Annotated in this window: 45 protein-coding genes and 1 pseudogene (1 of these 46 running past the window's edge); 29 read left to right on the top strand and 17 right to left on the bottom strand. The window is 44.9% G+C overall.

All coding sequences use genetic code 11. From position 1 onward, the window contains the following. Positions 1–49 precede the first annotated feature (49 nt). Positions 50–259, bottom strand: a pseudogene (locus F7D47_RS09930) (AlbA family DNA-binding domain-containing protein); the annotation flags it as partial. Positions 260–751: 492 nt separating this feature from the next. Here F7D47_RS09930 and F7D47_RS09935 point away from each other — a divergent pair. From F7D47_RS09935 to F7D47_RS09965, 7 genes are all read left to right on the top strand, one after another. Further along, positions 752–1,303 carry a DNA-binding protein gene (locus F7D47_RS09935; protein ID WP_022121068.1) on the top strand — a complete coding sequence of 184 codons (552 nt, stop codon included), beginning with the start codon at positions 752–754 and terminating at the stop codon, positions 1,301–1,303. Between the two features lie 215 nt (positions 1,304–1,518). Beyond that, on the top strand, positions 1,519–1,611 hold the full coding sequence (locus F7D47_RS09940) for a smalltalk protein (RefSeq protein WP_167529916.1): 93 nt from the start codon (positions 1,519–1,521) through the stop codon (positions 1,609–1,611). Positions 1,612–1,637: 26 nt separating this feature from the next. Further along, positions 1,638–2,072, top strand: a complete 435-nt coding sequence (locus tag F7D47_RS09945; RefSeq protein ID WP_022121070.1) for an N-acetylmuramoyl-L-alanine amidase — start codon at positions 1,638–1,640, stop codon at positions 2,070–2,072. Positions 2,073–2,551: 479 nt separating this feature from the next. Beyond that, on the top strand, positions 2,552–3,538 hold the full coding sequence (locus tag F7D47_RS09950) for an IS110 family transposase (RefSeq protein ID WP_194252565.1): 987 nt from the start codon (positions 2,552–2,554) through the stop codon (positions 3,536–3,538). A gap of 192 nt (positions 3,539–3,730) precedes the next feature. Then, the gene (locus F7D47_RS09955) at positions 3,731–4,114 is read left to right on the top strand and encodes a DUF1573 domain-containing protein (RefSeq protein ID WP_022122030.1); all 384 of its coding nucleotides are present in this window, start codon (positions 3,731–3,733) and stop codon (positions 4,112–4,114) included. Between the two features lie 29 nt (positions 4,115–4,143). Beyond that, on the top strand, positions 4,144–4,989 hold the full coding sequence (locus F7D47_RS09960; protein ID WP_153085628.1) for an EFR1 family ferrodoxin: 846 nt from the start codon (positions 4,144–4,146) through the stop codon (positions 4,987–4,989). A 22-nt stretch (positions 4,990–5,011) separates the two neighbouring features. Next, positions 5,012–6,730 carry a M6 family metalloprotease domain-containing protein gene (locus F7D47_RS09965; protein ID WP_153085630.1) on the top strand — a complete coding sequence of 573 codons (1,719 nt, stop codon included), beginning with the start codon at positions 5,012–5,014 and terminating at the stop codon, positions 6,728–6,730. Positions 6,731–6,782: 52 nt separating this feature from the next. On the opposite strand, the gene F7D47_RS09970 is transcribed toward F7D47_RS09965, so the two are convergent. Next, positions 6,783–7,457 carry a YggS family pyridoxal phosphate-dependent enzyme gene (locus F7D47_RS09970; protein WP_153082166.1) on the bottom strand — a complete coding sequence of 225 codons (675 nt, stop codon included), beginning with the start codon at positions 7,455–7,457 and terminating at the stop codon, positions 6,783–6,785. Positions 7,458–7,493: 36 nt separating this feature from the next. Then, positions 7,494–7,991 (bottom strand): DUF4494 domain-containing protein, encoded by a 498-nt coding sequence (locus tag F7D47_RS09975; RefSeq protein ID WP_153085631.1) that lies wholly within the window; start codon positions 7,989–7,991, stop codon positions 7,494–7,496. Between the two features lie 262 nt (positions 7,992–8,253). On the opposite strand from F7D47_RS09975, the gene F7D47_RS09980 reads away from it, so the two are divergent. The 4 genes from F7D47_RS09980 (at position 8,254) to F7D47_RS09995 (ending at position 14,423) form a co-directional block, all read left to right on the top strand. Beyond that, positions 8,254–9,465 (top strand): pyridoxal phosphate-dependent aminotransferase, encoded by a 1,212-nt coding sequence (locus F7D47_RS09980; RefSeq protein ID WP_006846964.1) that lies wholly within the window; start codon positions 8,254–8,256, stop codon positions 9,463–9,465. A gap of 127 nt (positions 9,466–9,592) precedes the next feature. Beyond that, complete coding sequence (locus F7D47_RS09985) at positions 9,593–10,840, top strand: ABC transporter permease (protein ID WP_153085633.1); 1,248 nt, start codon at positions 9,593–9,595, stop codon at positions 10,838–10,840. Between the two features lie 142 nt (positions 10,841–10,982). Then, complete coding sequence (locus F7D47_RS09990) at positions 10,983–12,650, top strand: AMP-binding protein (RefSeq protein WP_153085635.1); 1,668 nt, start codon at positions 10,983–10,985, stop codon at positions 12,648–12,650. A 108-nt stretch (positions 12,651–12,758) separates the two neighbouring features. Continuing rightward, a complete protein-coding gene (locus F7D47_RS09995; protein ID WP_153085637.1) occupies positions 12,759–14,423 on the top strand; it encodes an AMP-binding protein in 1,665 nt (554 codons plus the stop codon). A gap of 84 nt (positions 14,424–14,507) precedes the next feature. Here the strand turns inward: F7D47_RS09995 and F7D47_RS10000 are convergent, their stop codons facing one another. Next, positions 14,508–15,107 carry a Crp/Fnr family transcriptional regulator gene (locus tag F7D47_RS10000; RefSeq protein ID WP_153095719.1) on the bottom strand — a complete coding sequence of 200 codons (600 nt, stop codon included), beginning with the start codon at positions 15,105–15,107 and terminating at the stop codon, positions 14,508–14,510. A gap of 40 nt (positions 15,108–15,147) precedes the next feature. Continuing rightward, a complete protein-coding gene (lepA, locus tag F7D47_RS10005) occupies positions 15,148–16,941 on the bottom strand; it encodes a translation elongation factor 4 (protein ID WP_022120308.1) in 1,794 nt (597 codons plus the stop codon). Between the two features lie 101 nt (positions 16,942–17,042). Between lepA and F7D47_RS10010 the strand changes: the two genes are divergently transcribed. Next, positions 17,043–17,429: a hypothetical protein gene (locus tag F7D47_RS10010; protein ID WP_119238112.1), complete on the top strand. Its 387-nt coding sequence runs from the start codon at positions 17,043–17,045 to the stop codon at positions 17,427–17,429. A gap of 67 nt (positions 17,430–17,496) precedes the next feature. Here F7D47_RS10010 and F7D47_RS10015 read toward each other — a convergent pair whose 3' ends face one another. The 4 genes from F7D47_RS10015 to F7D47_RS10030 form a co-directional block, all read right to left on the bottom strand. Continuing rightward, complete coding sequence (locus F7D47_RS10015) at positions 17,497–17,775, bottom strand: TIGR03905 family TSCPD domain-containing protein (RefSeq protein WP_006846971.1); 279 nt, start codon at positions 17,773–17,775, stop codon at positions 17,497–17,499. 5 nt (positions 17,776–17,780) lie between these two features. After that, a complete protein-coding gene (locus F7D47_RS10020) occupies positions 17,781–18,524 on the bottom strand; it encodes a YebC/PmpR family DNA-binding transcriptional regulator (protein WP_022120814.1) in 744 nt (247 codons plus the stop codon). A 71-nt stretch (positions 18,525–18,595) separates the two neighbouring features. After that, on the bottom strand, positions 18,596–21,064 hold the full coding sequence (gene pheT / locus F7D47_RS10025; protein ID WP_153085641.1) for a phenylalanine--tRNA ligase subunit beta: 2,469 nt from the start codon (positions 21,062–21,064) through the stop codon (positions 18,596–18,598). 175 nt (positions 21,065–21,239) lie between these two features. Continuing rightward, the gene (locus F7D47_RS10030; protein ID WP_118062886.1) at positions 21,240–23,570 is read right to left on the bottom strand and encodes a penicillin-binding protein 1A; all 2,331 of its coding nucleotides are present in this window, start codon (positions 23,568–23,570) and stop codon (positions 21,240–21,242) included. 115 nt (positions 23,571–23,685) lie between these two features. On the opposite strand from F7D47_RS10030, the gene pyrB reads away from it, so the two are divergent. From pyrB to F7D47_RS10050, 4 genes are all read left to right on the top strand, one after another. Next, complete coding sequence (pyrB, locus tag F7D47_RS10035; RefSeq protein ID WP_006846975.1) at positions 23,686–24,633, top strand: aspartate carbamoyltransferase; 948 nt, start codon at positions 23,686–23,688, stop codon at positions 24,631–24,633. Between the two features lie 175 nt (positions 24,634–24,808). Continuing rightward, on the top strand, positions 24,809–25,273 hold the full coding sequence (pyrI, locus tag F7D47_RS10040; protein ID WP_117587317.1) for an aspartate carbamoyltransferase regulatory subunit: 465 nt from the start codon (positions 24,809–24,811) through the stop codon (positions 25,271–25,273). A 132-nt stretch (positions 25,274–25,405) separates the two neighbouring features. Next, on the top strand, positions 25,406–26,686 hold the full coding sequence (gene glyA, locus F7D47_RS10045) for a serine hydroxymethyltransferase (RefSeq protein WP_117587318.1): 1,281 nt from the start codon (positions 25,406–25,408) through the stop codon (positions 26,684–26,686). 90 nt (positions 26,687–26,776) lie between these two features. After that, the gene (locus tag F7D47_RS10050) at positions 26,777–27,556 is read left to right on the top strand and encodes a DUF5020 family protein (RefSeq protein ID WP_228112456.1); all 780 of its coding nucleotides are present in this window, start codon (positions 26,777–26,779) and stop codon (positions 27,554–27,556) included. 100 nt (positions 27,557–27,656) lie between these two features. On the opposite strand, the gene F7D47_RS10055 is transcribed toward F7D47_RS10050, so the two are convergent. After that, complete coding sequence (locus F7D47_RS10055) at positions 27,657–28,523, bottom strand: GIN domain-containing protein (protein ID WP_153085645.1); 867 nt, start codon at positions 28,521–28,523, stop codon at positions 27,657–27,659. Between the two features lie 504 nt (positions 28,524–29,027). Between F7D47_RS10055 and F7D47_RS10060 the strand changes: the two genes are divergently transcribed. The 11 genes from F7D47_RS10060 to F7D47_RS10110 all read left to right on the top strand — a co-directional run bounded on the left by F7D47_RS10060 (position 29,028) and on the right by F7D47_RS10110 (position 44,637). After that, positions 29,028–29,897, top strand: a complete 870-nt coding sequence (locus F7D47_RS10060; RefSeq protein WP_153085647.1) for an Rpn family recombination-promoting nuclease/putative transposase — start codon at positions 29,028–29,030, stop codon at positions 29,895–29,897. Between the two features lie 59 nt (positions 29,898–29,956). Further along, complete coding sequence (locus F7D47_RS10065; protein ID WP_153085649.1) at positions 29,957–30,205, top strand: hypothetical protein; 249 nt, start codon at positions 29,957–29,959, stop codon at positions 30,203–30,205. Position 30,206: 1 nt separating this feature from the next. Beyond that, positions 30,207–30,407: a hypothetical protein gene (locus tag F7D47_RS10070; RefSeq protein ID WP_144150554.1), complete on the top strand. Its 201-nt coding sequence runs from the start codon at positions 30,207–30,209 to the stop codon at positions 30,405–30,407. A gap of 1,669 nt (positions 30,408–32,076) precedes the next feature. Continuing rightward, positions 32,077–34,524, top strand: a complete 2,448-nt coding sequence (locus F7D47_RS10075; RefSeq protein ID WP_153085651.1) for a hypothetical protein — start codon at positions 32,077–32,079, stop codon at positions 34,522–34,524. Between the two features lie 150 nt (positions 34,525–34,674). Then, positions 34,675–37,197, top strand: a complete 2,523-nt coding sequence (locus F7D47_RS10080) for a hypothetical protein (RefSeq protein WP_153108145.1) — start codon at positions 34,675–34,677, stop codon at positions 37,195–37,197. Between the two features lie 166 nt (positions 37,198–37,363). After that, positions 37,364–38,701, top strand: coding sequence for a hypothetical protein (locus F7D47_RS10085; RefSeq protein ID WP_153085654.1), 1,338 nt, complete (start codon positions 37,364–37,366; stop codon positions 38,699–38,701). Between the two features lie 18 nt (positions 38,702–38,719). Further along, entirely contained in the window at positions 38,720–39,901 is a 1,182-nt protein-coding gene (locus tag F7D47_RS10090; RefSeq protein ID WP_153085656.1) for a multidrug transporter, read from the top strand. Between the two features lie 3 nt (positions 39,902–39,904). Then, positions 39,905–41,524 carry a hypothetical protein gene (locus F7D47_RS10095; RefSeq protein WP_153085658.1) on the top strand — a complete coding sequence of 540 codons (1,620 nt, stop codon included), beginning with the start codon at positions 39,905–39,907 and terminating at the stop codon, positions 41,522–41,524. A gap of 26 nt (positions 41,525–41,550) precedes the next feature. Continuing rightward, positions 41,551–42,867, top strand: coding sequence for a glycosyltransferase family 2 protein (locus tag F7D47_RS10100; RefSeq protein ID WP_153083878.1), 1,317 nt, complete (start codon positions 41,551–41,553; stop codon positions 42,865–42,867). Between the two features lie 87 nt (positions 42,868–42,954). Continuing rightward, positions 42,955–44,211 carry a nucleotide sugar dehydrogenase gene (locus tag F7D47_RS10105; protein ID WP_153085659.1) on the top strand — a complete coding sequence of 419 codons (1,257 nt, stop codon included), beginning with the start codon at positions 42,955–42,957 and terminating at the stop codon, positions 44,209–44,211. Positions 44,212–44,253: 42 nt separating this feature from the next. Further along, positions 44,254–44,637, top strand: coding sequence for a response regulator (locus F7D47_RS10110; protein ID WP_153085661.1), 384 nt, complete (start codon positions 44,254–44,256; stop codon positions 44,635–44,637). On the opposite strand, the gene pflA is transcribed toward F7D47_RS10110, so the two are convergent. The 4 genes from pflA to F7D47_RS10130 form a co-directional block, all read right to left on the bottom strand. After that, positions 44,634–45,365, bottom strand: coding sequence for a pyruvate formate-lyase-activating protein (gene pflA, locus F7D47_RS10115; protein WP_228112457.1), 732 nt, complete (start codon positions 45,363–45,365; stop codon positions 44,634–44,636). The genes F7D47_RS10110 and pflA overlap by 4 nt on opposite strands. Before the next feature lie 221 nt (positions 45,366–45,586). Further along, positions 45,587–45,814, bottom strand: coding sequence for a DUF6722 family protein (locus F7D47_RS10120; RefSeq protein WP_153082156.1), 228 nt, complete (start codon positions 45,812–45,814; stop codon positions 45,587–45,589). Positions 45,815–45,974: 160 nt separating this feature from the next. Continuing rightward, entirely contained in the window at positions 45,975–48,221 is a 2,247-nt protein-coding gene (pflB, locus tag F7D47_RS10125) for a formate C-acetyltransferase (protein WP_153085812.1), read from the bottom strand. Positions 48,222–48,598: 377 nt separating this feature from the next. Continuing rightward, complete coding sequence (locus F7D47_RS10130) at positions 48,599–49,288, bottom strand: thiamine phosphate synthase (protein ID WP_153085665.1); 690 nt, start codon at positions 49,286–49,288, stop codon at positions 48,599–48,601. A gap of 200 nt (positions 49,289–49,488) precedes the next feature. On the opposite strand from F7D47_RS10130, the gene F7D47_RS10135 reads away from it, so the two are divergent. Further along, a complete protein-coding gene (locus tag F7D47_RS10135) occupies positions 49,489–51,153 on the top strand; it encodes a formate--tetrahydrofolate ligase (protein ID WP_153085667.1) in 1,665 nt (554 codons plus the stop codon). A gap of 63 nt (positions 51,154–51,216) precedes the next feature. Here the strand turns inward: F7D47_RS10135 and F7D47_RS10140 are convergent, their stop codons facing one another. Beyond that, positions 51,217–51,822, bottom strand: coding sequence for an epoxyqueuosine reductase QueH (locus tag F7D47_RS10140; RefSeq protein WP_153085669.1), 606 nt, complete (start codon positions 51,820–51,822; stop codon positions 51,217–51,219). 261 nt (positions 51,823–52,083) lie between these two features. Beyond that, the gene (locus F7D47_RS10145) at positions 52,084–53,217 is read right to left on the bottom strand and encodes a metallophosphoesterase (protein ID WP_153085671.1); all 1,134 of its coding nucleotides are present in this window, start codon (positions 53,215–53,217) and stop codon (positions 52,084–52,086) included. Between the two features lie 195 nt (positions 53,218–53,412). Between F7D47_RS10145 and F7D47_RS10150 the strand changes: the two genes are divergently transcribed. Then, positions 53,413–54,726, top strand: a complete 1,314-nt coding sequence (locus F7D47_RS10150; RefSeq protein WP_153085673.1) for a serine hydrolase domain-containing protein — start codon at positions 53,413–53,415, stop codon at positions 54,724–54,726. Positions 54,727–54,809: 83 nt separating this feature from the next. Here F7D47_RS10150 and F7D47_RS10155 read toward each other — a convergent pair whose 3' ends face one another. Beyond that, positions 54,810–57,671 carry the 3' portion of a TonB-dependent receptor gene (locus F7D47_RS10155; protein ID WP_153085675.1) on the bottom strand. The gene runs 345 nt beyond the window's last position, so only the last 2,862 of its 3,207 coding nucleotides appear in the window; its start codon lies off the right edge, out of view; the stop codon is at positions 54,810–54,812.

Below are 57,671 nucleotides of genomic sequence, written 5' to 3' on the forward strand. Positions count from 1 at the left end.
ATTTATTAACACAAAAAGTTGCTCAAAAATTTGGCTATGTCTTAGGAATCAACAAGTTGGTTGTTTCTTGTACCTCAGAATATGACAAGGCATTGGTTTCTCCGGTTTTATCCTTTATACCAACTACCAATTTGCCACCATGTGAATTACTGAACGCCACTAACTCACAGGCAATATCATATTTGTCGAGAATGCGTTCCTTGAACTGCACCCCCGACACCTCGCCAGCGTTTATCTGTTTCAATATATCGTCCATCATTCTTTGATACATTCTTTGTTCAACAAATCGTTTACATCCACTTTCAGTAAATCTGAAATACGCTTGCAAAAGTACGAAAATAATTTCAGAAAAAGGTAAAATATTCTCAAAACATTTACGAAAACATGCAAATAATTGATTGAACTTTCGCATGTGGTTCAAGTACGGGCTGAAGGCCCAAAAGAGGGTGTGTCATAAATCAACAGCTCGCAAGTCCGTATTACGGACTTATACCACAGCACCTTCTGCACTATTAGAGCGTGTGGAGCTTACTTGCGAAAGTTCAGTGGGCTTATAAACTCCCCCCAAAAAAGAATCTATGAAAAAGTATGATAAAACATGAGCAAGTATGAGCAACTGTGAGTTGACCCCTCACCGATTTCGTATCTTTGCATTGTGGTTCAGAGATAACATCTCATACCACCAAGAGGCAATGCGCAGCGCCCCCCTACAACACAAACACAATTTATTAACCTTAAAAATGAAGACACTATGATTCTGTACACATTGAAGAAGTATGTCAACGAGAAGTTGAGCGCCGCTAACGGCAAGTTTTTCGCCTACCCTGTAATCACCCAGACCTATGGTCTTGATGAACTCGCAGAGCACATGGAAAGTCACAACACACCGTTCTCAAAGGGAGCCATCAAGGGTATGCTCACCGACATGGTGAGCTGCGTAAGAGAACTGGTTCTGCAGGGTATCGCCGTGAAGATTCCCGACCTCGCCATTTTCAGCATCGGCATCAAGAACAAGGAAGGTGCTGCCTCCGAGAAGGAGTTCAGTATCACCAAGAACATTGCCGGACTGAAGCTCCGTGCCCGTGGCACCGGTGAGTTCAAGGCAAACAGTCTGAACCTCGATGCATCCCTGAAGAAGGCTACAGCCGTAACAGGAGATGTTACTCCACCAGACGGCGGTAAGGACAACACAGGCGATACTACCCAGGGTGGCGGCACAAACCAGGGCGGCGACTCAACACAGACTGGCGGATCAGGCAACACCGAGAGCAGCGGCTCCGATGGTGGCGACGGCCTGGAGTAACCCCCTCGCCAGTAGATGAAGAAAGAAGGTTTTAGACAGGATGCAGTCCGGGATTCGGCTATAGCACCCCCGGCTATTCATCAATATAGCAAGCATCATTGAAACACGCGCTATCAAGCCCATCTGCTCATCCTGTCAGCCTTCCTTCTCCAGTATCGCCCGGATATAGGAAATCCGAGCCCCCAATCCATTTATTAACCTTAAATCAAATGAAAATGAAAAGAGAAACACTCAAGAAAATTCTGAATTTCGTCATTACCGTTCTCACCGCCGTAGCCTCTGCCTTTTGTGTGCAGAGCTGCCAGTAGTATCAACCCTTTAAAGATTCAGCACTATGAAAAACACAAGAAAAATATCACTTATTGTCATTCACTGTTCAGCCACCCGCGTCACCCAGGACTTCACCTTCGAAAAGCTCGAAGCCTGTCATTTAGCCCGTGGTTTCCGCAGCATCGGTTATCACTATTACATCACGAAAGACGGCGTCATCTATCCCGGCCGTCCCGAGTCAGAGATAGGAGCCCACGCCCGCCATTTCAATGCCCACAGTATCGGCATCTGCTACGAGGGCGGTCTCGACGCCGACGGCAATCCGGCAGATACCCGTACGAAGGCTCAGAAGCAGTCGCTCCAGAATCTCCTGACGAGTCTGTGCGTAGACTATCCCGAAGCCGAGATCCTAGGTCATCGTGATCTCCCGAACGTCCACAAGTCCTGCCCCTGCTTCAGTGTTCAGGCTTGGCTGAATGAAATCAAATTCCACATTTAGCCCTCTATTCAGCTGATATTGTTCATACTTTATTATTTTTTCTACTCTCTCCCCCAATCTTAAGTGATTAAGGTTGGGGGATTTTTTGTCTCCTTTATTTCAGAAAGCGTTAGAAAGGGCAAAAGCTTTGTTTATTGCCCGGTATTTTAAAGCTTTTGCCCTTACTATTATATTTGCACTTGGAAAAATAAAGAGGTAAAAATCTTTATATCTGCAAACTTTTGTTAACTTTGCAGAAAATTAGATAAGTACAATAAAAAAAGAAGAATACTCCATATCCAGCGTTAACCCTGTGCCCTTTCTAGCATAGTAAAGGCTTAGCCCTGTTTGGGGAACTGGATATTTTCTGAGCAGAAGCTTGAGAGTAAATTAGCCTGCTTGTTGAACAAGACAGGACTCGTAGTATAGTTGTAGCCGCTCAGAACGGAGCACCCTTCTTATTAAAAACTTTATTCAATATGCAAAGTTACGGAATAGATTTGGCAAAAGAGAAATTTGACGTAAGTTTTTTCGACTTGACATCAAAAAAAGTATCAAACCAACCTTCACATAAGGTTGTAAAGAACAATTTAAAGAGTATCGGAAGGTTTTTAGAAACCCTTCCTAGCGATGCAGTATTGGTTGCTGAGCATACCGGAGTTTATGGTGATACCCTCTTGAAGTGCTGCATGGATAGCAATGTAAAGATTGCCTTTGTGGGTGGATATGTCATCCATAGATACAGAGCTACCCCTGACCGTGCCAAGACGGATGTCCTGGATTGTGCACTGCTCAGAGAATTTGGAGAGAGATATCCTGATAAGCTGAAATACAAGACGTTTCCAGAAGAGGCTCTATATGAGCTCCGTCAATTGGCACGCCACCGAGAAATGCTTGTAGAACAGCGTAAGCAGCTAATAACAGCCGACAAGAGCGAGGATTGCCGTCCTGTTAGAAGTCTTGCCGTCAAGCGAAGCATGGACCGTATAAAAGAGATGCTGGACACGGAAATAGCCGAGACGGAAAAAGAAATGTTGAAAGTCATAAATGGACATGACAGCATTCACCACAACTATGAGCTTGTAAAAAGTGTCGATGGAGTTGGGCTGATTACCGCAGTAGAACTATTGGTAAAAACAGAGAATTTCACAAAAATAACTACAGCGCGCCAGTATTCAGCTTATGCTGGAACTGCGCCATACGAAAAATCATCAGGAAAAATGGACAAGGGAGCACATATATCCAAGATTGGTAATAGACGGTCAAAGACCTTGTTGTACATCTGCGCAGAAAGCGCCAGATTGCACAACAAGGAGATTAAACTGTATTACGAGAGACGTACTTTAATAGATAAAAAGCCGCGTCATTATGTACTAAATGCCATAGCAAACAAGTTGCTAAGGATCATATTCACCCTCGTGGAAAAAGGTGAATACTATGACGCAAACTTCATCAGGCAAGACCCAAGGGTCGTTAAATATAATTAACGTTAAAAAATACGCTCAAAGCTTGCTCAATTAGAGTAAAACAGGGCGTGTGGGACAAAACTTGGGAAAGTTCGGTTAAATAATGTAAAAAAGTAACGTAATACTAAACTTTATATGTACTTTTGCATCCAATTAAATAAAAATAAGAAACAAATTAAAGAGAAAATATAAAAAAGAAGAAAGGATATGAAGATGAAAAGAATCATATTGACACTCACAATGCTGGTTGCTCTTGTAGCTACTGCATCTGCTCAGGCAGAGATTAAGTTCGACAAACTGATACACAACTTCGGTTCGTTCGAAGAGTCAAATCCGGTACAGAAGGCTACCTTTACCTTCACCAATGTAGGCAACAAGCCTTTGATTATCAACCAGGCTATTGCCAGCTGCGGCTGTACCATACCTTCTTACACCAAGAAGCCTATCGCTCCAGGCGAGAAGGGACAGATTAGTGTTACCTATAACGGCAAGGGCATGTTCCCTGGTCATTTCAAGAAGAGCATCACCGTCCGTTCTAACGGCAATGTAGAAATGTCACGTCTTTATATAGAAGGTGTTATGACTGAAAAGAAATAATCTAGCTCAATACATATTTAAAAGTAAGCATGATTTTCTATTTCTCAGGAACTGGAAATACCAAGTGGGCAGCAGCCAGACTGGCAGCGGCTACACACGAAGACTTGATTTCTATCGCCCTTTATATGCGGGCGGATGATTCAAGCCACAATATAGCCGAGCCGTTTATTCTGAAAGAGAATGAACGGCTCGGATTCGTTTTCCCCGTACATGGCTGGAGGGTTCCACGCCTTGTAAGGGAGTTTATCAGGAAGATGAAGATAACTTCTGATGCTACTACAGAAGGTAATAAGGAGATGGTCAGGAAGCATCCTTTCGCCTATTGCGTCTGTACTGCTGGCGACAGCATCGGACTCACCATCGAAAACCTCAACGATACGATTGCGCTGAATGCATCGCTTCAGGCATTGGGCATCACGGAGGTTTCTGCTTCCTACTCACTCATCATGCCGGAATCTTATGTGGGACTTCCTTTCATGGATGTTGATCCAAAGGAGCGCGAAGTTCGTAAGAAATCGAAATCGGCACAGGAACTGGCGGTTATCTGCGAAGAGATATTCGACAGGAAAGAGGGCGTGAACCGTCTGGTAAAAGGTCCTATCCCCTGGTTCTTCACCAAGGTTGTGGGCGGATTCTTTGAGAAAGTGCTCATCACCGACAAGCGGTTTCATGTGGAGAAAGACAAGTGCGTGAAGTGTGGCATCTGTGCCAACGTCTGTCCTGTAGGCGATATCAAGGGCGGGCACGGAGAATATCCGGAATGGCTGCATTACAAGGATTGCCTCACCTGCTTTACCTGCTATCACCATTGTCCGCATCACGCCATCGAGTTTGGTCACCAGACTCAGAAGAAAGGACAATACTTTTATAAATAATCCCCATCTACCCTAACTGTTTATGAAGAAGACAATCATCTCTCTGGCGCTCGCCTTCCTGGGCATCGCCAATCTCTATGCCGCAAAGGCTAAACCGGGCATCGCCAAGATTATGCTGGCTGATGGAACCGTAGCATGTGCTACCCTGCATGGCGACGAAACCTTCCACTACTACATGCTGCTGGACGGTACGCCCCTGCGGGAAACCCAAGACGGAAAATACGAAAAGATAACTGCTGAAGAGCTGAACACCCGAAAAACCCGTGCTTTCTCTTCAGAGAATCTTACAAGAGCATCAGAAATAGGAACCGTGAGACCAAGCTATTTCCCTCATAAGGGAAGCCCGAAGGCATTGGTACTCCTGGTGCAGTTTCAGGATGTGAAGTTCAAGAGTAAGAATCCGGTTGCTACATTCAACCATTACCTCAACGGAAAGAAGGGAGAAGCTATGCCTGAGGCTGATAAAGAAGTGTTTATCACCAAGACTTACTGCCAGAACTATGGCAGCGTACAGCAGTATTTCGCTGACATGAGCGATAACCAGTTCATACCACAGTTTGATGTAGTGGGTCCTGTTACGGTAAGCAAGATTTCAGCTTATTATGGCAAGAACGGAAGAGACGACGGAAGCGATACCAACTATCCGCAGATGATTCAGGAAGCCTGCCAGCAGGTAGACAATCAGGTTAACTTTGCAGATTACGACAGCGATGGCGACGGATATGTAGACCTCGTATATGTAATCTATGCCGGCTATTCTGAAAGTATCTCAGGTAATTCAGGCGATTGTCTCTGGCCGAAATCGGGTACCGTAGGAGGACTGGGAACCTATGACGGGAAAAAAGTACGCCGGTTCGGCATTAACAACGAGCTGAACAATAAGCCTGCAGATACTCAAGACGGCAAATACTACATCAATGGTATCGGTCTCTTCTGCCATGAATTTTCGCATACCCTCGGTTTGCCAGACATCTATCCAACCAACAACCTCACAAACCATAACCAGAGTCCTGAATCTTGGGACGTTATGGATATGGGCAATTATCAGGCTGACGGCTACCAGCCCATCCCTTATTCACCATGGGAGAAGAGCATCGTAGGATGGAAACAGCCTACCCTCCTTTCGGATACAGAGGCGAAGCAGATAAAGCTGGAACCATACGACAAGGCATCGGATGCATACAAGATTATAGCCAACAGCCAGGGCGAATACCTGCTGCTGCAGAATATCAGAAACGAGGGATGGTACAAGGAGGCTCCGGGTTACGGATTGCTGGTATGGCGCATCGACTACGATGATTTGCCATCGGTTAATCTGTTTGATAATCCCAACAATACGCTAGGTAAGCCAAGGGTAATGATTGTTCCTGCAGACGGCATGGTATACAACAGCTATAATAGAACTGTCAGCGACAATGATATTATCACGAGTCTTCAGAACGACCCGTTCCCAACCTACAAGGCGGGCTCTGCTACAGAGTACGAGGTGAACAGTCTGACCAGTATCACCCTGAACAACAGTGTTGATACGAGTCATCCGCTCTACAACATCACAAAGGATGAAGCAACCGGTCTGGTAACCTTCGATTATCTCAAGAACTTCTCTCCTACCGGAATCTCTTCGGTCATCATCGGTAAAGACAGACCGACAGCCTATTTTGATCTGGAAGGCAGAAAGGTTTCCGTTCCACAAAAGGGAAAGATTTACATCACCAGCAAGGGACAGAAGATAGTATACTAACTATATAAACAATGAGGGTGTGTCATGTTTTATGACACACCCTCTTATTATTTTAATATATTCTAGGACCGAAGATGGTGGTACCTACACGAACCATCGTGCTGCCGTGCTTGACGGCAATATGATAATCGTGACTCATACCCCAGCTACGCTCGCAGAAAGCATCATCATCAGCAAAATATCTGGCCTTTATCTCATCAAAGAACCGGGCAGCCTCATCAAACTCCTGAGCAATCTGCTGCTCATCGTCTGTATTAGATGCCATCATCATGATGCCACAAATCTGCACATGCTTCATCTCCCGCCATTCGCCTGCCTCCAGGAGTTCGCGGCAAGCATCAAGAGAAAGACCCGATTTGGTATCTTCCTCAGCCAGATGAAGTTCCAGAAGAACCTTCACCACACGATCGTGCTTGGCAGCCTGCTTCTCAATCTCCTTGAGAAGTTTCAGACTGTCTACCGATTCAATCATCGAGATATAAGGTGCGATATACTTTACCTTATTGGTCTGCAGATGACCGATGAAATGCCACTCGATGTCCTCAGGCAGCGAAGCCACCTTCTTGGCGAGTTCCTGCTCATGACTCTCGCCGAAGATACGCTGTCCTTCAGCATAAGCCTCCTCGATATACTCGTTGGGATGGAACTTGCTGATGGCAACGAGACGGACACCGGCAGGCAAGCTGCCCAGCACCTCATGGAGATTTCCTTTTACATCATAGTCCATATTCTAAATGTTGAATGTTGAGTGTTGAGTGTTGAATTATTTCTCCTCGTATTCAGGCACATCATTCTTCTCCTCTTTCTTCTCGTTAGGAGCATGGTGCTCGAATACATCCATCAGTTTGGTTTCGTTCAAACCAACCACATCATAATCTATCATGGTCTTGCCCATCACCTCATCAATATAACGGAGGGCACGGGCGAGAGACTTAGCCTGAACAAGATAGGTAACATTGCTGCGCTTCTCCTTCTCACTCTTCTCATCAATTGTGATGAACTGGAGTTTAGCCTTATACCACTTATCATCATCATCCACATCGCTGAAGAAGATTTCGCCGTAGCAAGCCTTACCGATACCGCTCACCTTCAACTCGCCGCTTACATAAACCGACATCTCATCGATGATGGCGCTCTCAGCCTCGGTAAAGCTCAAAGCATCTACTACGTATGCTTCAGAAACAACCTTTTCTGAACCATCCTCCATTGTCTTCTGATATTTCACTTTGGTCTCAAACCATGTACTTGTTCTACTTCTCATATTTTTCTTCTTACTTATTTTAATTAATTAGTATAATCTTATAACAATTCTTGAAATTAAGTGCAAAGTTATAAAAAAGAAAGCAAAGAGCGACATATTTAAAGAGTTTTTAATCAAAAAATAAAATTTAACCGAAAGTTATTCTCAATTCTCATCTAATTTTCTTATCTTTGCAGCCGAATAGCGTAAATTGAAAAGACCAGAAGGTCATAGAATTCAATTTTCGACACGGATAATTAATAGAAAGAAACAATATTTTAAGATGCCAGAAATATCTGTACGCGGTCTTGAAATGCCAGAGTCACCTATCAGAAAGTTGGCTCCTCTGGCTGCCGCAGCAAAAAAACGTGGAGTAAAGGTATATCACCTCAACATCGGTCAGCCTGACCTTCCAACTCCTCAATGTGGCCTAGATGCCTTGAAGCATATAGACCGCACGGTCTTGGAGTATTCTCCAAGTCAGGGCTATCTCAGCTATCGCGAGAAGCTTGTAGATTACTATAAGAAATTCAACATCAACGTAACTGCCGATGATATCATCATTACATCGGGAGGTTCTGAGGCTGTACTCTTCTCTTTCATGAGCTGCCTCAACCCTGGCGACGAGATTATCGTACCAGAACCTGCTTACGCTAACTATATGGCGTTTGCCATCTCGGCGGGTGCCAAGATCCGTACCATCGCCACAACGATAGAAGAAGGTTTCTCCCTGCCTAAGGTGGAGAAGTTTGAGGAGCTGATCAATGAGCGCACCCGTGCCATTCTGATTTGCAACCCTAACAACCCTACGGGCTATCTCTATACCCGCAGAGAGATGAATCAGATTCGTGACCTGGTGAAGAAGTACGACCTCTATCTCTTCTCTGATGAGGTTTACCGTGAGTATATCTATACCGGCAGTCCTTATATCAGTGCGATGCACCTGGAAGGCATCGAGCAGAACACGGTTCTCATCGATTCTGTTTCGAAGCGTTACAGTGAGTGCGGTATCCGTGTGGGTGCCCTCATCACCAAGAATGCAGAAATCCGCAAGGCGGTGATGAAGTTCTGCCAGGCCCGTCTCTCTCCTCCACTGATCGGTCAGATTGTAGCCGAAGCTTCTCTGGATGCTCCTGAAGAGTACTACCGCGACGTATACGATGAGTATGTAGAGCGCCGTAAGTGCCTGATAGACGGCTTGAACCGTATTCCGGGCGTATACTCTCCTATTCCTATGGGAGCCTTCTATACCGTAGCCAAACTGCCTATCGATGATTCTGAAAAGTTCTGCCGCTGGTGTCTGGAGGAATTCAACTACGAGGGCGAAACCATCATGATGGCTCCAGCCTCCGGTTTCTATACGACTCCGGGAGCCGGCCACAATCAGGTTCGTGTAGCTTACGTCTTGAAGAAACACGATCTGGAGCGTGCTCTGGTGGTTCTGGGTAAGGCACTTGAGGCTTATCCGGGAAGAGTGGAAGACGAAGGACTGTAACAATGTTGAATGTTGAGTGTTGAATGTTGAGTTGCCTAACGGACACAAAGATTAAATTAACTATCAACATTCAACACTCAACATTCAACATTCAACATTCAACACTCAACATTCAACATTACAAAAGATGAATTTTCCTCTATTTATAGCAAAGAGATTATATAGCGATCAGGGCGACAAACGTAAAGTTTCTCGCCCTGCTATTCATATAGCCACTGCAGGTGTTGCTATCGGACTCGCCATTATGATTATGTCGGTATGCGTAGTGCTCGGATTCAAGCATACCATACGCGACAAGGTAATAGGATTCGGAAGCCATATACAGGTGGCCGACTTCATGACGCTGCAGCAGCAAAACCAGTATCCGGTGGTCATGAACGACTCGATGGTCAACGTACTGAAAAAGATACCTGGCGTAAAACATGTGCAGAAATTTGCCATGAAAGAGGGAATCCTGAAGACGGACAGCGATTTCCTGGGCGTCATGTTCAAAGGTGTAGGACCTGATTTCGATTCTACCTTTATCCATCAGAACATGGTCGAAGGCAGCATCCCTAAGTTTGATGACAAGGCGAGCCATAACCAGATTCTCATCTCACAGCTGATGGCTGACAAGCTGAAGCTGAAGACGGGAGAACGCATCTTTGCCTACTTCTTTGATGACAACGCAGTGCGTATGCGCCGCTTCACCATCAAGGGTATCTATCAGACCAACCTGAAGAAGTATGATGAGGTAATGGTATACACCGACCTCTATACTGCCGTGAAGCTGAACGGATGGGAAGAAGACCAGGCAAGCGGTGCAGAACTGACCGTAAACGACTTCAACAAACTCGACGAGACAGAAGATTATATTATAAATAAGGTGAACCGCACGGTAGATCACTATGGAGAAACCTACAGCAGTTCTACCATCAAGGACCTGAATCCAAACATCTTCCAATGGCTGAGCCTGATGGATCTGAATGTCTGGATTATTCTCGGTCTGATGCTGATAGTAGCCGGCGTCACCATGATCAGCGGTCTGCTCATCATCATTCTGGAACGCACCTCCATGATAGGCGTAATGAAGGCATTGGGTGCCCGCAACAAGACCATCCGCCACACCTTCCTGTGGTTTGCCGTCTTCATCATCGGCAAGGGTATGCTTCTGGGCAACATCATCGCCCTCGGCATTCTTACCCTCCAGTACTTTACAGGCATCATCAAACTCGATGCACAGACTTATTATGTAAGTACCGTTCCGGTAGAATTCAACTGGCTTGCCATCATAGCCCTGAACATTGCTACGCTGCTGATAAGCATCTTCATGCTCGTAGCACCAAGCTACCTGATTTCTCATATCCATCCAGCCAAATCAATGAGATATGAGTAAAATTCAGTCTATAACACCACAATATATAGACTAAAAAGGAAAAAAACTAATTATTTTATATAGTTTTTGAAAATAGTGCACATTTTATTTTGCAGTGTGCACTATTTTCATTATCTTTGCACAAAATTTTGTAAATTGTGCAATGAATTCAATACCAAGTTTTAACTCGTATATTGAGAACAGCATTATCAAGAATTGGAATCTGGATGCGCTCACCGATTACAAGGGCACAACCCTCCAATATCACGATATTGCCAGAAAGATTGAGAAGCTACACATCCTGTTCGAAAACAGCGATGTAAAGAAGGGCGACAAGATTGCCGTCTGCGGAAGAAATAGTAGCCAGTGGGCAGTAGCCTTCCTGGCCATTATTACTTACGGAGCCATTGTCGTACCTATACAGAACGAATTCAAGCCTGAGCAGATTCACAACATCGTGAACCACAGCGAAAGCAAACTTCTGTTCGTTGGTGACGTGGTAGCTACAGAGATAACACCAGAGGAGATGCCTTCGCTGGAAGGAATCATCTATCTTCCGGACAATTCGCTTGTCATCTCGCGCTCTGAAAAACTGACTTATGCGCGCGAGAACCTCAATGCCATGTTCGGACACAGATATCCTAAGTATTTCAGACCAGAACACGTGAAGTATCACGTAGACGATCCTGAAGAACTGGCGATGATCAACTATACCAGTGGAACTACCGGTTTCTCAAAAGGTGTGATGCTCCCATACAGAGCACTTTGGGGTAATCTCGACTACCTCATCGATTCAGTGAAGCCTAACATAGGTAAGAACTGCAACATCCTTTCTACCCTTCCGATGGCTCACATGTATGGACTCATGACAGAATTTCTCTTCAATATAGTTTTGGGTAACCATATCTTCTTCCTTACCCGTCTGCCGAGCCCAACGCTCATTTCAGAGGCGTTGTCAGAAATCAAGCCAGACATCCTCTATGCGGTGCCGCTTGTAGTAGACAAGATTGTAAGAAAGGAAGTATTCCCACATATCCAAACCAACCGTGCTCGACTGCTGATGAACATGCCTGTCATCAATAAGCGCATCAAGGAGAAGGTTCGCGAGTTTGTATTGAGAAAGTTTGGCGAACGTCCTTGCGAGGTTGTTGTGGGTGGTGCTCCGCTCAACAAGGAGATAGAGAACTTCTTCATCAGCGTAGGTTTCCCTATCGCAATGGGATATGGTACCACTGAGACTGCTCCACTTATCACCTTTGCCCATCAGGACAACTATGTGGCAGGAAGCTGTGGTGTTGCCGTAAAGCACATGGAGGTAAAGGTTTTGAGCGATGACCCGGAGAACGTAGCCGGTGAACTGGTTTGCCGCGGCATCAATGTGATGAAGGGCTATTACAAGAACCAGGAGGCAACAGATGCCGTAATAGATAAAGACGGATGGTTCCACACAGGCGACCTGGCAACGATGGCCGCCGACGGACATATCTTCGTAAGAGGAAGAAGCAAGAACATGCTGCTGGGACCTAACGGACAGAACATCTATCCGGAAGAGATTGAGGACAAGCTCAACTCCATGGCTATGGTCAACGAGAGCATCGTAATACAGAGAGATGACAAGCTGGTAGCTCTGGTTCATCCGGATATGGAAGAAGTTAACAACCTCGGCTTTACAGACGAAGACCTGGAGAACATCATGGAGCAGAACCGCAAGGAACTGAACATGCAGATACCTAGCTTCGCAAAGGTGTCACGCATCAAACTTCATAATCAGGAATTTGAAAAGACAGCCAAGAAGTCTATCAAGCGTTACCTCTATCAGAACGCAATCTAGAGACAGGCCCTATCTGCTGACAGACCATCAGCAGATAAGGTCTATCATCAGCAAACGGACTTCAGTACGAGAAAAATATAAAAAAGCAAATCGTTAAATAACAAGAATATGGAGATTCCAAGCTTTAACGCACTAATCCAAAAGAGCATCGTAGACCATTGGGATATGGATGCTCTGACAGACTACAAGGGAGCAACCTTGCAGTACCATGATGTAGCACGCAAAATTGAGAAGCTACACATCATGTTTGAGAACTCTGGTGTAGTAAAGGGCGACAAGATAGCACTTTGCGGTCGAAATAGCGCAAACTGGGCTGTAGCATTCCTTGCTACCCTTACCTATGGGGCCATTGCCGTACCTATCCTGCATGAATTCATGCCAGACCAGATTCACAACATCGTAAACCACAGCGATGCCAAACTGCTCTTTGTGGGTGATGTTGTAGCTACACAGATTGATGCAACGAAGATGCCGGGTCTTGAAGGCATCATCTATATACCGGATTATTCACTTGTCGTTTCACGTACCGACAAGTTGACTTATGCGCGCGAACACCTCAACGAGATGTTCGGTATCAAGTATCCTAAGTACTTCCGCAAAAACCATGTCAACTACTATATGGAACAGAATCCGGATGAGTTGGCTATGATCAACTATACCAGCGGAACTACGGGTTTCTCCAAGGGAGTAATGGTTCCATACCGTGCACTCTGGGGCAATGCAGATTTTGCTGAGGACGTACTGGGCAAGAAAATCAAGTCGGGAGATTCTATCATCAGTATCCTGCCGATGGCCCACATGTACGGCATGGCGTTTGAATTTATCTTCGAATTCATCAAGGGCTGCCACGTCTTCTATCTCACCCGCATCCCTAGCCCAGCCATCATCGCCGAGGCATTCGGCCGCATCAAGCCAGCCGTCATCATAGCTGTACCTCTAGTTATCGAGAAGATTATCCGCAAGAAGGTATTCCCTAAGATCCAGAACAACCGCATGCGTATGCTGCTCCACATGCCTGTAATCAGCAAGAAGGTGAAGGAGAAGATATGCGACCAGGTATCCAATGCCTTCGGTGGCAACTTCTACGAGGTGATTATCGGTGGTGCAGCCTTTAACCAGGAAGTGGAAAGTTTCCTCCATAGCGTAGGTTTCAAATATACCGTGGGATATGGCGCAACAGAATGTGCCCCTATCATCTGCTACGAGGATTACAAAAACTTCGTACCGGGCTCTTGCGGTAAGGCTGCCCTCCACATGATGGTCCGCATCGACAGTCCTGATCCTGAGAATGTACCGGGCGAAATCCTTGCCAAGGGTCCTAACGTAATGTTGGGTTACTATAAGAATGAGGAAGCTACCAAGCAGACCATCGACGAGAACGGATGGTATCATACAGGCGACCTCGGAACCATGGATGGTGACGGCAACGTCTTCATCAAGGGTCGTAGCAAGAACATGCTGCTTGGCGCAAACGGTCAGAATATCTACCCTGAGGAGATTGAGGATAAGCTCAACTCTTTGGCTCTGGTAGCAGAAAGCGTGGTTGTACAGAAGGGCGACAAGCTCATTGCTCTGGTTCACCCAGACTATGATGAAGCTCAGACCCTGAATCTCGGTACCAACGAACTGGCAGATGTCATGGAGCAGAACCGCCAGGAGCTCAACACCATGATTCCTGCTTACAGCAAAGTATCAGAAATACGTATACATGAAGATGAGTTTGAAAAGACTCCTAAGAAGAGCATAAAGCGATTCCTCTATACGGCAGAGTAAAGAAAGAACCTGTATTATGAAATAAAAAATGGTGTGACTTCGGTTTTGAAGTCACACCATTTTTTATAAATTATTCATTATAAATTATAATAAAGTATTCGAGCGGATTCTGGACAGCGTTTCCGGAGTCATCTGCAGATAGCTTGCGATATAGGTGAGCGGAGCACGCAGAACCACCTGTGGGTTCATTTCGCACAGGCGCTTATATTTATTAGGTGCCGACTCAAATCGCATCAGATCGGCATGAATCTGAGACTGAATCAAACTCTCTTCCAGTATTTTACGATAAAGCATCTGGATATTGACATTACGCATAGCAGCCGCCTCCAGCTTCTTCTTCGGTAGCATATACACCAGCGTAGGCTCCAAAGCTTCCACCTGCAGGCGGGTAGGCTCTTCCTTAAAGAGGCTCTCAATGCACATAAAGATGGAATGATCCACACCCAGATGTTCGGTCACCTCCTTGCCATTCTTTAAGTAAAATTGGCGTATCAATCCCTTCTCGATGTACGAGATACCCATGCACTGTTCACCTTCAGGCAAGATCATCTCGCCCTTGCCATACTTGATAGGCTCCAGGATATCTTCCATCACATCAAGCTCATCATGAGTCATCGTACTATATTTACGCGCCAACTCGCGCGCAATATCACGCTTAGGGGTAATTACTTTAAAGTCTGCCATAATACTTAACCTCCTTTTCCTTTATACTTATATTAAATCATTAGTCGAGTTTGAGCACAGCCAGGAAGGCTTTCTGTGGCACTTCCACATTACCAATCTGCTTCATGCGCTTCTTACCCTTCTTCTGCTTCTCCAGCAACTTGCGCTTACGGCTTACGTCACCACCATAACATTTGGCGGTAACATCCTTGCGCACCTGCTTAACAGTCTCACGAGCCACAATCTTGGCACCGATAGCTGCCTGGATAGCAATATCGAACTGCTGACGAGGTATGAGGTCCTTCAACTTCTCGCACATTCTGCGGCCGAAGCTCACAGAGTTATCGCGGTGAGTCAAAGTACTCAATGCATCTACAGGCTCTCCATTCAACAGGATATCGAGCTTCACCAGGTCGGAATGACGGAATGAATCGATATGATAGTCGAACGAAGCATATCCCTTAGAGATACTCTTCAGCTTGTCATAGAAGTCGATGACGATTTCTCCCAATGGCAACATGAAGTGGAGCTCTACACGGTTTCCACTCACATATTCCTGGTTGATGAGTTCGCCTCGTTTATCCAGACAGAGTTTCATGATAGGTCCAATATAATTGGTAGCCGTAATGATGGTTGCCCGGATATATGGTTCCTCAATATGGTCTATCAGTGTTGGGTCTGGCAATCCGGAAGGATTGTGAACCTCTTTCACACCGCCCTGCTTGTCGTATACCATATAAGATACGTTAGGTACGGTAGTGATGACATCCATATTAAACTCACGGTCCAGTCTCTCCTGTACGATTTCCATGTGGAGCAATCCGAGGAATCCGCAACGGAAACCGAAGCCCAAAGCCACAGAACTCTCTGGCGAGAAAGTCAATGAAGCATCATTGAGCTGCAGTTTTTCGAGCGATGCACGCAGATTCTCGTAATCGCTAGGATCGATAGGATAAACACCGGCAAAGACCATAGGTTTCACTTCCTGGAAACCCGCAATCGCCTTGTCACAAGGACGGGCGATATGGGTAATGGTATCACCCACCTTAACCTCGGTAGCATTCTTGATACCCGAGATGATATAACCTACCTCACCGGTACCCAATTCCTGGCGTGGAATCATATCCATCTTCAATACACCGATTTCATCAGCATCATATTCCATGCCGGTATTGAAGAACTTCACCTTATCTCCCTTACGGATCACACCATTCTCTATCTTGAAATAGGCGATGATGCCGCGGAAAGAGTTGAATACAGAGTCGAAAATCAAAGCCTGAAGCGGTGCCTTCTCGTCTCCTACCGGAGCAGGAACACGATTAACAACAGCTTCCAGTATATCTTCTACACCCTCACCGGTCTTACCTGAAGCACGGAGAATATCCTCATGCTTACAACCGATCAGGTCTACTATTTCATCTTCTACCTCATCAGGCATAGCTGAAGGCATATCTATCTTATTGATTACCGGAATAATCTCCAGGTCGTGCTCGATAGCCATATAGAGGTTTGAAATGGTCTGTGCCTGAACGCCTTGAGTTGCGTCAACAACCAGCAGTGCTCCCTCGCAAGCAGCGATGGAACGGGAAACTTCGTATGAGAAGTCAACGTGTCCCGGAGTATCGATAAGATTCAGGATATAGGTCTGTCCATCCTTTGCCTTATATTCCATTTGGATAGCGTGACTCTTGATTGTGATACCACGTTCTCTTTCCAAATCCATATCATCAAGCATCTGTCCTTCAGTAATCTTGATGGTCTGAGTCTTCTCCAGAAGTCGGTCTGCCAAGGTACTTTTACCATGGTCTATATGTGCAATAATGCAGAAATTTCTTATTTTATTTATATTCTCCATATAATTTTCTCTCTTTAGAGTGCAAAGATAGTATTTTTTTTCGTATCTTTGCACAAAATATTGAAAATAATAGAGATTTTTAGATAAAAAATAGAAAAATCATGAAGAAAAAGTTGATTTACATCGGTATTTTTGCTTCTTTGCTCGTTTCTTGTACAGAAAGTCTGGAGGACAAAGCGGCTCGTGAAGCCAAGGAATATACTGAAAAATACTGTCCTACTCCATACGTCAACGACGCCAGGACTGACAGTGCTGCATTTGATAAAACCAAGAAGATATATACGTACTATATTTCTTTGAGAAACAAGGCAGATAACAAGAAGGCGATAGATGCCAACAAGGGGAAACTCCATAAGATTCAGAAGGAAGCCCTGGACAACAACCCTGGTCTGAAGAAATATAAGGAAGAGCATTTCACCTTCCGTTTCGTATATCATTCGGCTAAGAACCCGAAGGAGGTGTTGCTGGATGATACCTTCAAGTATTAGAAAAGACACGGAGTACTAGTAGTAGAAAAGGCACGGATCACTATAGTAATCCGTGCCTAAAACACTCTTAATATCCCATTTCCTGCAAAGCTGTCGCCAACTGGTCCGGACAGCTTGTAGGCTTATTGCCACAAGTGATCCCCTTCAGTCGGGCGATGACCTCCTTTGCCTTCATGCCTTTAATCAAAGCACAAACGCCCTTGGTATTGCCATCGCAGCCTCCGATGAACTGGGCATCCTGCACATTTCCATCTTCATCTATACTGATGCAGATGTATTTTGAGCAGGTGCCATGAGTCTGATAAGTTACCTTCTGCAACTTATCCTGTTTGTCTTGCTGCAACATAATGCTTATTCTGCGTCTGCAGGAATTTCTGGCTTCATGTTGGTATATACAGTCTGAACATCGTCAAACTCTTCCAACTTCTCAACCATCTTGTCGATAGTTTCGCGCTCCTCAGGAGTTACATCCTTCAAATCGTTAGGGATGTAAGTGAACTCAGCACCAGTTACCTCGAAACCCTCAGCCTCCAGGTGCTTCTGAATCTCACCGAAGCTTGTAGGAGCACCATAGATAGTGATTTCGTTGTTCTCCTCATCCTCATCAAACTCATCTTCTACGCCGTAGTCGATCAGGTCGAGAATCATCTCATCCATATCCAGACCTTCCTTCTTCTTGAATGTGAACACAGCCTTGTGGTCGAAGAGGAAAGACAGAGAACCTGTTGTACCCAAGTTTCCGCTGAACTTGTTGAAGATAGAACGAACGTCAGCAACAGTACGTGTAGTGTTGTCTGTCAGAGTATCAACGAAGACAGCCACTCCGTGAGGACCATATCCCTCGTATGTTACTTCCTTGTAATCGCTGGTATCCTTGCCACAAGCGTTCTTGATGGCACGAGCGATGTTATCCTTAGGCATGTTCTCACGCTTACAGTTAGCGATGATAGCACGCAATGATGGGTTGTTCTCTGGTTCTGGACCGCCTGCCTTCACAGCAATAGCAATCTGCTTACCCAACTTAGTAAATGTCTTGGCCATGTGGCCCCATCTTTTCAGCTTTGTAGCTTTACGATATTCAAATGCTCTTCCCATTGGAATAAAATTTTAAATGTTTATCGTTTGTTTATAATATTATCTTAATTCTGCACTGAGCACCTTCTGCATTATCTCAATTCTGCATTGAGCTTGCTTGTAAGGTTGGCTATGAGCTTCTTCATGATAGCATCTATCTGCTTGTCATTCAGAGTCTTCTCCTCATCCTGAAGAATGAAGTTAACGGCATAACTCTTCTTGCCCTCTGGCAAATGCTCACCCTCGTAAACATCGAAGAGAACAACGCTCTTCAGAAGTTTCTTCTCTGTCTGGCGGGCAATCTGCTCAATCTGAGCGAACTCTACATTCTTGTCTACGAGCAATGCAAGGTCGCGGCTCACTGAAGGATACTTGCTGATGTCAGTGTAAGTAAGGTTCACCTTCTTCACTGCCTTCATCAGGTTATCCCAGTGGATATCAGCATAGAATACATCCTGCTCAATATCGAATGCCTTCTTCAACTTCAGGCTCAGGATACCCAGTTCTACCAATACCTTACCGGCACGGGTCTCGTAATTTACGCCCTTAGAGAAGATGTTATTGTCGCTGTGCTTGATAACCACGTTGTTCTGTGGCATACCTACACGGCGGAGAACATTCTCTACCACAGCCTTCAGCTCGTAGATGTTGCTCTGCTCATCAGCATGAGCCCAACTGCCCTCTACGCGCTTACCGGTGATGAAGAGTGACATGTGAGCCTCCTGAGAGTAAGCCTTGATAGGACTCTCCTCGCTCCACTTCTCCTTATTATATATATAGGTGTTACCCACCTCGAAGAACTTCAGGTTCTGGCTCTTATGGTTGATGTTGCGAACCACGCTCTCCAAACCACCGAACAGCATCGTCTGGCGCATCACACCGAGATCAGCACTCAATGGGTTCATCACCTTCACGGTTGTCTCGTTAGGATACTTGTTGAGGTCGAAGTCGGTATAGTAGCTAGCCTTGCTCAGAGAGTTGTTGAGAATCTCCATGAAGCCCTCGCCTACCAGCTGCTCTGCCACGAGGTTCTGGCTGTGATAAGCCTTGTCCTCATCGCCCTGAACAGTCAGGGAGCTCTTCAACTGGGTTGGAATCTCCACATTATTATATCCGTAGATACGGAGGATATCCTCTACTACGTCGCAAGGACGCTGAACGTCTACACGATAAGCAGGAACCAGGAGGTCGATGCCCTCAGCATCCTCCTTCACGATCTTCATCTCGAGAGATGTGGCGATATTCTTGATGGTTTCAGCACCAATCTCCTTACCGATGAGGCGATGCGCATACTCATAGTTCAGACGAACAGGGAAATCCTGCATTGGCTCTGGATATACATCCTTGATCTGCATGGAAATCTTACCGCCAGCCAACTGCTTGCAGAGGATGGCAGCCTGCTTCAATGCATAAATCTGTCCGTTTGGATCTACACCACGCTCAAAACGGTAGCTGGCATCTGTACTCAAGCCATGACGGCGAGCGCTCTTGCGGATCCATGTAGGATGGAAGTAAGCACTCTCCAAGACTACATCCTTGGTTGTCTCGTAAGTACCAGAACCCTTACCGCCGAAGATACCGGCGATACACATAGGCTCTTCAGCATTGCAGATGCTCAGGTCGTGCTCACCCAAGGTATGCTCCTCGCCATCGAGAGTAACAAACTTGGTGCCCTCTGGCTGGGTACGAACTACAATCTTATGACCGGTAACCATGTCTGCATCGAAGCAGTGCAATGGCTGGCCGTATGCCATCATGATGTAGTTGGTGATATCCACGATATTGTTGATAGGGCGCAAGCCGATAATGTTCAGCTTATCCTGCAACCACTTAGGACTTTCCTTCACCTCACAACCGGTGATGCTTACACAGGCATAACGCTTGCAAGCCTCAGTATTCTGGATTTCAACATCGATAGGAAGATCCTCGTTGTCTACCACAAACTCATCGCAAGATGGACGATGCAAGCTTGTCTTGTAGCCATTCTGCTTCAACCAGGCATACAGGTCGCGGGCTACACCCCAGTGACCGAGCGCATCAGCACGGTTGGCTGTGATATCAATCTCGATGAGCCAGTCGCTCTCCAGGTGATAATACTCAGCAGCAGGCTGACCTACCGGAGCATCTTCTGGGAGTACGATGATGCCGTCATGAGAAGTACCTACACCAATCTCATCCTCAGCACAGATCATACCCAAACTCTCTACACCGCGGAGTTTGCTCTTCTTGATGGTAAAACTCTGGTCACCATCGTAAAGCACGCAGCCCAAATCTGCCACGATAACCTTCTGACCTGCAGCAACGTTAGGAGCACCACAGACAATCTGCTGAGGTTCGCCCTTACCCAAGTCAACGGTTGTAACATGGAGGTGATCACTGTTAGGATGCTCCTCGCATGTCAATACTTTACCAACATAGAGACCTTTCAGTCCGCCCTTGACAGACTGAACTTCTTCCAAAGCGTCAACTTCGAGTCCGCAAGAGGTCAACGCGTCCGCAGTCTCCTGTGGTGTCAAATCGAAATCGACGTATTCTTTAAGCCATTTGTATGAAACGTTCATTATAATGATTTTTTATTTTATTTCTATTTTGAAAAACCCGAAGAAACATCATTCGGGCTATGCATGTTCTAAAACTCTGCAAAAATACAAAAAAAAATGCATATAAACAAATAACATTCGCCATTTTTGCACTATTTAAAATAAATACATGCAAAAATGGCGAATGCCTTGGTTTTTATTCGAAAACTTCGTCGATACTGCCACCTCCTACTTCCTCAAAGTCATCCTGTTCGGCTGCCTTGCGGGAACAAGGATTGTAGTCTTCCGGCAAATCGAACTTGATAGCAGGACTGATACCCAGCGACGGGTCGGCATAAACCTTCTTCATGAATATCGCCCAGATAGGCAAAGCCATGGTAGCACCCTGACCCATACTCATGGAATCGAAGTGGATATCACGCTCCTCACCACCTACCCAGCAGCCACTTACGAGTTGTGGAGTAAAGCCGATAAACCAACCGTCGCTGTTGTTATTGGTAGTACCGGTCTTGGCGCCAATCTGTCCTTCCAGGTTATAACGGTAGCGCAGTCTTCCTGCCGTACCATTATCCACAACGCCCATCAGCATGGTGAGCATCTTCATGGCATTATCGGCACTGATCACCTCGTTCATACGTGGCTGGAAGGTAGCAATCGTATTACCTTCATTATCCTCGATACGGCTCACAAACATGGGAGCAGTACGGATGCCGTGGTTGGCAAATACGGTATAAGCGCTCACCATCTCGCTGACACTTACCTCACATGGTCCCAGACAGAGACTCATGGATGCATGGATATCAGGACTGTTGATGCCGAAGTCGCGCAACATCTGTACGAACTGCTGCGGATTGAGCTTACTCATCAGATAAGCACTCACCCAGTTGCTACTCTGCGCCAATCCCCAACTCAGCGGCACCATCTGTCCGGCACGTGAATGGTTGGCATTGCGAGGTGTCCACGGACGACCTGCCACCATATAGGTCCGCTGACGGTTAGGCGCCAGATCGCAAGGCTGGAAGCCGTTAGACATCGCCAGACTGTAAAGGAATGGCTTGATGGTAGAACCCACCTGCCGGCGTCCCAGACTCACCATATCATACATGAAATGAGTATAATCCAATCCACCCACATACGCCTTCACAGCACCCGTCTTAGGATCCATGCTCATAAAACCGCTACGCAGAAAACTCTTGTAATAACGGATAGAATCGAGCGGACTCATCAGCGTATCAATATCACCATGATAGGTAAATACGGTCATCTCCTGCTTCTTGCGGAATGCCGCCTTGATTTCATCCTCAGAATATCCCGCAGCCTTCATCGTACGGTAACGCTCACTCTGGGTGATACTGCGGTTCAGTATACTCTTAATCTGTTGCGGTGTCAGCTTATCGCTGTATGGCGAGCTTGGTTTGCGGGCTATCTCCGCACTGAAACGAGGCTGCAGATAGCGGGCTACATGCTGATACATAGCCTCTTCCGCATACTGCTGTATACGGCTATCGATAGTTGTAAACACCTTCAGTCCATCACTGTATACATTATATGGCGAACCATCCTTCTTATAGTTCTTGTTGCACCATCCATAGAGCGGATCATTATCCCACTGGATAGAATCCACCACAAACTGGGCACGGTTCCAGGAAGGATAATCACTGCGTTCCGGACGCTTAGCCATCATATACTGGCGAAGGAACTCACGCAGATAAGTAGCCGAACCATCCTTATGGTCGGTACGGTGGAAATTGAGTGTCAGCGGCTCAGCAGCATACTGGCTATACTCGCTCCGGCTCAGATATCCCGCCTTCACCATCTGCGAAAGAACCACATTTCTGCGCTCCCTCGCTCTCTCCGGATAGCGAACCGGATTGAAGAGCGACGGATTCTTGCACAGTCCGATGAGCGTTGCCGACTCACAGAGGGTCAGATTCTTCGGTTCCTTATTAAAATAGGTATTGGCCGCCGTCTTGATTCCTACAGCATTGTGTAGGAAATCGAAGTAATTGAGATAGAGAGCCAGAATCTCCTCTTTGGTATAATAGCGCTCCAGCTTCACCGCAATCACCCACTCTATCGGCTTCTGCAACAATCGTTCCATCGTACTGCCTGCCTTCTCAGAATAAAGCTGCTTGGCGAGCTGCTGCGTGATGGTACTTCCACCACCCGCATTAGTCTGTCCCAGGATACCACGCTTGACGATGGCACGTCCCAGTGCACGGAAGTCGATACCTGAATGCTCATAGAATCGCTCATCCTCAGTAGCCACCAGTGCCTTTATTAAATAAGGTGACATTTTCTTGTAAGGAATCACGATACGGTTCTCCTTGTTCAGGTTCCACGTACCAAGCACCTTGCCATCGGCAGAGTAAACCTGGGTGGCAAATCTGTTGATAGGATTCTGCAGATCCTCGATGTCGGGCATGTAGCCAATCATTCCAAACCAGATGGCAACAAAGGCAAGAATTACCATGAGTATTCCAGTGCCGAAAACAGCCCATAAAATATGTATAAATCGCTTTCTCATCACTATTTCTTTAAATATTTGTGCAAAATTACATAAAAGTTTTGACTTATCACACATAAATCAGATTTTTTATGTAACTTTGTGGGCGATTTTAGAACATTCAATCATATTTCAAATGGAAAAACATAATTTTGTGACCATTGCAGACCTTTCCAAGGAGAAAATCATGTACCTCCTGGAAATGGCGCAAGAGTTCGAAAAGCACCCGAACAGGGAGTTGTTGAAGGGAAAGGTCGTAGCGACCCTTTTCTTCGAGCCATCTACTCGTACCCAACTCAGTTTCCAAACCGCTGCCAACCGTCTTGGTGCCCGTGTCATTGGTTTCTCTGATGCCAAGACATCCAGTACCACCAAGGGTGAGACCCTCAAGGATACCATCCTGATGGTAAGCAACTATGCCGATGTAATCGCCATGCGCCATTTCATCGAGGGAGCAGCCCAGTATGCCAGTGAGGTAGCACCAGTGCCTATCGTAAATGCAGGCGACGGCGCTCACATGCACCCTTCACAGTGCCTGCTCGACCTCTACTCTATCTACAAGACCCAGGGTACCCTGGAGAACTTGAACATCTATCTTGTGGGTGACCTCAAATATGGCCGCACCGTTCACTCACTTATCACAGCTATGCGCCACTTCAACCCTACTTTCCATTTCATCGCACCTAAGGAACTCGCCATGCCAGAAGAGTATAAACTCTACTGCAAGGAGCACAACATCAAATATGTTGAGCACGAGGACTTTAACGAAGATGTAATTGCAGGTGCCGACATCCTCTACATGACCCGTGTACAGAAGGAGCGTTTCAGCGACCTGATGGAGTATGAACGCGTAAAGAACGTGTATATCCTGAAGCGCGACATGCTCTGCAAGGCGAAGGAAAACATGAAGATCATGCATCCGCTGCCACGCGTGAACGAGATTGCTTACGATGTAGATGATGATCCACATGCATACTATATCCAGCAGGCTCAGAACGGCCTCTATGCACGTGAGGCTATCTTCTGCCACTGCCTCGGCATCTCGCTCGATGATGTGAAGAACGACAAGACAATCATTGAATAATGTTGAATGTTGAATAATGTTGAATGTTGAATGTTGAATGTTGAGTTGCCTAACGGACACTTAACATAGACCTCAAGGGCGCAAGCCTCACTCAACACTCAACATTCAACACTCAACATTCAACACTCAACACTCAACATTCAACACTCAACACTCAACATTAAAAAAAAAAGAGATGGGAAACAATAAAAGTCAATTAGTGGTTGCGGCTATCGAGAACGGTACCGTAATCGACCATATACCAGCCGAAAAGACCTATCAGGTAGTAAATCTGCTCCAGTTGGAGAAGATGGAGACCCCTGTTACTATCGGCTACAACCTGCCAAGCAAGAAGATTGGCAAGAAGGGCATCATCAAGGTTGCCAACAAGTATTTTACCGATGAGGAAATCAACCGACTCTCTGTCGTTGCGCCTAACATCGGACTGAGTATCATCAAAGACTACGAAATCGTAGAGAAGAAGACCGTCAAGACTCCTGATACGCTGAAGGGCATCGTAAAGTGCAACAACCCTAAGTGCATCACCAACAACGAGCCTATGCAGACCCTCTTCCATACCGTAGACAAAGTGCTCGGTATCGTACGTTGCCACTACTGCGACAAAGAGCAGCAATTGGGCAAAGTAGAGCTCTGCAAGTAATAAAAACAGGTAGTTTATAACAAAAAGTAAGCAATATCACTCAAAATGTTACGATTTATTTGGTAGTTTGAGAGATATTGCTTATTTTTGCACCCGATTTCATTAAACATCAACCATAAAAAGTAAAGGGAAATGGTAAAAGATCAAGAGATTTTCGACTTAATCGAAAGAGAACATCAGCGCCAGCTGAAGGGTATGGAGCTTATCGCTTCTGAGAATTTCGTGAGTGACGAGGTGATGAACGCTATGGGTTCTTACCTTACTAACAAGTATGCCGAGGGGCTGCCAGGCAAGCGTTATTATGGCGGATGCCAGGTAGTTGACATCGTAGAGAACCTCGCCATCGAGCGTGTAAAGAAGGTGTTCGGTGCTGAGTATGCCAACGTACAGCCTCACTCTGGTGCTCAGGCTAACGCTGCTGTTCTGCTTGCCGTATTGAAGCCAGGTGATACCTTCATGGGTTTGAACCTCGACCACGGCGGCCACCTCTCTCATGGTAGCCACGTCAATACATCCGGTATTCTCTACAACCCTATCGGTTACAACCTGAACAAGGAAACAGGCCGTGTAGACTACGACGAGATGGAGAAACTGGCTCTTGAACACAAACCAAAACTGATTATCGGTGGTGGTAGCGCTTATAGCCGCGAGTGGGATTATGCCCGCATGCGCAAGATTGCCGATGAGGTAGGCGCTCTCCTCATGATTGATATGGCTCACCCTGCAGGTCTGATTGCAGCCGGTCTGCTCGACAACCCATTGAAGTATGCGCACATCGTTACTTCTACTACTCACAAGACCCTCCGTGGTCCTCGTGGCGGTATCATTCTGATGGGCAAAGATTTTGACAACCCATGGGGTTTGACTACCAAGAAGGGCGAGGTTAAGAAGATGAGCATGCTCTTGAATTCTGCCGTATTCCCAGGTCAGCAGGGTGGTCCGCTGGAGCACGTCATCGCTGCCAAGGCAGTAGCCTTCAATGAGAATCTGCAGCCTTCATGGAAGGAGTATGCTACTCAGGTAAAGAAGAATGCAGCCGTACTCGCAGATGACCTCATCGGTCGCGGATTCGGTATCGTGAGCGGTGGTACAGACAACCATTCTATGCTCGTAGACCTCCGAAGTAAATATCCAGATCTTACAGGTAAAGTCGCTGAGAATGCGCTGGTTGCAGCCGACATCACAGTCAACAAGAACATGGTTCCATTCGACAGCCGTTCTGCCTTCCAGACATCAGGTATCCGCCTGGGTACAGCAGCCATGACCACACGTGGTGCCAAGGAAGATATGATGCACCTCATTGCCGAACTCATCGAGGAGGTTCTGAATGCTCCTGAGGACGAGAAGGTCATTGCTCGCGTTCGCGAAAAGGTGAATGCTACAATGAAGGATTACCCTCTCTTCGCATACTAATCGTTACGGATAAATATAATTACAAACTGCGGGCCTTCCGTCCGCAGTTTTTTGTTTCATTTAATAAATAATAAAGAAAAGAAAAAAATTATGAAAAAGATGAAAAGCCTACTGCTCATGGCACTTGCGTTGCTCCCTGCGAGCAAAACTTTAGCACAGACCAACGCCCAAGTTTTCTACGACTTCGGCAGTGACCGCAAGTTTGTTACCCTCACACTCGAAATGTTCAAGCAGGACAAATGGGGTAACACCTATTTCTTTGTAGACCACGACTTCAATTACGACAAGATGGACACCAGCAGTCCAAACGTGGCACAGGGTGGAACCTATACTGAGATTTCACGTGCATTGAACTTCTGGCAGAACAGCCCAATGAAGAACTGGAGCCTCCACGTAGAGTATAATGGTGGTATTACCAAGAACTACCCTATCAACAATGCCTGGCTCTTCGGTGTGGAGTATTTCATGCACGACAAGAGTTTCAAGAACACCTTGACACTCCAGGCACTCTACAAGACTATCCGCAAGACCGACCAGAACGTGCCAATGCAGTTTACTGCTGTTTGGGGATGCAAAGACATCTTTGGATTAAAGGGATTGAACTTTAGCGGTTTCGCAGATTTCTGGTGGGAGAATCACAGTTCTTTCAAGGATAAGGATGGCAACCTGAAGCTCGACAAGGATGGCAACATCGATTACAAAGCCGAGCACACCGTCTTCACTACTGAGCCACAGCTTTGGTACAATGTAGGTCAGCACTTCGGCTGCGAGAACCTGAGCGTAGGTAGCGAGGTAGAAATCAGCCACAACTTCGGCAGCAATGCCGGCTGGATGGTTCGCCCTTGCCTCGGTGTAAAGTGGGACTTCTAATTACGAATTTCTTAGCTGCGGAAAATTTTCAAAATGAATTTTTGAAAATTTTCCGCACTAATTCTTAACCACTTTATTTTCTGTTTTTCAACAGCTTACGTTACTTCCTTACTGTCAATCCGCCATCAGAAATTCCTCCGATTCCACCTTTATTCTTATTATACTGACGGGTTACGCCGCTCAAGTTAACTCCGCCAACACCCTCGGATGTAGCGTTTACACTTTGGCAGTCAACCTTGGCTTTCACGCTGCCCACGCCTTCATTCTTGATAATCAGACTGCCGCCCTTAAACATTCCCAGATTAACAGAGCCTACGCCCTCATTATCCAGTTTCACACTTCCCATCTCAATCTTAGAGATTTTCACTGAGCCTACGCCTTCGTTATCAATGTTCATATCATCTCCAGCCACATCATCGATATTTACCGAGCCAACACCCTCGTTGGTTATCTCCAGTTTGTTGGCAAGAATCTTCCCAATCTTGACAGAGCCTACACCCTCGTTATCGATTTTCAGGCGGTCGCTATTAATCGTCTTGGCATAGAATGAACCCACGCCTTCCTGTGCAATCTTCACCAGGTCAGGACTGGTGATATAAATCTTGAGTCTGTTCTTTTCAGAGTTACACGCGGCAGGCACTTTGACCTTTCCGTTGAGTCCGATCTTTACCTCGCCGTCACGATAAACCACCTTGAGTTTCTCCTTGAGTTTCTGTACGAACTCAGCATCCTTGATGGCAGAGTAATCCAATCGAACGCTGCATTCATCGCCATTGTTCTGGGTATAATAAACGCTGGCAATCACATTCACGTCGATTGCCTTGAAAGGCTTCTCGGTCAAATCATCCTGCGTAAAGTTGAGACTTCCCTTCATTTCACTGGCAGAAGATCCCATACTGCAAGAACTCAAGCCCATTGGGGCAAAGAATAAAGCGGCAGCCACCGCCCAAATACCAAATTTCTTCATACTCATATCTAATTTTATATTTCTAAATACGTGATATACCGAAAACCTATTCTGTTTCGGAAATCTGATGGTTAGACGCAAGAAGATACATAAAGGTTGCAGGATAAGAGAAAAAATGCAGAAAAAAAAGTGCAACAGAAAGCTATTCTCACAGGAACAGCCTCCTGTTCTTACTGAAACAGCCTTCGTTAGTCACTGAAATAGCCTTCGTTAGTCACTGAAATAATATTCGTTGACTATTGAAGTAAGCCTCACTCCAATTTCAAGCAAGCAACACGCCATAACATTAAGGTATTCAAGGAAAAGGCACAAATTCTACAAGGCATTCCAATAGATTTATTTTTCTCTATCCCCCAATGCAAAAAATTGCCTAAAAATTTGGAAGTTACAAATTTTCAGCGTATCTTTGCAGAAGATTGTACGGCGCTCGGCAATTCGAAAGCAAGCTTTCATTGCACTCACTGACATAATCTTTGCAAAAGTATTAATTTAAATGAATCGCGTATGAAACAGGCAGAAGAAAGATACATCAGCTTGCTGACCGACTTCGGTTTCAAGCGAATTTTTGGAACGGCAATGAATAAGGAATTACTCATTTGCTTCCTCAACAGCTTGTTTAATGGCAAACAGGTTGTGAAGGACGTGTCGTATCTGAACCCGGAACACGTGGGAGATGTATATACCGACCGCAGAGCCATCTTTGATGTATATTGCGAAGGCGAAAACGGCGAGAAGTTCATCGTAGAAATGCAGAATGCGTACCAGACGTATTTCAAGGATCGCGCCCTTTTCTACTCCACCTTCCCTATCCGCGAACAGGCACCCAAGGGAAATGAATGGGATTTCAAACTCAATCATATCTATACCGTTGCCCTGCTCAACTTCAACATGAACGAGGATGCTTTCGACAAGGAGAAAATCCGCCATCATGTGCAGTTATGCGACACAGCTACCCACAAAGTATTTTACGACAAACTCGAATATATCTATGTAGAGATTTCTAAGTTCAACAAACCCCTGGAAGAACTGGATACGCTCTACGAGAAGTGGCTCTATGCACTGAAGAACCTCTATAAGCTTACCCAGCGTCCTAAAGAGCTGTGCGACAAAGTCTTCGACCGTCTCTTCGAGGAAGCCGAGATAGCCAAGTTCACTCCGCAGGAAATGAGGGAGTACGAAACCAGCAAGATGGCATATCGCGACATCAAGAATTCCGTAGACACCGCCAAGCGTGAAGGTATAGCCGAAGGCATGGAAAAAAGAAGTCTTGAGATTGCCAGAAAGATGCTGGCAAAGGGCATAGATGAAGCGACGGTAAAGGAAATAACCGGGCTGTCGGCGGAACATATACTGCAGCTAAAAGCAGAAATATAGATTACTTATTTGCTGAGCTGAAAATAACAGCAACAACATGTCTTAGTTTTTTTTAAAATATGACAACATTAGAGTTACAAACAGAATATCAATCACTCGTCAACATAATTGCCAACGAGGATTACGAGACAATAAGCAAGGCTGTCAAAGCACTGAAGAAAATACTGTCTCCTAACAAGGCTGTGTCTCCCAACAAGACAAAGACTAAGAAAATAACCAAGGCAGACTTAGTTATAGACCCAAGAATTGCAGCCATGACTAAAGGCATCAACTCGCCAGAGTCATTCGACTACAAAAACGAAATGTGATATGATTTCAGAAAAAGAATTAAATAGCTATCGGCTGACAAGCATGGAAGAGCCAACAGATGAAATGCTGGCTCAGATTATGCATGAGGCAGCCGAAATATACAGAGAAGAGCACGAAGATACAAAGAAAAAAGTAATAAACATGATAAGAGAAGCTTCCAACCAAGCTGCTCATAAATATCAAACCCTATATGGCAAATAATACACATAAACCTGCTGAACTTTCGCAAGTTTTACCCCACACGCCCTGAACCAACGGTCACCGGCCGAAGGGAAAGGTAAAGGGCAGAAGCCCCTAGCCCAGGGCATCGCCCTGGGTAATTACGGACGCAAACCTGTCGCCCTGTAAGGGCAAAAGCTTTAAAACTCCAGGCAAAACATAAGGCTTTTGCCCTTTCAGGGCGACTAGCTTGCACACATTATACCCAGGGCGCTGCCCTGGGCTAGGAGCTTTTGGGCCTTCAGCCCGTTCTTGAACCACATGCGAAAGTTCAGCAAATAATTGATAAACCGAATACCGTTCTGTTTCGGAAATCTTTGTTTTCCAGGTTTACTGAACGACCGTAGAGAGTGATAACTTCTTTAACTTCCCTTAACTTCCCCAGATACGAAAGTTCAATCTAATATGCAAAACTTCAAGTTTTCTGCGTTAATATTTGTTTAAAAATCAGTCCTTTTTCGGTATCGTTAACTTCTTTTATCTGATAATTGTTTAACACAACATAAGACGGGATGCCCTACCCCACTCGCTTTTCAAAGATTTCAGCGGTAAGAAAAGAGAAAAAATGGGACCCTAAAAAAATGGCACCCATTTCGGAACCAAAAATAAACGCTTAAAATATGTAAAAACGGGCAGAATTCTTAAAATATGTTTATAAAAAGCGAAAAACACCCTTCACCACCCTTCACCCGTAACTATTTGACACATAAAACCTTAAATAAAAAGGTGAAGGGTGAAGGTTTGAAAACTCTTTTTTATATATACGCGCGGCAAGGGGAAAAATCCGTTTTTTCATTTTTCTGACTTTCTGGTTTTTCCAAAAATCCTAAAAAAAGAATATATATATAAGATTTAAAATATACCCTTCACCTCGTCGCCACAACACATATCCATCATCGTATTCCCAACATTTGTTTTCCTGGTTTACTGACTCCACTTTAAAAAGTGGAATCAACTTTTTTTACCAGAAAAGTTTCACAATAGAAAAAGGAGGTATGAAACATGGACTAGAGCTGACGTAATTCAAAAGAATCTGTGTAAATCTGTGAAATCTGTGGGACATAAAAAAATCCCACAGATTTCACAGATTTACACAGATTCATTATTGTTTACTTTATTAAAGTGGGCTCTTTACTGAACTTTCGCATGTGGTTCAAGAACGGGCTAGGAGCTTTTGCCCTTTACCTTCCCCTTCGGCCGGTGACCGTTGGTTCAGGGCGTGTGGAGCTTACATGTGAAACTTGAGTGGTTTCTTCGGAGATATTTTTTTATCTTTCGGAGATATTTTCGTATTCTTCGGAGATATTCTGCTATCTTTCGGAGTAATTTTCGGGTTAATGAGTTCAGAAATGTTATCGTTTGACAAGCGGAAGAGCCAATTTGTTATCGCCCACAACAAACCAACCGATTGAGAATCAGAACAAAAAGTAGCGAATTAAGTTTATTTAACCCTAAAAAACAACTATTTATGAAATAATTTCATTAAATTTGCAGCGTCTAAAAGCACCACTTGTAAGTGTACGCAAGATGATGATAGTCAAACTACCAAAACGATAGTCAAACTACCCAAAAAAACAACGAGCTGAAGGACAAGAATATAAGTAAGTGATATTAATCAGAAACTGAAAGTACAATTTAAACTTAAATAGATATGAAAGTATTCAATTCTACTCTTGCTGCCATCGGTTTGGCAGCATTCGTATTCGCATCATGTAGCGACAGCACCGACACCCCTAACAGCGGTAACGGCAACTCTGTTGTGGATGTTACAACTATTGGTCTTACATCTTCAACACCAACAGGAGTATTTAACTACAAAAACAGTACAGCCAACGCCCGTAAGTTCTTCGGTTCAAGAGCTGCAGGTGATGTAACTTTCATCACTGCGATGCCAACTGACATTCCTCAAGAGCCAAACTTGAAACAAGAATTGCAAACGGGCAATTCAAAAGACTTGGTATTTACTGAAGGAGGAATTAACGCTTATGCTATCAAGAACAAAAATACCGTAGACTTGACCGGCAAACGTATTAAGGGTGTAAAAATCTTCGTACATGGTGACGCAACTTTGATTTATGACAAGTCAGAAGGTGGCAACGAAATCGTTCTTGCAAAGGGTGCCAAGATACAGTATAAAGGAACCGGTAGCATGATTTCTGCTACAGATAAAGTTTATGTTACAGAAGCCAGTGCACGAATTAAATCAGACAACGATATCGTTATTGAAGGAGAGCTTTACGCTAACTGGAGAGGTATTGGATATGAGTCAGGCAAGGAGCAAGAACTCCGCACTGGTCTCGGTAACACTACAACCAATGCAAAGGGCGAGAAAGTTGTCCCAACTCAGAACATCACTTTCAAGAATGGCTCAAAGGCATTTATTGACGGTTCTCTCCGTGCAGTTAATCTGAACATCGAGGAAGGTGCTTCTGTAAATGCAACTGCAAATATTCTCAATGCCACAAATGTAACAGTTAATGGAGGCTTGAAGTTTGGTGGTTTCTTGCAGGCAGGCAACGTTACCGTTAATGGTACTATTGATGCGAGCTCAGCAAACACTGCTATCAAGGTTACAGGCAAGCTCAACATGGAGAGTGGATCTTCATTGACAGCTCACTATGTAAATGTTACAAACAACGAGAAGGATGAGAACAATTCAGTTACTAAGGTTGGAGAGGCAGAGCTTAACTTGAAGTCTGGCAGCAACATTACAATCTCAGATGGAAACGTTATCAATGTAAACAACCTCAATACAGATAATGCATCATCCGGCCAGATTACATTGGCAGGAAATGATGCAGTAGCAGTAATTAAGGCTGACAAGTTCACTAACAACGGAAGCGATAAGATTGACGCATTTGCTACTCCTGGCAATAATTCAGTATTATTGCTACAGTTCACAAAATGCTTCAATGGCAATGGTGAAATGCCTTCTGCAGGCGATCTTGACATCTCAGCATCTTATCTTGACTATGACAAGACTACAACTGGTGATGTTGTTAAGTTGATAAACGAGAATCACAAGAAGTATGGCTACAAGTTGACTGTCGACATTAATGCCATCAAGTCTAATCCAAAGCTTGACTTGGTTGCTGCATTCAACCCTTCAAACAAAGCCATGTCTGCATCGTGCATCCAGAACGTAGGCGACTACATCTACGTATCTTACCACACAAATGGCAAGGCTCGCAAGGGTGGTCTTGAAGTACTCCACTTCGAAGGAAATCAGATTAAGTCAGATCAGGAAGTACAGGGTACAACAGGTTTGGACATCAATCACCTGCTGGTAGACAACAATCGAGTATACGTTGCTGGAGGTGAAGTAAATAAGGGTGCCATCTTCGCTTACGTTCCATTGCAGAACAACATTTTGACAACAGGTGATGATGCAATGAAGACATACGTACTGAATGCTACTGAGCACAACAAATTGGACGCTAACAGTATCACAAAGTATGGTGACCACTTCGTAGTAGCTTCAACAAGAGGCTTCGAAGACTACGACAAAGACTTCAACCACATTTGGTTTGAGGATACAGAAGTTAAGAGCGTTGTTACAGCAAACGACAAGGTATATAGCTTGGTTGCTACAGGAGCAAACACAACAGGTACAATCAAGGAGTTCAATACCACAATGTTCAACAATGCTTCTAAGACTTACACTACCAATGGTAATGTAGGACCAGAGAACGGCAAGAACACTATCGCTGTTGATGGAACAGATCTCTACGTTTGCCAGGGTGCTCGTGGTCTCGTTCGCTATAATTCAAATGGCGACAAGGTATGGGATTATGTAGTTCCTACCATCCAGAACGAAAAGAGCGACAAGTATGGTGCCGTTAAGGGTTACTGCAATGGTGTAGCAATCAGCGGAAACTATGTATTTGTAGTAGCTGGTGGTTATGGTGTAGTTGTACTTGACAAGGCAACAGGTAAAGAGCTTTGCCATCGTATCGCATTCAACGGCAAACAGGAGAATGGCAAATGGAAGAATGGCAACTCTGCTAACTACGTAACAATAGGCAAGGATGGTTACATCTTCGTAGCTTATGGCCAGAGCCGTGTACAGGTATTCAAACTCACTTCAACAACTAAGTAATTAGATATTGATAAAATACTCTCTTGTTCTCCCCCACTCTCACTTTTAGGAGTGAGGGAGAACAAACCTTATAAAAAGCTAAGATAACTAGCTAATAAAAAGGTATACGTGAAATACGAAAGGAATATTAACGGTTAATAAAAGACTAATATGAAAGCTATTAACATCAAACTAGCTTCTTTTACATTCGCAGCAATGCTCCTTACATCTTGTAGCGATTCAAACGAGAGCCCATTATCTCCTTCTACTCCACAGGATGTAGTAGGTAAAGAAGTTACTTCGATTACAGATGCTCAAACTCTTGCATCCCGTGTATACAACTTCAAGGTATCAGCAACAAGTAGAGCAGCTGATGTCCCTCAAGCTAGTATGGGCGATGTATACAACATGCCAAAGAAACCAAATGTACCTGCTGATGCAATTGAAATTGTAGAGGCTTGGAATCCTGAAGGTAAGCCATATTCAACAACTAACCTTCAAGCAGGCAAATCATATTTAGTAAAAAAAGGAATACATCTAACAAGTGGATTAAACTTGAATGGTGCAACACTATATGTAGAAGGTGAGCTTACAATAGACAATTTTTGGGGAAATTCAAATGGTAAGCTTATTGTCCTTGGTGGAACAGTTAACATTAATATTAACCAAAATGATGGAAATGTATTCCTAAGCTCTGGTGTAAAGTTATACAACTATGATGGCAAGATTACATATAACAACAGTAGCTCAAGCGACTTCTTTATTTCTGCCAATGACGAATTTTACACAAATACGGATTTGAACTTAAACGGTAAGGCACTGAAAGTTCAAGGTAAATTCTATGCCGGCGGAAAGGTTATTACAAGTGATCTAAAATCCCTCAAGGGTGCTATCGTAAACATTCAGGGTGGTACTGAGGGTCTAGAAAATACAGACGTTAAATTGGATGGTATCGTCAACATTGATGGTCATGCTAAATTTAAGAGCCTTACATTTGAAAATAGTGGTCAGTTGTATTGCTGCTCACTTGAAATTCCTGGAGATTTGATTTTAAAGGGTGGAGACGGTGCAGGAAGTGCACTCCACACAAACTATATCAAAGCCAAGAACATCACCATTATGTTTCCTACCAATATATACTTGGTAAACAATAGTACTATTGAATGCGAAGGAACATTGACAACCAACAAGAATGGTAGCGGTTCTGTCATTCTTCAGGGTAAGGATGCCAAGGCTTTGATTAAGGCTAACGAAATCAAATATAATGGAAGTGACAGCCCAATGTCATTGATGGATTGTTATATATTCCAAGCAAAAAATGATGGTGGTGAGTTCTACATCGATGTAAAAAAGATGAACAATAGCGCGCCTGGTGGAGATAACTATCTCTTTAGCGATTGCAACTTCCCTAATGCTGGTAAAGCTCATAACTTTAGCAACAACTCAAACCCTGTTGTAGCAAAACCTGCTGAATGCGGTTATACATTGGAGCCAGAGGATCCTACACCAGGTAAGAGAATCGATGAAGTTGGTGAAATTGGCTACGACCATACTCACGACATCTCTGCAACTTGCATTCAGGAGTATAATGGCAAGCTCTATATGTCTTATCACACACGTGGAAAAGGACACGGTGGCTGTATCGAAGTATTCGAGACAGATGCCAATAAGCAGACTAAGTTGTTACAGTACTTGCAGGACAAAGACAACACAATGGACTTCAACCACTTGATGATTGACAGTAAGTCTTCAACTCCTAATTTGTATGTAGTAGGTAACTATGCTTACCACAATGAAGCAGGTAAGCAGACTGAAGCAAATGGTTTGATGGCAAGAATTGGTATTAATTCAAGTGGACTCTTGGATACAGATGTTAAGAACATTGGCGATGCTTTTGTTAATCCACTTATCATCGTCCCATTGGATCAGACCACTCAATCTTCAAGCTTAGATGAGAATGCCATCATACGCGACGGAGACAAACTTCTCATCACAAGTACTAGAGGTTATGAAGTTTACGATGCAAACACATTGGAACTTCTCAACAGCAAGCCAACTCCAGGTAAGGCAAAGCACATCGCCATCAATGGCAATGAGATTGCAGCCCTCTACTACACCACAAGTCCTAGCGACCCAGATGCAGCAGTTGATGCTAAATTGGATTTGTTTGATGCAGGTGCTAACATTGCAACAGCAACTCCAAAGAAGACTATCGATATCGCAAGCATCACACCTAACAATGGTAAGAACACAATTGCCATCGACGGTGAGAACATCTATGTTTGCCGCTGTGCAAATGGACTGACATGCTACGACAAGAATGGTACTGAGAAATGGACATGGCAGGCTCCACTTACAGCTTCAACCAAAAAGCCACAGGGATATGCTAATGGAGTAACATACGATAACAATTATGTATACTTAGCATGTGGTGGCTATGGTCTTGTTGTTCTCGACAAGAACGAGATGGAAAAAGGCAAGCCAAAGGTAGTAGCTAAGACACGCGTAACAGGCGTGGCAGATGAGACTACAGGTAAGATTTCTTGGAATTCTGCTAACTATGTAAAATTATACAATGGTTTAATTTATGTAGCTTACGGTAAGAATAGATTGAAGATATACCAGTTGGTTGACAAAAACGCATCTGGTGCAGGCACAAGCTATGAGACTGATAAGAAGCAGACAAAGAAGTAAGAGAATACTAAGAAGTATTTAATACAAATAAATACCCTAACACGAGATGAATGCAGCTGCAACAGCTCGCAGCTGCATTCATCGTGTTTAATAACTCATTATGAAGCGAAAAATAATACTATACTCAACTACAGCTCTGCTACTTCTCATGGCAGCACAAAGCTCTATGGCTCAGACGAAAGGCAAAAAGCCGAAAAGTTTCAGCCCTAAGATGCTCGTATATGAGAATCTGAAGAACAATAATGTACTGAGACACTTCAAACAGCGCTTCGCACAACTCGACACTCTCATCAAAAACCCTATCTGGGTAAAAGCTCCAGTCATAGAACTGGGACTCAATAAACAGCATCACGCTGATATCAACAAGACCGACTCTCTGTTCTGGTCGAAAACCGCACATGAGCACCTAGCGCTCAACAGACACAACGGTCTGGAAGTGACCGGACAGGTTTATGCCCGACCTGACGCGTACTTCGATTCTGATGAAGACGACGCAAAAGAGGTATCAAAATATAAGATGAAGGTTCAAGCCGAACTGGGTTGGAACATCATCAACTCGAAGTTCTACCAAGGCAAGGAGAAAAGAACAAAAATTGCTCTTGCTAATGAACTCGACCGCTTGCAAATAAAAAAGCGCCAAACTGCAGACATCTATGAAAAGGCAGCCGATGAGCTGACCGAACAATATAATTTCTATATCGGTACTGTCATAGCACACAGACTGGACAACCTCGACATCATGAACGAAGCGTACCAGTTTATGCTTGAGAAAGACCGAATCAGCAACGACAAGATGCTGAAAGTGATGAACGATAAGCTGGAGGCTGAATATGACATCTCCGTGCTCTGTACAGACAGAGATATCACCAACAAGCCTATCTACCGCATCAAACCAACCAAGATCGTGGTAGACACAACAGCCCTCTGGAACCATCTGAACCAGGAAAGTCTGGATGCACGCATCATGATGGTGAAAGAACAGATTGCTGACAACGACAGCAAGCTGACCAACTATTTAAGCACTACCCGACTCACACCATTCGCAAGATGGTCGAGCTACTGGCAGAGCAACAACAAGATTTCGAACAATGCCGACGTGGGCGTGAGATTCACCATTCCTATCTGGAACGAAACGCCACGCAAACGACAGGCACTGGAGACCCAGAAGGAAATCATACGCAGCAGCCGTGGTACCGATGTGAAGGAAATAAAACAGTCGGTAGGCATCCTGCTCAAGAAGATAGACAACCTGAACAAGGCTATAGCCACCGAGGCTTTCCATATATACCAGACCGGCAAATATATCGAAATGCGGCGGTTTGCCTACCAGAACCAGAAGCAGGGATACAACTATCTGATGCGTATGGACGAATATACGGGACTCCTGGAAAGTATGGAGCGTATGTACAAACTGATGCAGAACCGCGCACTCGCTATCATCAATATCGAGAAAGCCGTGAGCATCTATGACAACAACAACATCTTCAAAGAAATAGAACTTTGAATGTAAGGAAACCAGAATATGAATGAATTCCAATATAATGGCACGCCACAAGAACAGGCGATGGCAGACTTGCTGAAGACGCAGGGTCACCGCCTTGCCAGACAGCAGATTATCTTTGCCCTGATCTTCCTGCTGGTTATCGTGCTTGCCGCCTACTATATTGTCACTCGTATGATATGGGCAACCTTCGACGGTTATATAACCCTCGATGAAAACCGTATCAGTGCCGTTGACGACATCTATATCCTTAAGGTGAACAAAGAAATGGGTGAAGTGGTGCATAAGGGAGATACGCTCTACTCTTATGTACTGCTAGGTAATATTGTGAACCAATACGACCCGAACATTCTGCCTTCTGCCGTAAAGGAGACTCACGACATGGAGGTACAGGCTAAACTCGCCCAGCAGGAGATTCCGGTGCTGCGTACCCGACTTGCCGAACTGAGAAAACAGAAAGCATCTGAAAGTTCGGACATCTACTACGGTCTTACCGACAACACCAAGCGAAATGAACTGGATGCCGAGATTGCCGAGGTAGAAGAAGAACTGAGAAAGCAGGCTAAGAAGGTGGAAATCTACGCACAGGCAAAGAACACCACCTATAACTTCATGAGCCGTAGAGGAGCCGGCAGAGCAAATGCTTCCATGCCTTACTCCAACACCAGCATATACAACCCTGGTCTGATACACTACTGCTGTGCACCAGCCGATGCCTACATCTCAAAAATCAATGTGAGCGACAAAACCCTGGTGTTCAAAAGCGAGGAGGTGATGGTTATCCAGCATACCGACTATGCAGACTGCCATCTGGGCGTAATCGCATACGTACCAAACGACATGGTGAAGTATATGGAAAGCCCTGACGATGCAGACATCATCATCAACAAAGACCTGGAACTGAAGGCTAAGTTGCAGATGGTAGGTCTGAGAGTAGAGGAAATACCAAAGCATCTGCAGAGTAACTTCTCGCATGATGCCAACGCAGTGGTTGCCGTCTTCACCCTGAACCCGAACCAGAGAGTACCGGCATGGGTAATGAGCAACAGACTGCCGGTAAGAATAAGAGTGAACAAGATTGGTGCCATGCTCGATCCGAAGCCACTACCGATGTACACCGTCCCAGTGGGCAAGAACGAAAACGTGAAGCGAAGCAACATGATTTCGAGCGACACCAATAATCATCAAGATAAAACGAAATAAAGAATGATTGGACTTAGAAGAAACAAACGTGGAGATATGGTGCTCACCATCGATAGCTATATAGATATCGACTCGACACCGGACATCCAGCCCGACTACTTCGATTGTATTTACATCAATACGAAGAGTGAGCGTGCGTTCCATGCTATACTGTTTGGAGCCAGTCCAATCTTATCATGGAAATGTAGCTACAAACCGATATTCGTCAATACGGCGTTATCGGGAAAGGGACAGATCATCGACTATATCGTCGATGCCTATGTGAGCGACATGAACAATGAAAAGGTATATGAGATTATAGACAAAATCAAGCTGGCAAGACAGAAGTTTGGTGTAAAAAGCGAAACAAGCCGTCCTACACAGCCTAACCAGATCTTTGCCAACATCCTGAAATACCTGCTCTCAAGAGACCAGCGAATCATGGGACACCGACTGCTGGAGAAATCGTCTTTGGGATATATCAACCCAATCTTCGAGCACTATCACAGTATGAGTCTCTTCCATCTCAACGAGATGTTCATGTTCATCGACACTATGGTGGAGTTCGGAGCACTGCGCATTCACCGCTTCCTGCTCAAGGAGCACCTCTGCCCTAAGTGTAACCACTCTCACCTGCTCTATACTGAGTGCTGTCCGAAGTGCGGAAGTTCGAACCTGAAGATACAGAACATCATCCACCACTTCAGCTGCGCCAACGTATCGCCGGAAAGCAGCTACAATGTGGGCGGTATGCTCATCTGTCCGAAGTGTCACAAGAAACTGCGCCACATCGGTGTTGACTATGACAGACCAGCCGTGGTATATACCTGCAACGACTGCGAGAACTCGTTTACCTCGCCTATCACCAAGGCAACCTGCTGCTACTGCGAGAGCACCTTTCCGGTAAATGCCCTGGTGCCACGAGACGTAGAGGACTACGAGATAACGGAAGAAGGAATCAGAACACTGACCAGCGGCAACATCATGTTCAGCAACATGGTGAACATCTATGATAACTTCATGGAATATTATCTGCTGATGAACCGACTGCGACGCCAACTGATGGAAGCCTACCGCAAGGATGAACTCTCGGTCATGGTAGGCAAGATATGGATTATAGATGATAACAAGGATACCGTAAAGATAAAGGAAAGCATACAGGGCAAGCTCTGTAGAATCTTCTCCAATCACAAGGTGTCTTACTACAACAATATCTTCTACGTATCCTCTACCCTCTATGAGCAGGGAGAAACGGTGGAAGAGGCTCAGCAGAAACTGAGCAAGGAGATGTCGATAGCCATCAGAAAACTCGCCAACTCGATAGAACCGGACGAGATTATCTGCAGCATGCTGGAAACCAAGGCGAAGACCATCGCCAACAACTATGACGAGTTCTTCAACAAACTGCAATATGTGGATATGACTCCAGACGACTACTGCCGCTACTCAGAGGAACCTCTGATGAAGGAAGAAGAGAAAGAGGTGAAACCGCAGGAAGAGCTGCTTGATACGGAGCCGAAGGAAGATGAAAACGACAAGATACAGAAGCGCATCGTGCTCTACAAGAAACTCGTTGCCATCCTTGTCACCATCGCAGGTATACTCATAATCATGGCCCTCTTGGCGCTCACCGTGCTGAGATAAGCCATCAAGAAGAAAGGGAAAAGCGTATGTTTAGCATAGCAGAACATCTGAACGATTTCTTCGACTGGATCAGCACGCTATCGTTTAGCAGTATCGTGAATACCTACTGGTTCCTCTTCTTCATCGAGATGCCAAGATATTATATCCTGGAATATCTCGTAATCGGAAACCGACTGATGAAGAGAAACCAGATAGATAAAGAGAAAGAATATGCCAAGTACTTCCTGTACCGCGAGAATCCGCTTATCAGCATCCTCGTACCGGGAAAGAACGAAGGCAAACATATATTCAAAATGGTGAACTCGCTGGCTGAGCAAACCTACCGCAACTACGAAATCATCGTGGTAGACGATGGTAGCGACGACGACACCAAACTGATTTGCAACGACCTCTACCGAGCCGGGTATATCACCCACTACCTGAGGTTGGATACAAGAGGCGGTAAAGCTGCCGCCAGCAACTATGGAGCCCAGATGGCAAAAGGCAAATACATCGTATGTCTGGATGCCGACTCTTCGCTCGACCGTGATGCACTGGAGAAAATCCTACTCCCCTTCTACATCGACGGAATGGTGAAGGGCGTAGGAGGATGTGTGAAAGTGCGCAACTACAAGGAGACCATCTGCTCATCGCTGCAGGCTTTCGAATACCTGAAGCGAATACAGGTGGGACGTATCGTAACCAGCGAACTGGGTATCTACCACATCATTTCGGGAGCATTCGGAGCCTTCGAAAGAAAGACGCTGAAGGAAGTGGGCTATTGGGACATAGGACCGGGACTGGACGGTGACCTGACACAGAAGATCCGCAAAGCCGGATATAAAGTGAAATTTGCCGAAGATGCCATCTGTATGACCAATGTTCCTACCAAATGGTACAAGCTGTATCATCAGCGCATCAGATGGTCGCGCTCGCTCGTGAGATTCCGTCTCCGCAAGCATGCCGACATTCTGCTGCCTACCAAAAACTGGAGTATCCTTAACTGGTTATCCAACATGGAGAGTGTGGTTTTCGACTGCTTCCTCAATTTTCTGTGGTTGTGGTATATCATCAAGCTCGCCATCACGTTTAACACGCACATCATCGAGGTGCTGGCGCTGGGCTACTTTATCAGAGTATGCTTCTCGCAGCTTGCCTTCCTCCTGGTGCTGATGGTTTCAGAAAGAAAGAAAGACGTGTGGTTCCTCTACAGATATCTGCCACTGATGTCGCCTTATACAGGTTATTTCCTGCGTATCGCCCGTCTGTCGGCTCATCTGCAAGAAATCTTCTTCCGCCGTTCTTACAAGGACGCATGGAACCCTGAGAAGACTTCGCGCTATGCTCAGCTTGAAGGAATCTAAAAGATCCGAGTTACTTGCTGTAACGCAAACACAGCAGGGAGCTCCCAATAAAAGAAATAACATTATAAAACATAAACAATATAGTATATGATAAACAAGTCTTTTGAGTTTAAGATTGGAGTAATAGGTTTGGGGTATGTAGGTACTCCACTGGCATGCTTATTCTCAAAGAAATACGATACATGGGGTTATGACATCAAAGCAGAGAAGGTAGCCAAGTTAGCCAAAAGCACGATGGAAGACAACAGACCTGTATCCAAAGCTTTGGAACAGGGACTGAAACTGACCAGCAATATTGATGACCTGAAGAAGTGTAATGTGTATATCATCGCTGTACCGACACCGGTGAACAAATCGAACAAGCCAGACATCAGTTGCGTGCGCAATGCTACAGCTGAGGTTGGCAAGATTCTGAAAGAAGGTGATATCGTAGTCTACGAGAGTACCGTTTACCCAGGTCTGACAGAAGAGGTCTGCGCCCCATTACTGGCATCTACATCAGGATTGAAGTTGAACCAGAGTTTCGTTGTAGGCTTCTCTCCAGAGCGCATCAACCCGGGCGATACTGTTCATACCATCGAGAACATCGTGAAGGTTACCAGCGGTTCTACACCCGAAGCAGCTGCTATCATCGACAGTCTCTATGCTTCAGTACTTACCCATGGCACCTACAGGGCGAAGAGTATCAAAATAGCAGAGGCATGTAAACTGATGGAGAACTGCCAGAGAGACATACAGATAGCCTTCTTCAATGAGATGGAAAAGATTTTCGACAAGATGAACATCAACATCGAAGACGTAACGGCGGCAGCTAGCACAAAATGGAACTTCGTGCCAGCTACTCCAGGACTCGTTGGCGGCCACTGCATCGCGGTAGACCCATACTACCTGATTAACAAGGCACAGGAGGTTGACGTGGTACCATCGCTGCTCTCTACAGCCCGCGAGGTTAACGAGCAGATGGCGGTATGGATGGCAGGAAAGATAAAGAATGCATCTGAAAGCAGAAAGTTCAAGGCTCCGGAGACTAACGTGCTGATTCTCGGCTTCTCGTTCAAGCCAGACAGCGATGATATCAGAAACACAAAAGTAGCCGATCTCTATATCAACCTGGTAGGAGCAGGTTACAAAACCACACTCTACGATCCATTGGTAGATGTAAAGGAAGTAAAAGAAGAATATAATATCAAGGTGACAGATGATCCTAAAGTTCTGGAAAAAGAGTATCAGATTGTGGTAATCGGTACTCATCACAAGATGTTCGACAGTATCGATATGAACAATCTAATCACTGATAAAGGATTCATATGCGACATCTACGGCATTCACAAGCCAAGAAACTAGATCTTCAAGATCGGAAAGAACCTATATAATAACCAGTGAAAAATGGAAAAGAACAAAGTGCTAATCGTCGATGATATTTCAGAAAATATTGAAACTATCTCTGAAATGATAAAGGACTTCGACATCGACGTGAAAACTGCAAATGGCGGAAAAGAAGCCATTGAACTGATTGACTCATACAAGCCGGACGTGATACTGCTCGACTTGATGATGCCACATGTAAATGGGTGGGACGTAATAGACCATGTACGCTCTAAATACTCGAAAAGTGAAATGGTCATCATCGTGGTTTCCCTGTTAAGCAACAAGGATAATGTGGATGAATGCTACGAGCTTGGAGTAAACGACTACATCACAAAGCCTATCATCAAAGCCCGTCTCACCAGTTCGCTAGACGCTCATCTAAGCAGTCTTGCAAGAGGCTAAAGTGCCTCTTGCAAGATTGCTTCTGCATGAGCAATGCGATCACTAGTAGGAGGATCTATGCCTTCCAGCGGGTAGGCAATACCTAGTTTCTCATACTTGTAGATACCCATCGTATGATAAGGTAAGACATCTATACGCTCAATATTAGAGAGTGTAGAAAGAAAATCACGCAGCTGATAGAGGTATTCATCCTTGTCGGTAATACCTGGAATCAGGACGTGACGAATCCATACTGGTTTGTGTATCTCGCTTAAATAACGTGCACAATCCAGTATGTTTACATTAGAATGGCGGGTGAGTTTATGATGCTCTTCATCGTTGATATGTTTGATATCAAGAAGAACAGTATCAGTGACGGCCATCAGACGCTCGAATTTTTCGAAGAAAGCACCCTCTTTCCTAAATGGTTGCGCTGATGTATCAAGACAGGTATTGATACCACGCTGATGGGCTTTCTCGAAAAGTTCGATGAGAAAGTCTATCTGCATCAGGGCTTCTCCACCGCTCACGGTAATGCCACCCTTGTCTCCCCAATAACTCTTGAATCTCTCTGCCTTATCCAGCAGGTCATCAGCACTCCACTCCTCTCCTACCCCCGTCTTCCAGGAATCCGGGTTGTGGCAGAACTGGCAGCGCATCGGACAACCCTGCAGGAAAATCAAAAACCTGATGCCTGGTCCATCTACAGAACCAAAGCTCTCTATGCTGTGAATAAATCCTTTATGCATTCTTTCGAAGATCATATACTCCCCACAATGCAAAAAGACTCATAAATAAGGCTATTACACCCCAAAAAACAAATACGCCCATAATTATTTTATCTTTTTAGAAATGATTAAAAACAAAAAGCCCATTTAAGCCTGCATTTTACGATAATCATTGTAAGCCCATAGGGTAAAAGCACCAGCAAGCAGAGCAAAAAATCCCATAAATACTAATAGTTCCATATTTATTTTCCTTTCTTATTTTTATCTTTAGACATTAATATTAAAAAGAATCCACATACAGCTAGAAACATAGTTATGAGAGCACCAAAAACTAAAAGTTTCCCTGCATCTATATCCTTTTTCATAATACTTGCCAAGATGATACCACCAAATATAAGTTTGGCTAAATCCAGGCAAAACTTTCCTCCTTCACTCCAAAGAGTTGTTTTTTGTTCTATATTCAATTTCATACCGCAAAGATAGTAAAATTATCAATATCTTGCTCCTTTTTGCAGTTAAATAAGCTAAAATGCCCGCTAAATATCCTCGGAAAGAAAATCTAGCGGGCAATCTATATGTTACAAAGAGACAAGAGAATTCTTCACTCTTCCCTCTTCATTCTTTACTTCCTTAGAGTCTCTCGTGAGCCTGACGAGCGATTACGTCGAGCTGCTGCTCACGTGTCAAGTCGATGAACTTAACAGCGTAACCACTCACACGGATGGTGAAGTTCTGGTACTCTTCCTTCTCTGGGTGCTCCATCGCATCCTTGAGCTTGTCGATACCGAATACGTTCACGTTCAGGTGGTGAGAACCCTGGTTGAAGTAACCATCCAATACACCTACCAATGTCTGGGCACGCTCCTCATCGTTATGACCGAGAGCACCTGGACTGATGGTCTGAGTATTAGAGATACCATCGAGAGCATACTCGTATGGCAACTTAGCTACTGAGTTCAATGAAGCCAAAAGACCATTCTTCTCTGCACCGTAAGATGGGTTAGCACCTGGAGCCAAAGGAGCACCGGCTGGACGACCATCAGGCATGTTGCTGGTGTACTTACCATATACTACATTTGATGTGATAGTCAGGATAGATGTAGTAGGCTCTGAATTGCGGTATGTATGATGCTTCTTGATCATGTTCATGAAGGTCTTGAGCAACCATACTGCAATCTCATCAGCACGCTCATCATCGTTACCATAACGTGGGAAGTCACCCTCGGTCTTGAAACTGAGAGGGAAACCGGTCTCATCACGGATAATGTTTACCTTGGCATACTTGATAGCTGAGATAGAGTCAACTACGTGGCTGAAACCAGCGATACCTGTAGCGAAAGTACGACGAACATCTGTATCGATGAGCGCCAACTCTGCTGCCTCGTAGAAGTACTTATCGTGCATGTAGTGGATGAGGTTCAATGTCTTCACATAAACGCCAGCCAACCAGTCCATCATATCCATGAAACGTGGCATGAACTCCTCGTATGTCAATACATCACCCTCAACGGCGCGATACTTAGGACCGCACTGCTCGCGTGTCTTTGAGTCAACACCGCCAGAAACAGCGTAGGTCAAGCACTTAGCCAAGTTGGCACGTGCACCGAAGAACTGCATCTCCTTACCTGTCTGTGTAGCAGATACACAGCAGCAGATGCTATAGTCGTCACCCCAAACTGGGCGCATTACGTCATCGTTCTCATACTGGATAGAGCTTGTCTTTACAGAAATCAAAGAAGCGTAGTGCTTGAATGACTTTGGCAAGCGAGAGCTATAGAGTACAGTGAGGTTTGGCTCTGGTGAAGGACCCATGTTCTCCAATGTGTGGAGGAAACGGAAGTCGTTCTTGGTAACCATTGAGCGGCCATCCTGACCCATACCACCTACCTCGAGAGTAGCCCAAACTGGGTCGCCGGTGAAGAGCTCGTTGTAAGAAGGAATACGGGCGAACTTAACCATACGGAACTTCATGACCAAGTGGTCGATAAGCTCCTGAGCCTCATCCTCGGTAAGAGTACCCTCGTTCAAATCGCGCTGGATATAGATATCGAGGAATGTAGAGATACGGCCTACAGACATCGCAGCACCATTCTGAGTCTTCACAGCTCCGAGATAACCGAAGTACAACCACTGAACTGCCTCGCGAGCGTTCTTGGCAGGCTGAGAGATGTCGTAACCATACAACTGAGCCATCTCCTTCAAGCCCTTGAGCGCCTTGATCTGCATAGAAACCTCTTCACGAAGACGGATTACTTCGTCAATCATCTCACGGTCGCCCATGTTAGCGAGGTCGTTCTTCTTCTCCTCGATGAGGAAGTCGATACCATAGAGCGCTACACGACGGTAGTCACCTACGATACGTCCACGACCGTATGTATCAGGAAGACCGGTAAGAATGTGGTTATGGCGCACGAGCTTCATCTCTGGAGTATAAGCATCGAATACGCCATCATTATGAGTTTTGCAATACTTGTGGAAGATTTCGTGGAGCTTCTCTGATGGCTGATAGCCATATGTTGTACAAGCCTGCTCCGCCATCTTGATACCACCGTAAGGCATGAAGGCACGCTTCAAAGGCTTATCGGTCTGCAGACCAACTACCTTCTCCAAATCCTTTGTACCTTCACCGATATAAGCAGCACCGTAAGCTGTCAATCCTGAAACGATTTCTGTTTCCATATCAAGCACACCACCCTTGGCGCGCTCCTCCTTCTGGAGTTCCTTCAACATACCCCAAAGGGTGTTAGTTGCCTGAGTTGGTTCTGCAAGGAACGACTCATCGCCGTCATAACAAGTGTAGTTGTTCTGAATGAAATCACGAAGATTCACTTCACTCTGCCACAAGTTTCCTTTGAAACCTCTCCATTCTGTTTTCATCATTTTAATACTTTTTTTTTTACAAAGTTAATAATTATATATTTTGCACACACTATCTATTTTGAGTTGGTTTTACACCTATTTATATATAGTAAAATAAAAAAGCCCGAACACGTTTGTGCCCGGGTTTTTAAGCACCTTTATCTGAAGGTGCGTATATCATGATGTTCTCGTTCTTTCCGACAGCATCTGTTTTTCCTATATTTCCTAAGTTTATTCCCACTATTTATTTCATGTCTTTTAAATTCATTATTTGTAATTGGCTTGCAACAGTTTTGCAATGAGGATGCAAAGTTACAACAATAAAATGAGAAAAGAGAAGAAAACCTGAACTTTCTTCTCTTTTCTATGAAAAATCATCATTTATGAGTATCATTCTACTGATTCTCAAAGAAATGATTGAGATTTTCGATGAATAATCCGAAACACTTGTCATGAATCTGACGTGTCATGGTAACAGGGTTCTCCGCATTTAGGATGGTACCGCTCATTGCCACACCGATGCCCAATTCTGCAAGCGGATCTATATCGTCTGGAGTCAAACCTCCGATGGCTACCATAGGCAGAGAGATTTTATTCTCCCTCATCTGCTCAATAATCTGGCGATAACCTTCTATACCCAACACCGGAGAGAGTTTCTCCTTGGTGGTAGTATAGCGGAACGGACCACAACCGATATAGTCAGCCCCCTGTTCATGCAAACGGCGAATATCATCAAATGTATTGGCTGTTCCTCCGATAATGAATTCATCACCCAGGAGCTTACGGGCCTCATCAACCGGCATATCATTCTTTCCAAGATGTACACCATCTATCTGTAACTTCTTCACGAGTTCTACACGGTCGTCGAGGATAAAGGTTGCACCGGCACCCTCACAAGCCAACTTCAACTTACGGGCTATAGGCTCTACCTCTTCATCGGTAGCCCCCTTCATGCGAAGCTGAACCCAATCACATCCTCCGATAAGTGCCAGATAGGCTCCTTCGAGATAAGAGAAGCGCTCGTTCTGATGCGTGATAAACTGAAAGCTCGTCTGAAAATGAGCTAATGCTAAAGACTTGTTCATACGTACTATAAAATATAAATTCGCTTGCAAAGGTACTACATTCACACGACAAAATCCTACAATTTACCTTTTTTAAACTTCATCATTTGGAAATGGGGAAAGTCTTCCTTTTTTTTTATTTTGTTTTTTTATACATTCCTATGCATTTATATGGATTCTTTTCCGTACCTTTGCACTCAAAATACAAAACATTACTTTTTATGTTGACAGATATTGAAATAGCTAAATCAGTAAAAATGCGCCCTATCAATGAAGTGGCAGCAGAACTTGGAATCCATGAAGACCAAGTGGAAAACTACGGCCGTTACATCGCTAAGATTACTACGGACAAGATTGACACCAACAAGTTTAAGAATCACCATCTCATCCTTGTTACAGCTATCAGCCCTACAAAGGCTGGTAATGGCAAGACCACCGTATCCGTGGGTCTCGCCCTGGGTATGCAGAAGATTGGCAAGAAGGCTGTAGTAGCTCTTCGCGAACCATCTCTGGGTCCTTGCTTCGGCATGAAGGGTGGTGCAGCAGGTGGCGGTTACGCCCAGGTTTTGCCTATGGATAAGATTAATCTCCATTTCACCGGCGATTTCCATGCCATCACAGAGGCCAACAACATGATCTCTGCCCTTCTGGACAATTACCGTTTCCAGCACGAAGCAGAGGGTTTCAAACTCAAGAAGATTCTTTGGCGTCGCGTCATGGATGTGAACGATAGAGGTTTGCGCCGCATCATCACCGGTATAGGAGATAAGAACGGCATCGAGACAGAGTCTGGTTTCGATATTACGCCAGCTTCTGAGATTATGGCTATCATGTGTTTCGCAACAAGCATCGATGATCTTCGTCGCCGTATCGATAATATCCTCCTGGGCATCACCGAGGATGACAAGCCATTTACCGTAAAGGATATGGGTGTAGGTGGCAGTATCGTAGCTCTCCTTCTCGATGCTTTGAAGCCAAATCTGGTTCAGACAACAGAGGGTACACCAGCATTTGTTCATTGCGGTCCTTTTGCCAACATTGCTCATGGCTGCAATTCCGTCATGGCTACAGCTGCTGCTCTTGAGTATGGCGACTATGCTATTACAGAGGCAGGATTCGGTGCTGATCTCGGTGCAGAGAAATTCTATGACATCAAATGCCGCAAGACAGGTTTGCAACCAGACCTCACTGTTCTCGTTGTTACCCTCCAGGCGTTGAAGATGCATGGTGGTGTAGCTCAGGAAGATATCAAGAAGCCAAATGTAGCTGGTATGGAAGCTGGCTATTGGAACCTCGACAAGCACGTAAAGAACCTGCAGAGTTTTGGTCAGACTGTAGTGATTGCATTCAATAAGTTTGCAACCGATACAGATGAAGAAATTGAAGTATTGCGCAAGCATTGCGAGGAGATGGGTTGCGGTTTCGCCGTAAACAGCGCCTTTGCCGAAGGCGGAAACGGAGCCATTGAACTTGCCAACCTCGTAGTGAAGACCATTGATGAGCGTCCATCAGCCCCTCTCTATTTTGCTTACGATGATAACGATAGCGTTGAGGAGAAGATAGAAAAGGTTGCATTCAATCTTTACGGAGCAGGCAGCGTAACATTGAGCGATTCTGCCAAGGCGATGATTGAAGAGATCAAGATGCTGGGTGCTGAAAAGTTCCCTATCTGTATTGCCAAGACTCAGTACAGTTTCTCTACCGATGCCAAGGCATACGGTCCTACAGAAGGTTTCGAACTCCACGTTCGCGACATCACCGTAAATATGGGTGCAGAGATGATTGTAGTCATCGCTGGTCCTATCATGCGTATGCCGGGCTTACCAAAGAGCCCACAGGCTGAGCGCATTGATGTAGTAAACGGTGAGATTACAGGACTTTCTTAAGCACTACAGATTTCACAGATTCTTATAAAAAAGCCCAGGGCGTGATGTCCTGGGCTTTTTTATTTATCGCATACTGAATTCGCAACCACAATATAACTGATTATAGAATTCATTGATTCTCAAGAGTTCACCTCGGCGATTCTGCAAACCGCCCTTCCGCCAATTCATATCCCACCATTCTACATCAGGATAAGCCTCAACGGCAAGATGACCGGCAGTATCTATCTGCCTGATATTCTTCCAGCGCGAAGATGCCAACGTGGTAGTAAGAAGGTGAAATCCATGCTCCTGCGCATACTTGGCTGCATGAGAGAGGCGGAACTGAAAGCAGACAGAACAACGGCTGCCACGTTCGGGTTCATCCTCTAAGCCCTTGATAACAGAAAGCCACTCCTGATGATCATACTCATCCTCTACATAAGGCACATTCTGGGCTTCCAGGAATCGTTTCAGTTCATGTTTGCGTACATCATATTCCTGCTGAGGATAGATATTACTGTTACTGAAATATACAGTAGGCTTCATGCCATTACGAAGCATACATTCTACGATAGCCGCCGAACAAGGTGCACAACAAGCATGCAACAAGACAGCCTGACCTTCAGACTTGCTTCCATCCGGGAGAGTAAGTTTTACGTATTTATATTGTTCTTCTACAGGAATCTTCATTATTATAAATATTAAATATAAAATATAAAATATGAACAGCTACTTCTGGTACAAAGTATTTTCGCTTTGCTTCAAAAAACAAATGGAGTACAATCTCACGACACCCCCCATTTGCCCAAATATATGCGAAAACTAGTGCAAAGGTACAACATTTATTCGAACCGCCAAATTTTTAGCACGCTTTTTTCATCACAATGGTTCAAGCGGCAAACATTTAACTGTATTTTAACACTTAAACACCAGTTTCGTTATCTTTAAGAACTATAAATCACGTTTCAGCGTGATAACTGTCAGTTCAGGCCATGCGCCTAGACGGAAAGGGAAAGAACCACCAATACCCGATGATACATAGAGCATCTGCTCACCAATCCGGTAAGCTCCGCCCCATTCTTTGAAAGCCATGCGGGCAGGCGTCCATTTACCTATTTTCAATTGTCCGGCATGCGTATGTCCCGCCAGAGTAAGTTGTATCTTCTTACCAACTACTTCTCTGCGCCAATGGTGAGGATCATGACTCAAGAGGATTTTAAACATATCTGGATTCAACCCCTTCATCGCTTTCTTCAGATTACTGCGATTGGTGAAAGGAGGCTGACCGGGATTCTCTACGCCGATTACAGCGATAGATGCCATACCATGACTCACCACATGATGTTCGTTCATCAGCTGATGCCACCCCAGACTTTCCTGATAACCATAGAGCATACGGCGGTTTCTCTTCAAAGCGCCAATAGAATGATTGTTGCCATATTCACAATAATCATGATTTCCCCAGATAGAATAGATGCCATCTGGCGCATGAAGCTGCCCCAGCGTATCCAGATAAGGCTCCACTTCGCTGGCTTGGTTATTGACCAGATCGCCCGTAAAGAGAATCATATCGGGTTCTTCATTGTTGGTCGCATCCACCACCTTCTGCACGAAATCATTGCCGGGAGGAAACGAACCGAGATGAAAGTCGGTAATCTGTACCAGACGGTAACCATCAAAATAAGGTGGCAAATCGGGCGAGGTAAAGGTAATATGTTTCAGTTCTAACCGCTTCCAACCCTCCATAAAGCCGAAGGCAAACCACCCCATTACACCCAAAGCAGGAATCAGAGCAAAGAACCAAGGAAGAAATGCATCGAACAGGATGAAGACAACCTTAGGGAATGCCGAGAAAAGTATGGTAGTAAAGAGTACACGGACTGACAACTTATGGAAGAACCCCATCTGCAACCCGACTTCGGCAAGAACAAGTAACAACGAGGGAACCCACCATAAGATGGCTAGCAGCAAAGGCCACTCACTCACCCCGATGTGCCAAAGCCAGAAGTCAGGCAGAAATGCCAGAACCGACATGACTACTATATAGAATATGGATCTTAATATCTTTTTTAATACCTTCTTCATTGTTTTTCTTTATAACTGGGTACAAAGGTACGATAATTCATAGACAATACAAAATAAATTTAAATATATTTTCAATGTTTTGTTATTTGAGAAGATTGCATTATCTTTGCATAAGATTTGCTGCACTCGGCAATATGAAAGTAAACTTTCATTGCACTCGATTGCAAAATCTTTGCAAAAGAAAAATTAAATAAAATGGCACGACGACTAAGAAAAAAACGCATAGCAATCATATTGCTTACCTTTACAGCAATCGTAGGATGGACTACACACAGCTGTATATCTCGCTGTACATCAGCATCAGATAAGAACAAGGCGGCAGATTCGCTCCCTAGGGTTCACATCAACGATTCCATCTCAAATGCCCTGACAGAGGGGAAGGAATATCATGAGATGGACTCGGTAATAGAAAGGTTTCTCAAAAGATGGGAAATCAATGGAGCCCAACTCGTCATCACCCGCAACGACTCGCTACTCTATGCCCGCGGATTCGGAATGGCGGATAAGGAGCGAGGCATCAGAATGGAGCCTAACATGCTGATGCGCTTCGCCTCCGTATCGAAACTGATTACAGCCGTAGGTATCATGAAATTGCAGGAGATGAAGAAACTCAAGCTGAACGAGAAGGTGTTTGGCGAAAAGGGAATCCTGCGCGATACCGTTTACAACAACAGTATCAAGGACAAGCGATATTACGATATCACCGTAGAACAGTTGCTGCGCCATCAGGCTGGTTTCAACAACTATGCCGGCGACCCTGTATCTTCCACCCGCTACATCATGATGCAGAACCATCTCAAAACGCCACCTGATCACCCTACCCTGCTCAAGATTCTCTTGAAGCGCCACTTGGGTTATACTCCTGGCGAAGGCAAATGCTACAGTAATCTGGGCTACATGATTCTCTCCATGATCATAGAGAAGAAGAGCGGAATGAAATATGAAAACTTCATACAGAAGTATGTGCTCCGCCCAGCCGGCTGCTACGACATGCATATTGCGGGAACTTACTTAAAGGACCGCCGACCTAACGAGACGAAGTACTACATGCACCAGGGCAGCATCCCTGTGTATGAATACAACAACAGTGGACGACTGGTGGAGAAATGCTATGGTGACACCGACCTTCCCCGCCTGTCGGGTGCAGGAGCCTGGTGTGGTTCGGCAGCCGAGCTGAGCCGTTTCATAGCCAGCATCGATGGTTTGCCACATGTCAAGGATATCCTCAGCAAGAAGAGTATCGAGTTTATGACGCGCGAGCAGGCTGACCACCAATACTCTATCGGTTGGAACTATACACCAAAGAGCGACAAACCATGGATTCGTACCGGTTCGCTGGCAGGCACATCAGCCATCGTCCTGAAATATCCGGATAACCAATGCTGGATTCTCATCACGAACACATCTACATGGAAAGGCCACGGCTTCTCTAACGATACTATAGCTTTCTTCGAGAAACTGAGAAAGAAATATATGACAAACATGCCAAAGAAAGACTTGTTCTTATAAAACCAAAAAGAGGGTGAATCAGAAGTAAATGATTCACCCTCTTTTTATATTAATGCTATGTTGTCTGAAAAGATAATTATACCTTAGAATGTATACTTCAAACCAACCTGGCCACGCCAGCGGCTGTAGTATGAGCTAGGATACTTGAGAGGCATATCAGATGAGTTAGCAAACTGGAACACGCCATCACCCTTGTACGTGATAGGAGAAATAATCTCGCTGTTATAACCACTACTGAAGGTACGGCCCCAATCCTTGTTCAGGAGGTTAGCCACGTTCATGATATCCAAAGTAAGTTCCAAAGCATGTACATACTTACCTGTACGGATGCCAAACTTCTGACCGAAGTGGAAATCGAAATGACTTTCGAACGGCAAGTTAGCACCATAACGCTCGAAGTACTCACCACGATGATCCTTCACATAGTCTGTAGTAGCAAGCCACTGCTTCAAATTAGCACGCTGCTGCTCAGCAGTATAAGCATCAGTACCCAAGAACTTCATTTGGTCTACCTGCGCATCTGTAGGGATGAAAATCAAGTCATTACTTGTACCATTATCTCCGTTAATATCTCCACTATAAACGAGAGAGTAAGGAGAACCGCTCTGACCCTGGTAGATAAGGCCTACTGTAGTGGTAAACAACTTGTTGGTTCCCCAGTTGAAGTGATAGAAAGCAGAAGCCTTCACTGTATGAGGCACATTATAAGCACTATTAGCCAACTCTGGGTTGTTTGAGAAGCGATAAGTATGAGTATTACGCCAGTTGCTCTGAGCAACAGATGAGGTCATACTGCTTACAGACTCTGAGTGAGTGAATGTATAAGATGCATTCAGATCAAGACCGAACGCAAAGTGCTTAGCTGCAGACAAAGACAGGCTGTAGCTGTAGCCCTTGCTGGTATTATACATTGCATAGATGTTGTTAAACGACTTAGCATCTGCCACCTTTGTATAAAGAGGACGGTTATCCCAGTTCATGTAAGAGGTCTGAGACAAGGTCTTACCAGTCTCCTCATAAGCCAAGTTCTTGTAATAAACATCATTCAGACTCTTGCTGAAGATACCCTCAGCAGTCCAGTCGATACCCAGGAGATTGAAATCGAAACCAAGATTAACACGCATAGACTGAGTGAACTTGAAATCCTTGTCAAACACATTGATCAGCTGGCTACCGAGAGCCTTCAGTTTATCTGCATTCTGAGTCTGCTTGTTAGGATCCATGATGAGCTGCACATCAGAATTATTTTTTGCAGAGTAAGAAGATGTCTGCACACCAGTATTCGTAAAGTTGTTGCTCAACCAGACGAAAGGAATACGACCAGTGAATACACCGATACCTCCACGAAGGATATATTTGCGGTTCTTCTCAATATCCCAACGGAAACCTACACGAGGGCTCCACATTGGTGTACTGGCAAGTTTCTGATTGGTTTTGAAACCATATCCCTTACCTGCTGCCCACTCATTGAATTTAGCATTCTCGGTAGGCGTATCAAAGAACAGAGGCATATCCATACGGAGACCATAGGTGAGCTGGAAGCTGTCTGTCACATCCCACTTGTCCTGTACATAAAAGCCCAGCTGAGCTGCGCTAAACTCTGGTGCCCAACGAGGATTACCAGTCACCTCAACATTAGCCTGTGTGAAGTAGAAGTTCTTGATATACTTACCATCACCTCCAAAACCATCAGCTCCACAACCCTTATAATAATTTAGGAAGTCGTCTGGAGTATCAAAATAATAGCATCCATAGAGATTCTGAAGGAAGAGGTTAGAGAACTTGTAAAGCTCATTATGTGTACCGAATGTCAGTGTATGATTCCCCTTGAACCATGTAAAGTTATCTTCGAGGGTATAAATGTCCTGATTCAATCCATTAGCCATTGAGGAATATTCATTACCGATATTCATGGTACCATTTCCTACCTTATAGATAGTGATAGATGGCGCTGGCTTACCAGAAGTACGCTCATCACGAACACGAACGTAAGATACACGTGCCTCATTGCTCAGGTTTGGAGAGATGCGGCTCTGCAACTCTGCGGCGAAAGAATGAGTTTTAGATTTGAAATCATACAAGTGATCGGTAGTATTCAATGTAGCAATACCACCCAGACCAAGCGTCTGCTTAGCATCAACATAACTCCAACGAACAGAGAACTTGTTGAACTCGTTGATATTCCAATCCAACTTCAAACCAGCTTTCTGGCTCTTCACGTTCTTATCTTTATCTGCCCATGAAGTTGCATAATCATAACCCTGACGGTTAGCCAAGTCATAAATCTTAGACATCAAGTCCTTAGCCAAATCCGGATTAAACTTAACATCTGGAGAATCGATGGTATACTGAGTTGGGTATGACTTTTCTGAATTCTCATAGTTTGCGAAGAAGAAGAGTTTGTTCTTGATGATTGGACCACCGAGCGTAAATCCGAACAAAGTTTCCTTCTCATCATCATAAGGCTGAGCATAGGTACCATCCATATTCTTATAATGACGACCTACCAAATTCTGGTTGTTCCCATAGAAATAGCCACTTCCATGGAAGTCATTGGTACCGCTCTTAGTTACCGCGTTGATGGCACCACCGGTAAAACCACCCTGGCGAACATCGAAAGGAGCGATATTTACCTGAATCTGGTCAATAGTCTCCATAGAAACAGGCTGAGATCCTGCCTGACCACCATTACTGCCATTAGCAGTAAGACCGAACACGTCGTTATTCATCACACCATCAATCTGGAATGAATTATAACGGTTGTTCATACCGGCAAATGACATAGAACCAGACTGTCCGTTCGTAGTAAGCTGTGGATTCAGGCGAGCCACATCCGCAATACTGTGCGAGATAGAAGGCATATCAGCTATCTGCTGAGCATTGATACTCATGGCCGCACCGGTCTTCGTACCATTCAGACCAGCCTTACCCGAAACAACAACCTC

The sequence above is a fragment of the Segatella copri genome (assembly GCF_009494835.1).
In the GTDB taxonomy this organism is placed as follows: domain Bacteria; phylum Bacteroidota; class Bacteroidia; order Bacteroidales; family Bacteroidaceae; genus Prevotella; species Prevotella copri_F.

Coding starts and splice junctions, on each gene's coding strand:
- pheT (WP_153085641.1), bottom strand. CDS start 21,064: ATGAACGTTTCATACAAATGGCTTAAAGAATACGTCGATTTCGATTTG.
- F7D47_RS10020 (WP_022120814.1), bottom strand. CDS start 18,524: ATGGGAAGAGCATTTGAATATCGTAAAGCTACAAAGCTGAAAAGATGG.
- F7D47_RS10000 (WP_153095719.1), bottom strand. CDS start 15,107: ATGGCAGACTTTAAAGTAATTACCCCTAAGCGTGATATTGCGCGCGAG.
- F7D47_RS10145 (WP_153085671.1), bottom strand. CDS start 53,217: ATGAAGAAGGTATTAAAAAAGATATTAAGATCCATATTCTATATAGTA.
- F7D47_RS09975 (WP_153085631.1), bottom strand. CDS start 7,991: ATGAGAAGTAGAACAAGTACATGGTTTGAGACCAAAGTGAAATATCAG.
- F7D47_RS09940 (WP_167529916.1), top strand. CDS start 1,519: ATGAAAAGAGAAACACTCAAGAAAATTCTGAATTTCGTCATTACCGTT.
- pflB (WP_153085812.1), bottom strand. CDS start 48,221: ATGAAAACAGAATGGAGAGGTTTCAAAGGAAACTTGTGGCAGAGTGAA.
- F7D47_RS10060 (WP_153085647.1), top strand. CDS start 29,028: ATGAAACAGGCAGAAGAAAGATACATCAGCTTGCTGACCGACTTCGGT.
- F7D47_RS09965 (WP_153085630.1), top strand. CDS start 5,012: ATGAAGAAGACAATCATCTCTCTGGCGCTCGCCTTCCTGGGCATCGCC.
- F7D47_RS09960 (WP_153085628.1), top strand. CDS start 4,144: ATGATTTTCTATTTCTCAGGAACTGGAAATACCAAGTGGGCAGCAGCC.
- glyA (WP_117587318.1), top strand. CDS start 25,406: ATGGTAAAAGATCAAGAGATTTTCGACTTAATCGAAAGAGAACATCAG.
- F7D47_RS10015 (WP_006846971.1), bottom strand. CDS start 17,775: ATGTTGCAGCAAGACAAACAGGATAAGTTGCAGAAGGTAACTTATCAG.
- pflA (WP_228112457.1), bottom strand. CDS start 45,365: ATGCATAAAGGATTTATTCACAGCATAGAGAGCTTTGGTTCTGTAGAT.
- F7D47_RS09995 (WP_153085637.1), top strand. CDS start 12,759: ATGGAGATTCCAAGCTTTAACGCACTAATCCAAAAGAGCATCGTAGAC.
- F7D47_RS10100 (WP_153083878.1), top strand. CDS start 41,551: ATGTTTAGCATAGCAGAACATCTGAACGATTTCTTCGACTGGATCAGC.
- pyrB (WP_006846975.1), top strand. CDS start 23,686: ATGGAAAAACATAATTTTGTGACCATTGCAGACCTTTCCAAGGAGAAA.
- F7D47_RS10085 (WP_153085654.1), top strand. CDS start 37,364: ATGGCTCAGACGAAAGGCAAAAAGCCGAAAAGTTTCAGCCCTAAGATG.
- F7D47_RS10095 (WP_153085658.1), top strand. CDS start 39,905: ATGATTGGACTTAGAAGAAACAAACGTGGAGATATGGTGCTCACCATC.
- F7D47_RS09970 (WP_153082166.1), bottom strand. CDS start 7,457: ATGGACTATGATGTAAAAGGAAATCTCCATGAGGTGCTGGGCAGCTTG.
- F7D47_RS10120 (WP_153082156.1), bottom strand. CDS start 45,814: ATGAAATTGAATATAGAACAAAAAACAACTCTTTGGAGTGAAGGAGGA.
- F7D47_RS09985 (WP_153085633.1), top strand. CDS start 9,593: ATGAATTTTCCTCTATTTATAGCAAAGAGATTATATAGCGATCAGGGC.
- F7D47_RS09990 (WP_153085635.1), top strand. CDS start 10,983: ATGAATTCAATACCAAGTTTTAACTCGTATATTGAGAACAGCATTATC.
- F7D47_RS09980 (WP_006846964.1), top strand. CDS start 8,254: ATGCCAGAAATATCTGTACGCGGTCTTGAAATGCCAGAGTCACCTATC.
- F7D47_RS10130 (WP_153085665.1), bottom strand. CDS start 49,288: ATGAACAAGTCTTTAGCATTAGCTCATTTTCAGACGAGCTTTCAGTTT.
- F7D47_RS09935 (WP_022121068.1), top strand. CDS start 752: ATGATTCTGTACACATTGAAGAAGTATGTCAACGAGAAGTTGAGCGCC.
- F7D47_RS10090 (WP_153085656.1), top strand. CDS start 38,720: ATGAATGAATTCCAATATAATGGCACGCCACAAGAACAGGCGATGGCA.
- F7D47_RS10105 (WP_153085659.1), top strand. CDS start 42,955: ATGATAAACAAGTCTTTTGAGTTTAAGATTGGAGTAATAGGTTTGGGG.
- F7D47_RS10070 (WP_144150554.1), top strand. CDS start 30,207: ATGATTTCAGAAAAAGAATTAAATAGCTATCGGCTGACAAGCATGGAA.
- F7D47_RS10075 (WP_153085651.1), top strand. CDS start 32,077: ATGAAAGTATTCAATTCTACTCTTGCTGCCATCGGTTTGGCAGCATTC.
- F7D47_RS09955 (WP_022122030.1), top strand. CDS start 3,731: ATGAAAAGAATCATATTGACACTCACAATGCTGGTTGCTCTTGTAGCT.
- F7D47_RS10065 (WP_153085649.1), top strand. CDS start 29,957: ATGACAACATTAGAGTTACAAACAGAATATCAATCACTCGTCAACATA.
- F7D47_RS10010 (WP_119238112.1), top strand. CDS start 17,043: ATGAAGAAAAAGTTGATTTACATCGGTATTTTTGCTTCTTTGCTCGTT.
- F7D47_RS10150 (WP_153085673.1), top strand. CDS start 53,413: ATGGCACGACGACTAAGAAAAAAACGCATAGCAATCATATTGCTTACC.
- F7D47_RS10050 (WP_228112456.1), top strand. CDS start 26,777: ATGAAAAAGATGAAAAGCCTACTGCTCATGGCACTTGCGTTGCTCCCT.
- F7D47_RS10030 (WP_118062886.1), bottom strand. CDS start 23,570: ATGAGAAAGCGATTTATACATATTTTATGGGCTGTTTTCGGCACTGGA.
- pyrI (WP_117587317.1), top strand. CDS start 24,809: ATGGGAAACAATAAAAGTCAATTAGTGGTTGCGGCTATCGAGAACGGT.
- F7D47_RS10135 (WP_153085667.1), top strand. CDS start 49,489: ATGTTGACAGATATTGAAATAGCTAAATCAGTAAAAATGCGCCCTATC.
- F7D47_RS10110 (WP_153085661.1), top strand. CDS start 44,254: ATGGAAAAGAACAAAGTGCTAATCGTCGATGATATTTCAGAAAATATT.
- F7D47_RS09945 (WP_022121070.1), top strand. CDS start 1,638: ATGAAAAACACAAGAAAAATATCACTTATTGTCATTCACTGTTCAGCC.
- F7D47_RS10055 (WP_153085645.1), bottom strand. CDS start 28,523: ATGAAGAAATTTGGTATTTGGGCGGTGGCTGCCGCTTTATTCTTTGCC.
- F7D47_RS10140 (WP_153085669.1), bottom strand. CDS start 51,822: ATGAAGATTCCTGTAGAAGAACAATATAAATACGTAAAACTTACTCTC.
- lepA (WP_022120308.1), bottom strand. CDS start 16,941: ATGGAGAATATAAATAAAATAAGAAATTTCTGCATTATTGCACATATA.
- F7D47_RS10080 (WP_153108145.1), top strand. CDS start 34,675: ATGAAAGCTATTAACATCAAACTAGCTTCTTTTACATTCGCAGCAATG.